Genomic DNA, 56,790 nt, shown 5'->3' on the forward strand with positions numbered 1-56,790 from the left:
AGAAGCAGCCATCATTTAAAGAAAGCGTAATAGCTCACTAGTCGAGTCGGCCTGCGCGGAAGATGTAACGGGGCTCAAACCAGGCACCGAAGCCGCGGATTCATACTTATGTATGAGTGGTAGGGGAGCGTTCTGTAAGTCTGCGAAGGTGTATCGAGAGGTATGCTGGAGATATCAGAAGTGCGAATGCTGACGTAAGTAACGATAAAGGGGGTGAAAAGCCTCCTCGCCGGAAGACCAAGGGTTCCTGTCCAACGTTAATCGGGGCAGGGTGAGTCGACCCCTAAGGTGAGGCCGAAAGGCGTAATCGATGGGAAGCAGGTTAATATTCCTGCACGACTTGTAATTGCGATGGGGGACGGAGAAGGCTAGGTGGGCCAGGCGACGGTTGTCCTGGTGAAAGTGCGTAGGTGGTGTTTCTAGGCAAATCCGGAGACACAACACTGAGACACGAGACGAACGCACTACGGTGCGGAAGCCATTGATGCCCTGCTTCCAGGAAAAGCCTCTAAGCTTCAGATTACAAGTCATCGTACCCCAAACCGACACAGGTGGTCGGGTAGAGAATACCAAGGCGCTTGAGAGAACTCGGGTGAAGGAACTAGGCAAAATAGAACCGTAACTTCGGGAGAAGGTTCGCTCTTGACAGTGAAGTCCCTTGCGGATGGAGCAGTCGGGAGTCGCAGTGACCAGATGGCTGGGACTGTTTATCAAAAACACAGCACTCTGCAAACACGAAAGTGGACGTATAGGGTGTGACACCTGCCCGGTGCCGGAAGGTTAATTGATGGGGTTAGCGCAAGCGAAGCTCTTGATCGAAGCCCCGGTAAACGGCGGCCGTAACTATAACGGTCCTAAGGTAGCGAAATTCCTTGTCGGGTAAGTTCCGACCTGCACGAATGGTGTAACCATGGCCATGCTGTCTCCACCCGAGACTCAGTGAAATCGAATTCGCCGTGAAGATGCGGTGTACCCGCGGCTAGACGGAAAGACCCCGTGAACCTTTACTACAGCTTGGCACTGAACATTGAACCTACATGTGTAGGATAGGTGGGAGGCTTTGAAGGCGTGACGCCAGTTGCGCTGGAGCCGTCCTTGAAATACCACCCTTGTATGTTTGATGTTCTAACGCAGGGCCCTGAATCGGGCTCGCGGACAGTGCCTGGTGGGTAGTTTGACTGGGGCGGTCTCCTCCCAAAGAGTAACGGAGGAGCACGAAGGTTGGCTAATCCTGGTCGGACATCAGGAGGTTAGTGCAATGGCATAAGCCAGCTTAACTGCGAGACGGACAGGTCGAGCAGGTACGAAAGTAGGTCATAGTGATCCGGTGGTTCTGAATGGAAGGGCCATCGCTCAACGGATAAAAGGTACTCCGGGGATAACAGGCTGATACCGCCCAAGAGTTCATATCGACGGCGGTGTTTGGCACCTCGATGTCGGCTCATCACATCCTGGGGCTGAAGTCGGTCCCAAGGGTATGGCTGTTCGCCATTTAAAGTGGTACGCGAGCTGGGTTCAGAACGTCGTGAGACAGTTCGGTCCCTATCTGCCGTGGGCGTTGGATGATTGAAGGGAGTTGCTCCTAGTACGAGAGGACCGGAGTGAACGAACCTCTGGTGTTCGGGTTGTCACGCCAGTGGCACTGCCCGGTAGCTAAGTTCGGAATCGATAACCGCTGAAAGCATCTAAGCGGGAAGCGAGCCCTGAGATGAGTCATCCCTGACCCCTTGAGGGTCCTAAAGGGCCGTTGGAGACCACAACGTTGATAGGTGGGGTGTGTAAGCGCGGCGACGTGTTGAGCTAACCCATACTAATTACCCGTGAGGCTTAACCATACAACACCCAAGAAGTGTTCTGGGCCTTGTAGCAAATACCAAGCGAACTACTAACTAATTCAGTGATAGCGACAAGCCACGAGCAACATCGTTATTCACGTCAGCTTTCTCAGATTGAAGAATTTGCCTGGCGGCCATAGCGCCGTGGAACCACCTGATCCCATGCCGAACTCAGAAGTGAAACGCGGTAGCGCCGATGGTAGTGTGGCATTCGCCATGCGAGAGTAGGACACTGCCAGGCACCCAATCCAAGAAACCCCGCTCGATGAGCGGGGTTTTTTATTGGCTGCAATTCAGCAAATTGCTTAATTTTTAGCCTTCCATCTTCCCGTAATTCAATGAAATCTCCCATAAAGTGTCAAAAGAACCTCCATTCTCTGTTCGATATTTGCCCATTGGTTCAATGCGTTGGATATAAAAAACACAGAATGTGATGCCTCTACCTTTCTTGTGATGCCTGCTCTGGTTTAATTCTTCAGTCCACATTGATGGACCAAGGAATCACAATAATTTAAGGAATAGACCCATGTTCAAAAGAACAGTAACGATGATGCTGGCGGCGGGAACCCTGGTATTAGGCGGTTGCGCATCCAATGGTGGTGCAGAGCAGGCAGCGGCAGACAACAGCGACTTCGGTGGCAAGTCCATCTACCTGCGCGGGGAGATGAACGACTGGATGGCGACTGATGAAAGCAAGGTAGTCAAGGTGGCCGACAAGCTCTATATGGCCAAAGGCACCCTCAAGAAAGAGTGGGCCCCTTACAAGTTCAAGTTTGCAGATTCAGGCTGGAGCTGCGGTACCAACTTTGGCTACAAGAGCCCGAGTGACGGCGTTGCCGTATTGGGTGGTGAGGCGGTGCCGGTCAACCCCTGCTCCAAGTATGAGGACATGAAGTTCTCACCGGATGCCGATGGCGTCTACGAGTTCTATCTGAATATGGCGGGTGAAACGCCGTCCGTTTACGTCAAGAAGCCCTGATCTATCTCTGAGTGTTAAATCTCTCAGCAAATTAATCAGTTAAGTGCCCCGGCCCAGAAATCTGCTGGCCGGGGCATTTTTTTAGGTTAGAATCAGCGCCCTCATGGCTTCAGGTGTACTATATATTGTGCTTATTTTTATAGTTGGCACTATTGGTTGTGTTCTCTGCTGTTGTCATGATGTTGATGCATTCACATAAGGTTGATTGAAAATGGCTAAATCGAACCCGGTGCTGGAGAGTGAGCTTGGCTCCCGCCTTATTCCCATGCAGGAAACGTCCCTCGAGATCTGGGATAGCAAGTATCGCCTCAAGAGCAAGGATGGCACTCCCATCGACAGCTCTATCGACGAGACTTACCAGCGGGTAGCTCGAGCCTTGGCCGAGCAGGAGCTGGAACCGGAGGCTTGGTATGAGCCTTTCCTGTGGGCGCTGCGCAATGGGGCCATTCCTGCTGGCCGCATCACCTCCAACGCAGGGGCTTTTGAGCACAAGCCTGCCACTTCAACCATCAACTGCACTGTTTCCGGCACCATCGAAGATTCGATGGACGATATCCTCGGTAAGGTGCACGAGGCCGGTCTGACCCTGAAAGCCGGGTGCGGTATCGGCTATGACTTCTCGACCCTGCGTCCGCGTGGGGCCTTTGTCTCCGGTGCCGGAGCCTACACCTCCGGCCCGCTCTCCTTCATGGATATTTATGACAAGATGTGTTTCACCGTCTCGTCAGCCGGTGGCCGTCGCGGCGCCCAGATGGGCACTATGGATATCCGCCATCCCGATGTGATCGAGTTTATTCAGGCCAAGCGTGAAGATGGCCGCCTGCGTCAGTTCAACCTATCCCTGTTGATCACCGAAGATTTCGTCAAGGCGGTGAAAGAGGATGCGCCCTGGTCGCTGATCTTCCCGTACACCGCCAAAGAGGTGGAGCAGGACGGCATTGCGCTGGATGATCCCGCTCAGGTGCTCTGGGCCGACTGGCCCAACAAGGAAGGAGTCGTATTCAACGAGTTGGGGCAGGTCGCCTGCAAGGTCTACAAGACCATGCCAGCCCGCAAGCTGTGGAATGTCATCATGACCTCCACCTATGACTATGCAGAGCCCGGCTTCATCCTGATCGACAAGGTCAATCAGATGAATAACAACTGGTTCTGTGAAGAGATCCGCGCGACCAATCCCTGTGGCGAGCAGCCGTTGCCACCCTACGGTGCCTGTCTGCTTGGCTCGGTCAACCTGACCAAGTTTGTGCGCGACCCGTTTACTGAAAACGCGGCGTTCGATTGGCAGGCGTTTCGCAAGGTCGTGGCCATCTTCACCCGTATGCTGGACAACGTGGTGGAGATCAACCAGCTTCCGCTGGCCAAGCAGCGCGAGGAGATCACAGCCAAGCGCCGTCACGGCATGGGTTTCCTGGGTCTTGGTTCGACCCTCACCATGCTGCAGATCAAGTACGGCTCCGCTGCATCCGTGGCCTTTACCGAGCAGGTATCCCAGGAGCTGGCGATGACCGGCTGGCAGGAGTCCCTGCGTCTGGCAAGGGAGAAGGGCCCGGCGCCCATCATGGAGCAGGAGTTCGAAGTGACCGGCAAGATGCTGCGTCTGCGCCCGGAAATGGCAGCTGATGGCATCAAGGTGGGTGACAAGTTGAAGGGCAAGGTGCTGCACGCGCGCTATAGCCGCTATATGCAACAGGTTGCCGAAGTGGATCCTGCGCTGGTCGCCGAACTGGCCGAAGTGGGCGGGCGTTTCACCCACCACAGCAGTATTGCGCCGACCGGCACCATCTCGCTGTCACTGGCCAACAACGCCAGCAACGGGATCGAACCGAGCTTTGCCCACCATTACAGCCGCAACGTCATCAAGCCGGGCAAGAAGAGCAAGGAGAGCGTGGATGTCTACTCCTTCGAGCTGCTGGCCTACCGCGAGCTGGTGAATCCGGCCGCCATGCCGTACAGCGAAGAGGAGGCGAGCCGTCTGCCGGACTATTTCATTACTGCCGATGACATCAGCCCGGCCCAGCATGTGGACATTCAGGCTGCGGCCCAGCGCTGGATTGACTCCTCCATCTCCAAGACCGCCAACGTGCCGACCGATTTCCCGTTCGAGCAGTTCAAGGACATCTACATGTATGCCTCGGACTCTGGTCTCAAGGGCTGCACCACCTTCCGTTTCAACCCGGAGGCCTTCCAGGGCGTGCTGGTGAAGGAGAAAGATCTGGAGAACACCCTCTATGAGTTCACTCTGGAGGATGGCTCCGTCATCTCCGTCAAGGGGAACGAAGAGATTGAATACGATGGCGAGCTGCACACTGCCGCCAACCTCTACGACGCCTTGAAAGAAGGCTATTACGGTAAATTCTGAGAACGACATTATGGTCAAGAAGATCGACAAGAAAATCGTCGCCTACAAGGTGCGTACCAAGGATGAGCCGCAAGAAGATCTCTCTGCGCAGGATGACGTGGTGCACATGCACGAAACCGTGCTGCGCCCGGAGCGACTGATGGGCACCACCTACAAGCTGAAGACGCCGGAGCATGTCTCCGAGCACTCGCTGTTCATCACCATCAACGACATCATTCTCAACGAGGGCACGGTGCACGAGACTCGCCGTCCGTTCGAGATCTTCATCAACTCCAAGAGTCTGGAGCACTACCAGTGGATAGTGGCGCTGACCCGCATCATCTCGGCGGTGTTCCGCAAAGGGGGGGATGTGACTTTCCTGGTGGAGGAGCTGCGCTCGGTGTTTGATCCCAAGGGCGGCTACTGGAACAAGGGCAAGTATGTGCCGTCGCTGATCGCTGAAATTGGCAACGTGATCGAGAGCCATCTCACCGAGATCGGTATGCTCAAGGCAACCGGGCTGGACGAGCATCAGCAGGCGTTTCTGGCAGAGAAGCAGGCCGAGCTGAAGGCGGCTCAGGACGCCGAAGAGCAACAGGCGAACAGTGGTTTTCCGGCCAATGCCGCGCTCTGCTACAAGTGCCATACCAAGGCGCTGGTGCTGAAGGATGGCTGCATGACCTGCCTCAACTGCGGCGACTCCAAGTGCGGTTAACTGGCATTCCTGAGTAGTTGAACGATAGAAAAAAGACCGGCCACAGCGCCGGTCTTTTCATTGCTGTTTTTATGCGCAATCAAATCAGGTGGCCCAGTGATTTGTTGCGTGATAGTAAAATCGGGCGTAGCGTTGAGGGTAATAAAACTGTCACGGCCGTGTGGTTTCAATGACATCTGAGATTCACACACGTGGCCCTTCAGTGCCAAGGAGGATGCTTATGGACAATACGGACCGAAAGCTGTTTATCCTGGATACCAACGTTCTGCTTCACGAACCCCTCGCTATCTACTCCTTCAAAGAGCACGACGTGCTCATCCCCATGACGGTGCTGGAAGAGCTCGATAACATCAAGGATCGCAACAAGGATGTCAGCCGCGACGCGCGGGTGGCCATCCGTGCGCTGGAAGATGTGTTCCGCGATGCAACCCCGGATCAGATCACCCAAGGCGTTCCGCTGGCTGGCGAAGCGAGCGGCAATATCTGCATCTTCAGCGATCACCATCTGCCGCAGGATGCCGAGGTCTTTACCGACAAGGAGGCCGACAACCGCATCATCAACGCGGCCCTCTATCTGCAAAAGCACGAGTTGAAGCGTCAGGTGGTGCTGGTCACCAAAGACATCAACATGCGCCTCAAAGCCAAGGGGGCCGGGCTTGCTCACGTTGAAGATTACCGTAGTGACCAGCTGATCGACGATATTCGCCTGCTGGCCAAAGGCTTTCAGGTGGTGCCCGGCAGCTTCTGGGAGCGGGTTGGCGAGTGCGAGAGCGAGACCCATGGCCGCGACACCATCCATGTGATCGATGCCAATCTGCTGGAAGGGGTTCACGTAAACCAGTATCTGGTGGATGAAGAGAATTTCTTCGCCGCCCGGGTGCTCAGCCACGATGGCAGCAAGATCCGCATCAAGGATCTGGGCCGCGAGCGGCTGATGTCCCGCAAGGCGTGGGGTGTCCATCCCAAGAACGTCTATCAGGGGATGGCGCTCGATGCCCTGCTCGATCCGCACATCGATCTGGTGATCCTGACGGGCCCAGCCGGTTGCGGCAAGACCCTGCTGGCAATGGCAGCGGCGCTGGAGCTGGTGATTGAGAAGGGCATTTACGAGAAGGTGATCGTCACCCGGAATACCCCGGAAATTGCCGAGAGCATCGGCTTCCTGCCTGGCACCGAAGAGGAGAAGATGATGCCCTGGCTGGCGGCGGTGACCGACACTCTGGAGGTGTTGCACAAGCAGGACGAGAATATGAGCGGCTCGCTCAGCTACATCATGGAGAAGGCCAACATCCAGTTCAAATCGGTTAACTTCATGCGCGGGCGCAGCATCCAGAACACCTTCGTGCTGCTGGATGAGTGCCAGAACCTGACCGCCTCCCAGATCAAGACCATCATCACCCGCTGCGGCGAGGGCACCAAGATCGTCTGCTCCGGTAACCTGGCCCAGATCGACTCCAACTACCTGAGCCCGGTGACTTCGGGTCTTACCTACATCGTCGAGCGTTTCAAGGATTTTGACGGCAGTGCCAACATCTTCCTCAACGGCGTGGTACGCAGCCGACTGGCATCGTTCGCCGAGGAAAATCTCTGATCCCAGCCGATAAGAGCATGCAAAAAGGGGAAGCCAAGCGGCTTCCCCTTTTCTGATCCCCTTGCCTTCATTATCCCTGCGTGCGGCCAAGGTAGCGCAGCAGTCCGGGATGAGCGCTGTGTTGCAGGATATCTGGCTTTCCTTGCAGCGCGATGCGCCCCTCATCGATAAACAGTACCTGCTCGGCAATCAGCTGGGCATCTTCCGGGTTATGGGAAACCATCAGCACGGTAATGCCCTGTTCGCAGGCGAGGCGGGCAACTTCTGCCAGCATCTCTCGGCGTAGGGCGGGATCGAGGGCCGAGAAGGGTTCATCCAGCAGCAGCAACGGCTTGCCTCGCACCAGTGCCCGGGCTAGACCAACCCGCTGCTGCTGGCCGCCGGAGAGTTGCTCCGGCAGGCGGTTTAACATCTCGCCAAGGCCAACCCGCTCGGCTGCATCGATCACCTGTGCCCGCTGGGCGGCACTCAGGCGCAGCCCCGGGTGCAAGCCGATGGCGATATTGTCGAACACCGACAGGTGCAGGAACAGGTTGTGATCCTGAAACAGGGTGGTGACCGGTCGCTCGGCGGGGCCCAGCGGCAGCAGATCTTTGCCATCGAAACTGAGGCTGCCCGATTCCACCGGCACGAAGCCAGCGATCATCCCGAGCAGGGTCGATTTGCCCGCGCCGCTCGGGCCAATCAGTGCGGTGATCTCTCCCTTGGGCAGGGTCGCGCTGAAGCTGACGCGCCAGTCGGGGTAGCTGGTCACCAGCGTATCAATGTTCAGCATGTTTTCCTCCAAGACCCCGCTCCACCAGCCAGAATAGGGAGAAACAGAGTGTGAGCAGCAGCAGGGCGGTGGCGGCCGCGTCGGTCAGCCGGTAGCTGCCGAGCTGTTGGTAGAGCAGCCAGGGCAGGGTGGTGAGCTCCTGACTGCCAAACATGGCGATGGCACCGAGATCCCCCAGCGAGAGGATCATCGACAGCGCCATCGCCAGTGCCAGCGGACGACGCAGCAGCGGCCACTCCACCAGCCGCAGGCGATGCAGGCCGCGTACCCCCAGACTGTCAGCCAGCCGATCGTACTGGCGTACCACCAACTGCATGGGGGCTGAGAGGGTGCGCATCACATAGGGCAGCGCCATCAGGGCGTTGACCAGTACTACCAGCCATGGGCCGAGTGCAAATACATCTGCAAAGGGCATAAACAGGATAAAGAGTCCGGTGGAGAGCACCACCGCCGGGATCATCAGGATCATCGAACCGCTGGCCTCCCACAGGGCCGCAGCGCGCCGCTGGCGGGTGCGCACCTTGAGGTGACGGCTGGTGAGCAACAGGCCACTGCCAAGCAGGGTTGCAAGGGTGCCCGCCGCCAGCGCAATCAGCAGCGACTGGCCGCTCGCCTGCCACAGCTTGCTGGAGGTGAGCGCCGTCAGCAGGCCCGGGTGGAGACCGGCGACGACGATGGCCAGCAGCGGTGGCAAAAAGATGGCGAGGCCGATACAGAGCGATAAGAGATCCACCACGGCCGTGCCCGGTTGATGGCGATCCGGGCGCAGACAGGGACGACGGGGAGTCACCCGACTGGCCGGGGTACTCTGCAGCTTGTGCTGCAGGAGCAGCAGGGTGGCGGTCAGGATCAGCTGCACCAGCGCCAATCCGCCAGCGGTGGCGAGATCGAAGTCAAAGCGCAGTGCCTGATAGACTGCCACCTCGAGGGTGGTCGATTTGGGGCCGCCGCCCAGCGCCAGCACGGTAGTGAAGCTGGTGAAGCAGAGCATAAAGATGAGGCTGGCCAGCCCCGGCAATATACCGCGAATGAGCGGCCACTCCAGCAGCCGGAAGATATGGGATGAGCGCATGCCGAGCTGGCTGGCGAGGCGCCAGCTCGATTCGGGGATGCTCTCGATGCTCTGCAGGATGAGACGCGCCGCCAGCGGCATGTTGAAGAAGACATGGGCCAGCAGAATGCCGAACAGGCCGTAGAGATAGTTGCCGGGATCCAGTCCCAAGCTGCGCAGCAGTTGCGGCAGCCACCCCTGTTTGCCATGAACCGCCACGATGCCGAAGATGGCGATGATGACCGGCAGTACCAGCGAGAGACCGAATAGCTTTATAAGCAGGGTTCGGCCAAGGAAGCGGCGCCGTGCCAGCGCACGGGCCACCGGAATGGCGAGCCCCAGGCTCAGCAGGGTGGAGAGCAGCGCCTGCCAGAGGCTGAAGCCCAGCACATGGCGCAGATAGGGGTCTGCCAGCAAAGTGCGCGGCGCCAGTGAACCGGCCTGCCACAGCAGGGCCGCCAGCGGCCCGAGGGACAACAGCAGGATCAGCAGGGTGGCTGCACTGCCCGGCAGCCACCAGAGGGGGCGATCCTGTCGCTTCAGCGCGAGCTGGCTCACTGGGCGACGGCTTGCAGCCACTCGCGGATCCATCCTTTGCGATGGGCGGCCACCTCATCGGCGCTGAAGGCGAGCGGCTTGGCTACAGTGATCATCTGCTCGAAGCCCTTGGGCAGCGGCGTGTCGATGACCGGATACATCCAGTTGCCGGTCGGGATCTCGTTCTGGAAGGCGGGGCTCACCATAAATTGCAGGAACTGGTCAGCCAGCTTCTCCTGTTTGGCGCTTTTCAGCTTGGCGGCCATTTCCACCTGACGGTAGTGGCCCTCCTCAAACGCCGCTGCCTGATACTGGGGCTTGTTCTCGGCAATCAGGTGATAGGCGGGAGAGGTGGTGTAGGAGAGCACCATGTCCGCCTCGCCATCAAGGAACATGCCATAGGCCTCTGACCACCCCTTGGTGACGGTGACCGTCTTTTTGGCAAGCTCGGCCCAGGCGGCGGGCGCCTTGTCGCCATAAACGGACTTCATCCACAACATCAGCCCCTGCCCCGGGGTGGAGGTGCGGGGATCCTGATAGATCACCTTGAGATCCGACCGCTCTACCAGCTCTTTCAGGCTCTTGGGTGGCTGCTTGAGTTTGTCCTTGTCATAGACAAAGGCGAAGTAGCCATAGTCGTAGGGGACGAAGGTGTCATCGTGCCAGCCACCCGGCACCTTGATGCCGTCGAGCTTGGCGGGATGGGGGGCGAACAGGCCGCTCTGCTTGGCTTCATTGATGAGGGCATCGTCGAGCCCCAGCACCAGATCGGCCTTGCTGTGGTTGCCCTCCAGCCGCAGCCGGTTGAGGATGGCGACCCCATCTTCGAGGGGAACCAGATTGAGGGTGCAGTCGCACGCTTTCTCGAAGGCCTGTTTGATCTTGGGCCCCGGACCCCACTCGGCAGTGAAAGAGCTGTAGGTATAGACGGTGAGGGTGTCGGCGGCGAACACATTGGCCGACAGCAGGCCGGTGGTGACCAGCAGCAGGGTCTTCATGGGTGGCACTCCCTATTACTTGTTAATAACGAGGTGCCAGCGGGTGAGGGCGCAAAAAATGAGCGCCATGCCTCAAATTCCTCCGCCAGCATTATCTGGATCAGGTACACGGGTATAATCTCAGCGGTAAACCGCACCCCGTTTGAGAAACGAACCGCATTGTATTAACGTTCTTTTGGGTAGACCAGCACAATTGTGCAATACCCATGAGATGACGCCCACCCAACAGAGGATGTTCGCGTGCTTACCAATACCAAGGAAAGGCGTGCCTTTGCGCGCATGGTCATCAATGCTCCGGTCACCGTCTATCAGCAGCAGCTGGTGCTGGAGGGGATCTGCCGGGATCTCAGTGCCAACGGCATGGGGATTGCGGTCTCTGAACACCAGCTCGACATCAATCAGCCCATCCGGATCAGTCTTGCCACCAACAACAACCTGTTGCCTCCCTTTGAAGCCCATGCCCGCATTATCCGGGTGCTGGAGGAGGAGGACGGGTTGCTGCTGGCGGTAGAGTTTCTGCCTCAGGGTTAATCCTCTCTCCCCATCGGTAGAGGGAGGGGATTACCCTTTTTCCTGAACCGGCTGCACACTCAACTGCTTGCTATCGACCAGCGTTTTGCTGGTCGATGCTATTTGGCCCACAGGCAAGGTGGCGGGGCCAGTGGGTTCAAGCAGCAGGTAGTTCTGCCCCTGCCAGTTGAGGGTCACATCCCCCGGCTTGGCTGGCAGGTCAACAGCCAGCAGGGCATGGCCGGGGATGAACACCATAGCCTGTTTCAGCTCGGGAAAGAGCTGGGCCAGCATGGCGGCCATCAGGGTTACCTTGCTGTCGCAGTCGCCCCGGTTCTGCTCCAATACCTGACGGGGCGAGAGAAATCCCTTGCCCTGCCTTCCATTCAGGCTGTCGAGCTGCTGGTAGGGGATGCTCTGGATAAAGGTGAGCATATGGGCCACGGTCTTCTGGCGAGCTTCCGTTTCGGTGCTGCCCTGCTGCTTGAGTTGATCCGCCAGCGGAGCCAGCCCGCTGCGGCTCTCCAGCGCGATGCGCACATGATCCTGTTTCACCGCCAGCTGCCCGTCCGGGGTGTTGAAGTACTGGAAGTAGTGTTTGGTCAGCCACGCCTGCTCCTCTTTGCTCCGTTGTGACTGCAGAAAGGCCATCGCCTCACGCGCCTTGTCCTGATTGCGGCTTTTCAGATGCAGCTCCAGCGAGGGGCGAGCGAGGGTGAACTGCACCTCGGGGTAGTTCTGGCGCACCTCCCGCAGCAACACCTGCAACACCTCCTCCTGCATTCTGGCCGGGCGATAGGCGATAAGCGGCGGCAACTTGCCCTGTTCGAGCTGGTAGGTGAGCTGCTGGGGTTTGCCTTCGCTATCTTGCCAGCCGACGCTGATCTGGCCGAGGCTGTTGTTGAAGCTGGTTTGGCTGGCCCCCGCAGGCAGGGCAAGCAGCAGGGCACAGAGCAGAGGAATTGCCGTCGGTCTCTTCATCATCCTTTCCTGTGGCACGGGCCAGTTCCGGTGGCCCAAAGTGGGAAGCGTAGCGGACAGAAAACAGGGAGCCGAAGCTCCCTGTTGATTCTACTCGTTTTTTTGCAACTGGCGTGTTAAATCCAGCTCGGCTGCTTCGCCTCAAAGGCGCTGATGGCGGCTTCGTGTTGCAGGGTCAGGCCGATGGCATCCAGCCCGTTGAGCAGGCAGTAGCGGCGGAACTCGTCTATCTCGAAACCGAAGCTGAGCTCACTGGCACGCACCTGATTGGCTTCCAGATCCACTTCAATCTGGATGCCAGGCTTGGCGGCCACCAGCTGGAACAGGGTATCGACCTCCTCCTCCTTCAGGCGTACCGGCACCATGCCGTTGTTGATGGCGTTGCCGTAGAAGATGTCGGCAAAGCTCGGGGCAATGATGGTCTTGAAGCCGTAGTCGGCCAGCGCCCAGGGGGCGTGCTCGCGACTCGAGCCACAACCGAAGTTCTCGCGGGCCAGCAGGATGCTGGCACCGGCAAACTGCGGCTGGTTGAGCACGAACTTGGGGTTGGGCTGCTGACCAGCATCGTCGAGGAAGCGCCAGTCGTGGAACAGGTGCTTGCCAAAACCGATGCGGTTTACTTTTTGCAAAAACTGTTTGGGAATGATGGCGTCGGTGTCGACGTTGGCGCTGTCGAGGGGGACGACGATCCCTTTATGTTGCTTGAAGCCTGTCATCGTAATGTCCTCTTACAGTGCGCGAATGTCGGCGAAACGGCCGGTGACGGCGGCGGCGGCGGCCATGGCCGGGCTCACCAGATGGGTGCGGCCGGCGCGGCCCTGACGCCCTTCAAAGTTGCGGTTACTGGTGGAGGCGCAGCGCTCCCCCGGTTGCAGCCTGTCGTTGTTCATGGCGAGACACATGGAGCAGCCGGGCAGGCGCCACTCAAAACCGGCCTCAATGAAGATCTTGTCCAGACCCTCCGCTTCGGCCTGCGCCTTCACCTGCTCGGAGCCCGGTACCACCAGCGCCTGCACGCCAGCAGCCACCTTGCGACCGCGGGCGATGGCGGCGGCAGCGCGCAGATCCTCGATGCGGCTGTTGGTGCAGGAACCGATGAATACCTTGTCGATGGTGACGTCGGAGAGCTTCTGGCCCGGTTGCAAGTCCATGTAGGCAAGTGCCTTGCGGGCGGACTGCTGCTCCATCAGATCGCTGAAGGATTCCGGTGCAGGAATGGGTTCATTGACGGCAATCACCTGCCCCGGGTTGGTGCCCCAGGTGACCTGAGGGGCGATATCGGCGGCGTCGAGCACTACCTCGGCATCGAAGTGGGCACCTTCGTCGCTCTTGAGGCTCTGCCAGTAGGCGATAGCCTGCTCCAGTACTTCGCCCTTGGGGGCGAACTCCTTGCCACGGATGTAGTCGATGGTGGTCTGGTCGGGGGCAATCATCCCCGCCTTGGCGCCGAGCTCGATGGCCATGTTGCACACCGTCATCCGCCCTTCCATGGAGAGGCTCGCAATGGCATCGCCAGCGAATTCCACCACGTAGCCGGTACCACCGGCATGGCCGACCCGGCCTATGATGGCCAACACCACGTCTTTGGCGCTGATCCCCTCGGCCAGTTTGCCGTTGACCGAAATCCGCATGGTCTTGGCGCGGCCCTGTTTCAGGGTCTGGGTGGCCATCACATGCTCCACCTCGGAGGTGCCGATACCGAACGCCAGCGAGCCGAAGGCGCCGTGAGTGGCGGTGTGGGAGTCGCCGCAGACGATGGTGGTGCCGGGCAGGGTGATGCCGAGCTCGGGGCCCATCACATGGACGATCCCCTGATATTTGTGGTTGAGATCGTAGAGGCGAACCCCGAACTCCTTGCAGTTGTCGGCCAGCGTCTCCATCTGGATGCGTGCCATCTCGCCGGAGGCGGCTATGTCCTTGGTGGTGGTGGAGACGTTGTGATCCATGGTGGCCCAGGTCAGATCCGGGCGGCGCAGCTGGCGGTTCATGGCGCGCAGGCCGTCGAATGCCTGCGGGCTGGTCACTTCATGCACCAGATGGCGGTCGATGTAGATGAGGGGCGTTTCCCCTTCCACTTCCCGTACCACGTGGGCGTCGAATACTTTCTGATAGAGGGTCTTGGCCATTGCTTCTCTCTTCCTTGTTATCTGTTATGCGGCTCAGATCCGGGCGGCGATCTGGCTACCCATCTCGGACGTGCTCTGCACCGGATGGCGGGCGCTGGCCTGATGCAGGTCGGCGGTGAAGTAACCCTCGGCCAGGGTCTGGGCCACGGCCTGCTCGATGGCCTGGGCGGCAGCTTCCTGGCCCAGGCTGTAACGCAGCATCAGGGCGGCGGAGAGGATCTGGGCGATGGGGTTGGCGATCCCTTTGCCTGCGATGTCGGGGGCCGAGCCACCGGCCGGTTCGAACAGGCCGAAACCCGATTCGTTGAGGCTGGCGGAGGGGAGCAGCCCCATGGAGCCGGTGATCATGGCGCACTCGTCCGAGAGGATGTCACCGAACAGGTTGGAGCAGAGCAGCACGTCGAACTGGGACGGATCCTTGATGAGCTGCATGGTCGCGTTATCGATGTACATATGGTTGAGGGTTACGTCCGGATAGGATTTGGCGACTTGCGTCACCACCTCGCGCCACAGAATGGAGGAGGCGAGCACATTGGCCTTGTCGATGGAGGTGACCTTGCCACGGCGCACACGAGCCGATTCGAAGGCAATCTTGGCGATGCGCTCAATCTCGAAGCGATGGTACACCTCGGTGTCGAACGCCTTCTCGTTCGCCCCTTCTCCCTCGCGCCCCTTGGGCTGGCCGAAGTAGATGCCACCGGTCAGCTCGCGCACGCAGGCGATGTCAAAACCGCGATCCGATATGTCGGCACGCAGCGGAGAGAACTGCTCGAGACCGGTGTAGATGCGGGCCGGACGCAGGTTGCAGAACAGCTTGAAGTGGGCACGCAGGGGCAGCAGGGCGCCACGCTCCGGTTGATCGTTGGGTGGCAGATGTTCCCATTTCGGGCCGCCGACCGAGCCGAACAGCACGGCGTCGGCCGCTTCACAGCCAGCGATGGTGCTCTGCGGCAGCGGGGTGCCGTGGTTGTCGATGGCGATGCCGCCCACGTCGTGGCGATCATACTCGAAGGCAAAGCCGAACTTGGCCTGCACCTTTTCCAGCACCTTGACGGCCTCGGCCATCACTTCCGGGCCAATGCCGTCACCCGGCAATACTGCGATCCGATAACTGCTCATACACTCTCCATCCTGATATTGTCTTTGAGATCCCTCTGTCCGGTTTCCCCGACGCTGCGCGCGGTTACCGGTTCAGACGTTCCCCGTCCCGATGTTGTCATTCCATGCCGTCTGTGTGGCTGCGAGTCCTGCTCAGACGGTTTCCGATTTGATGCTGTTATTGCGTTCCATCTGCTCGGCCACCTGATCGGCGCGCCAGATGCTGTTGATCACATGCAGCAGGGCATGGGCCGAGGATTCGATGATGTCGGTGGCCAGCCCCATGCCGTGGAATTTGCGCCCCTTGTACTCGGCGACGATATCGACCTGACCGAGGGCATCTTCCCCTTCGCCTTTGCTCTTGAGGGCATATTTGTCGATGCGGATCTCATAGCCGGTGATGCGGTTGATGCACTGGTAGACCGCATCCACCGGGCCGTTGCCGGTAGCCGCTTCGCAGACCAGATCCTGTCCCACCTTCAATTTGACCGAGGCGGTGGCCAGTACCGAGCTGCCGCTCTGCACCCCGAGGTACTCCAGTTTGAAGTGCTCCGGCTCCTCGTGGATCTGGCTGAAGAAGGCCAGCGCTTCGAGGTCGTAGTCGAACACCTGTCCCTTCTTGTCGGCCAGGGTCAGGAACTTGCCGTAGAGGTGATCGAGGTCGTAGCTGCTCTCGGCGTAGCCCATGGACTCCATCCGGTGCTTGATAACGTGGCGGCCGGAGCGGGAGGTCATGTTGAGGTTGTTCTGGGTCAGGCCGATGCTCTCGGGAGTGATGATTTCGTAAGTGTTTTTCGCCTTGAGCACCCCATCCTGATGGATGCCGGAGCTGTGGGAGAAGGCGTTGGCTCCGACGATTGCCTTGTTCGGTTGCACCGGCATGTTGCAGAGCTGACTGACCAGCGTGCTGGTGCGATGAATTTCGTTGTGGCGGATATTGGTTTGCACCCCGAGCAGATCGGCGCGGGTTTTCAGGATCATCGCCACCTCTTCCAGCGAGCAGTTGCCCGCCCGTTCGCCGATGCCGTTGATGGTGCACTCGATCTGGCGGGCCCCCATCTGCACTGCGCCGATGGAGTTGGCCACCGAGAGCCCCAGATCGTCGTGGCAGTGGACCGAGATGATGGCCTTGTCGATGTTGGGAACCCGGTTGAACAGGGTGTGGATGATGCCGGAGAACTCGGTCGGTACCGTGTAGCCCACGGTATCGGGGATATTGATGGTGCGGGCGCCAGCCTTGATGGCGGCCTCGACCATGCGGCAGAGATTATCGATCGGCGTGCGGCCCGCATCCTCGCAGGAGAACTCCACATCATCGGTGTAGCGCAGGGCGTGCTTGATGGCGCCGACCCCCATCTCCAGCACATCCTCGAAGCTCTTTTTCAGCTTGCTCTCCACATGGATGGAGGAGGTGGAGATAAAGGTGTGGATGCGAAACGCATCGGCGACCCGCAAGGCTTCGCCGGCGGCGTCGATATCTTTTGGCAGGGCGCGGGCGAGGGCGCAGACCCGGCTGTTTTTGATGTGGCGGGCGATGGTCTGCACTGATTGAAAATCGCCGGGAGAGGAGACCGGGAAGCCCACCTCCATGACGTCGACACCGAGCCGCTCCAGTGCCTGGGCGATCTGCAGCTTCTCCTTGACTGTCAAACTGGCCGCCAGGGCCTGCTCACCATCACGCAAGGTGGTGTCGAATATGATGACCCGATCTGACATGTGACTTCCCTCTTCCTAAGTTCGGTAACGTGCATCCTGCGGCGGCATAAAAAAACCCGTGCAGGGTGCACGGGTTTTTGTAAATTCCGGCTATGCCTTAGCCCGGCTACAAGGATCCCGCGCGAGTTAACGCGATTAGGGAGATTAGTAGTAGCGGGGTGGCGATATGCATGACGTTGTTATTCCTTCCAGTCGATAACGCTTTTACCAATATCGAGATTTTTATGCTGTGTCAACACGGAAGGTCAGGGGCAATCTGCTGACGTATTTAATCGGATTGTAAAGGATTGCAAATTTCCTTGTCCCATATTCGGCCCATGACCGATTATCTGGTCATTCCTGCTGTGCTCTATTCTCTGCACAACCAGATCGACTTATCAGCATTGGCTGAATTATCTGAGGTGTTAAATGGAAAAACGTAGACCTGGTCGTCCGGTCGGACGTTCTGACATTCGTGACAAGTTGCTTGCTGCCGCCCGTGAGCGTTTTCTCAATACTCCCTATAGCAAGGTGACTACACGCGAAATTGCCGAGCTTGCTGGCTCCAATCTGGCAATGATCCACTACTACTTCGGCAGTAAAGAGGGTCTTTACAAAGCGGTGCTGGGCGATGTCGCCGAGCCCCTCGACCATGCCTGGCAAGATGAACACAGCAATCACAGCCTCAACGAGCTGCTCAACACCTACTATCAGGTGATGGCGCCCAACAGCGAGCTGACCTCTGCCATCTCCAGCGCATTGTCGACCGAGAAGAGCCCGGGCCGGGATTTTGTGCTGAACCGTCTGCTGGAACGTCAGCTGCCGCAGTTCGATGCCCTGCTGGAAACCATGAAGTCCAACGGTGAGCTGGGTGACAACCTGGATCCCGAGATGCTGAAGATCTCCTTCCTCAGCATGATGTGGCAGCCGTTCGTGATGAAAGACCTCTACGAGCAGGTGTTTGGCCTGAAAGTGGACGAGCACTTCATGGCCCGTCTGGCGGATCACAACTGCCGTCTGATGGAGACCGGCCTGCGCGGCAGCCACTGATTTTGCCGCAACATCGAGATTAAAAAGGGCCATTCGGCCCTTTTTTCATAAATCTGTTATCCCTCGTTCAACGTAACGTCATCCCGCTTTCCTACTCTGCAAGCAGCATTCAGGGAAGGAGGGGCTATGAACAAGATCCAGCAATGGGACCTGCAGGTGTGCCGGGTCTGCCTGCTGCACGGCTACAACCGGCAGCAGGCGAGGGTGAGTCGTCTTGTTTCCCGCACCGGTGATGGCCCGCTGTACGCCGTGCTGGCCGCCCTGCTCTGGTGGCAGGGAGAGGCAGAGCGGGAACTGGTGCGACTGGCGCTGCTCGCCTTTGCCATCGAGCTGCCCCTCTATCTGCTGCTGAAAAACAGCCTGAAACGGCAACGGCCTATCGGCTTGCCGGTCTTTATCACTCCTTCCGATCGCTACAGCCTCCCCTCCGGCCACACCGCCGCCGCCTTCTTGATGGCCACCATACTGGCGACCGGCTTTCCGCTCTGGGCGCCCCTGCTGTTCGGCTGGGCGGCGCTGGTGGGCGCATCCCGGCTACTGCTCGGGGTGCACTACCTGAGTGATCTGGTGGCCGGTGCCCTGCTGGGTGGCGGTTGCGCCATGCTGGCGCTCAGCTGGAGCCACTCATGAGGATACTGTTTGGCGTGCAAGGCACCGGCAACGGTCATATCAGTCGCAGTCGCACCCTGGCTCGGGCGCTGCGCACAGCCGGGGTCGAGGTGGATTATCTCTTTAGCGGCCGCCCTGCCGAGTGCTACTTCGATATGGAGGAGTTTGGCGCCTACCGCGCCTTTGCCGGCCTCACCTTTGTCAGTCACGAGGGGCGGGTCTCGCCGTGGCGCACCCTGCAGGCCGCCTCGCCGCTCACCTTCTGGCGGGATCTGCGGTCTCTCGACTGCCGCGAATACGATCTGGTGGTGAGCGACTTTGAGCCGCTCACCGCCCACGCCGCCCGCCGCTATGGCAAGCCGAGCCTCACCATCAGTCATCAGGCCAGTTTCAACTGGCCCATCCCGCGCTGGGGGGAGGACGGGGTCAGCCGTCAGCTGATGCGCCACTTTGCCCCTGTAGAGCAGCCGCTCGGGCTGCACTGGTTTCACTTTGGTCACCCCTTGTTGCCGCCGGTGATTGACCCCATCGCCGCTGCGCCGGATAACGGCGAGATCCTGGTCTATCTGCCGTTCGAGCAGACCGAAGCGATCGCCGCCCTGTTGTCGCGCTTTGGTCAGCAGCGCTTCGTCTGCTTTCACCCCGCCATTCGCACCCCGAGCCAATGGCGCAACCTGCGCTTCGAGCCGCCGTCGCGGCACGGGTTTGTCGCTGTGCTGGCCGGTTGTCGCGGCGTCATCTCCAACGCGGGTTTCGAGCTGGCCTCCGAGGCGCTCACCCTCGGCAAGAAGCTGCTGGTCAAACCCCTCGGCGGCCAGTTCGAGCAGCTGACCAATGGCAAGACGCTCGAGATGATGGGGCTGGCGACCCTGATGGATGTGCTCGATGCCAATCTGGTGCGTACCTGGCTCGACAGCGCCTCGCCCGGGGCGGTCTGCTACCCCGATGTAGCGGGGGATCTGGCCCGCTGGCTGGCGGCGGGAGCCGACGAGAGCGTGGCCTCTCTGTCACGGAGGCTCTGGGCCCGCACCCTGTTCCCGGAGGAGGTGAGTGATCGCCTGAGCGAGCTGGATGGGGGGGACTGTTTATCCAGCTGCTGGTTATCGCAAGTGAGCGTTGTTGACTAGACTGAAAGGCGATCCCACCAAGGAGAGGACGGAGCAAATGCGCTTTACCAATGAGAATGGCGAAACCATGACGCTGGCGGACAATCTGACCCTGCACGAGTTGCTCGATATGGGTGTCAGCATATCTGTCAGTGAAGAGACCGATCCGGATCAGCAGATCTGGCTGGCTGAGCCGGATCAGGACAACTGAGTCATCATCCGGCATCAAGCCCACCGCTGAGCGGTGGGCTTTTTTGTGGCTGTTTTTCCCCTCAGCGGAATGATCCGCTGGCCATTCCCCGACCTCCTTCCCGTTTGTCTCATGGTCGCTGCGGCAACTCATTGAATGTTAATAGCCGGTTGAAATGTATGACTGTTCTGGTCAGATAAAGCCGTGGACAAGCGTTATGAAGCGGGTTAAGTTGGTTTTTCACCCTATTTTCGGGTGAATGACGGAAAAATCCTTTTTTTCTACTGTCGACGGGGCTGAATTGGGCCGATCTGCATTCAGATAACAACAAGAAACGGATCGGGCCGTGCCGGGAAGCACGGCATCGTCGGCGGGATTCGCTAAACGGAGCAAAGCCTGGAGGGCTTTATCATGGAGATGTTATCAGGCGCCCAGATGGTGGTTAGAGCGCTGGAAGATCAGGGAGTTGAGCACGTCTTCGGCTACCCTGGTGGCTCAGTGCTCGACATCTATGACGCTCTCTTCGAAAACGGCAAGATGGAGCATGTCTTGGTGCGGCACGAGCAAGCCGCGGTTCACATGGCTGACGGCTACGCCCGTTCCACCGGCAAGGTGGGGACTGTGCTGGTAACGTCTGGCCCGGGAGCGACCAACTGCATTACCGGTATTGCCACCGCCTATATGGATTCCATTCCGCTGGTGATCCTCTCCGGCCAGGTGCCGACCAGCATGATCGGTGAGGATGCGTTCCAGGAGACCGACATGATCGGTATCTCCCGCCCGGTGGTGAAGCACAGCTTCCTGTGCAAGAAGGCGAGCGATATTCCCGAGGCCATCAAGAAGGCCTACTACATTGCCGCCAGCGGCCGCCCGGGGCCGGTGGTGGTGGATCTGCCCAAAGATGTGCAGAACCCGAAAGAAAAATTCCCCTACCAGTATCCCGAGTCGGTCTCCCTGCGCTCCTACAACCCGACCAAGTCCGGCCACAAGGGCCAGATCAAGCGGGCCGCCAAGCTGCTGGTGGATGCCCAGCGCCCGGTGATGTACGTGGGCGGCGGAGCCATCAACGCCAATGCGGACCATCTGGTGACCAAGCTGGCAGAGCTGCTGAACCTGCCGGTGACCACCACCCTGATGGGGTTGGGGGCCTTTTCCGGCATCCATCCACAATTTATCGGCATGCTGGGGATGCACGGCACCTTCGAAGCCAACAAGACCATGCACAACGCGGATCTCATCTTCGCCGTGGGTGCCCGCTTCGATGACCGCGTAACCAACAACGTGGCCAAGTTCTGCCCCAACGCCACCATAGTCCACATCGACATCGACCCCACCTCCATCTCCAAGACGGTGCAGGCCCATGTGCCCATCGTCGGCTCGGTGGAAACCGTGCTGGAGCAGATGCTGGAGGTGATCCGCGAATGCGGTTTCGATAACGACAAGGAGGCGCTGACAGAGTGGTGGAGCCAGATCAACCAGTGGCGCTCCCGTCACTGTCTGGCCTACGAAAAGTCGGCTACCCAGATCAAGCCGCAGCAGGTGATCGAGACCCTCTACAAGGTGACTCAGGGTCAGGCGTTCGTTGCCTCCGACGTGGGCCAGCACCAGATGTTTGCTGCCCTTTACTACCCGTTTGCCAAACCGCGCCAGTGGATCAACTCAGGTGGCCTCGGCACCATGGGCTTCGGTATTCCGGCCGCCATGGGGGCCCAGTTTGCTAACCCGGACTCGGTGGTCTGCTGCGTCACTGGCGATGGCTCGGTGCAGATGAACATTCAGGAGCTCTCCACCTGCTTGCAGTACGGGGTGCCCATTAAAATCATCTCCATCAACAACCGTGCGCTGGGCATGGTCAAGCAGTGGCAAAAGATGTTCTACGGCGGCCGTCACAGCCACTCCTACATGGAGTCCCTGCCGGACTTCGTCAAACTGGCGGAAGCCTACGGTCATGTCGGCATCGCGGTGAGCGATCCGGCCGAGCTGGAGAGTGCCATGGAGAAGGCTTTCGCCATGAAGGATCGGCTGGTGTTCATGGATATCTCGGTCGACCCGGATGAGCACGTCTATCCGATGCAGATCAAGTTTGGTGCCATGGACGAGATGTGGCTGAGCAAGACGGAGAGAACCTGACGATGGAACATATTATTTCGGTCGTACTGGTGAATCACGCCGCCGATGAGATGTGGCTGAGCAAGGCGGGGGAAATCTGATGAGACATATAATTTCCGTTCTGCTGGAGAACGAATCCGGCGCCCTGAGCCGCGTGGTGGGCCTCTTCTCCCAGCGTGGCTACAACATCGAGACCCTGACGGTGGCGCCGACCGAGGATCCCACCCTGTCGCGCATGACCATAGTCACCATGGGGGATGAGCGGGTGCTGGAGCAGATCCAGAAGCAGCTGCACAAGCTGGTGGATGTGCTCAAGGTGTGCGACTTGAGTGAAGGGGAGCATATCGAGCGGGAAATCGCGCTGGTCAAGGCGCGCGCCGCCGGTGGTGCCCGTGACGAGCTGAAACGGCTGGCGGATATATTCCGTGGCCAGATTGTCGACGTCACCCCCGAGCAGTACACGGTGCAGTTGGTGGGTACCAGCGAGAAGCTGGATGCCTTTATCAAGACTGCCGCCCAGACCAACGAGATCATCGAAGTGGTGCGCTCCGGCGTCTGCGGTATCTCGCGTGCTGACAAGGCGCTGCGGCCCTGATGGCTGGCGGGGCAGCTGATGATGCGTCAGCTGCCGCAGAGTGAAAGAAAAGAGGGCTCTGCGGAGCCCTCTTTGTTTGGTTTTGCTTTACGAGGATAGGGGTGATGTTCGGTATTCATGATCTTGCACTGTTTATGGTCTCGGGGTTGCTGCTCAATATCATGCCGGGGCCGGACTCCTTGCTGGTCATGCTGCGCAGCGGTTCGCAAGGGTGGCGTGCCGGTTCGGTCGCGGCCCTTGGCATTGGCACCGGCGTCATGGTGCATGTGCTGGCGGCGGCCCTCGGTCTGTCGGCCCTGCTCAGCGCTTCAGCCGAGTTGTTTGCCCTCATCAAGCTGGCTGGCGCCATCTACCTCATCTATCTGGGGTTCTCCCTGCTGCGCCAGCAGGCAACAGGATCAATGGAAAGAGGGGCCACTCTGCCTGCACTCTCCTATGGCCAGATTTACCGGCAGGGGGTGCTGACCAATGTGCTCAACCCCAAGGTAGCGCTCTTTTTCCTCGCCTTTGTGCCCCAGTTCATCGCACCGGATGCCCCCGACAAGGCGCTCGCCTTTATCCTGCTCGGCTGCATCTTCAATCTGGGGGGCATCATCTGGTGTCACCTGCTGGTCTTTACCACCGTTTATGCCAGCCACAAGGTTCGGTTGTCACAGCGTCTCGGCCGCTGGCTCAACCGTGGCATCGGCACCCTGTTTGTCGGGCTCGGGATCAAGCTCGCCAGCGACTAGCTCGCGGCTTTCTGACCTGAGGCAGATTATCGTGCGCCGCGCTGTGGTATGGTCGGCATTCAGCTGCGGGGCCAGCCCCGCTCTCTCTTTTTCAGGCCAGCCCCACTGGCCGCAGCAGCGAGATCCCTTGCCCAGATGAACATCGCCCGGCTCAAGAACTTTACCGAGATCGTGAAGAACAACTTCAACATCTCGGCGACGGCGGAGAAGCTCTACACCTCCCAGCCCACCCTCAGCAAGCAGATGAAGATGCTGGAAGATGAGCTGGGGCTCGCTCTCTTTACCCGCAAGGGGAAGAATCTGGTCGGCTTGACCAGTGCCGGCGAGCAGGTGATGGAGCTGGCCAAGGGGGTAGTGGCGCAGGTAGAGCAGATCAATCAGCTGTCGCTGGGAGAGCAACTGGCCACCAGCGGGGTGCTGCGTATCGCCACCACCCACACCCAGGCGCGCTACAAGCTGCCAGCGGTGATCACCGAGTTCAGCCATCGTTATCCCGAGGTGGCGATCCAGCTCCATCAGGGGGCGCCCGCCCAACTGGCCCAGATGGTACAAAGCGGCGATGTGGATATGGCGATCGCCACCGAATCCATGTATCTGTTCGATGAGTTGGCCGCAGTCCCCTGTCATCGCTGGGGGCGCAGCGTGGTGGTGCCCCATGGTCATCCGCTGCTCGACTGCCAGCCGCTGTCGATGGCGGATCTGGCCCGCTATCCCCTCATTACCTATGTGTTCGGTTTCACCGGTCGCTCCAAGATGGACAAGGCCTTCAGCCGCCACGGCCTTTCGCCGAGAACCGTGCTGACCGCCACCGATACCGACGTGATCAAGCACTATGTCCGGCTCGGGATGGGAGTCGGGGTGATCGCCAGCGTGGCCTTCGACGAGGGGGACAGGGAGGATCTGGTGAGCCTCAACATCGACCACCTGATCGCCTCGAGCGCCACCCATATCTGCCTGCGCAAACATGCCCATCTGCGCGACTATATGTACGACTTTATCCACCTCTACGCCCCCCATATCAGCCGGGAGACGGTGCAGTTGCATCTGATCAACCAGCCGCCTGCCGCCAATATGGCGGAGCTGCCGTGGCTCTAGCCGCGGGTTGTTTGCCACGCACAAAGCAAACATGCAGAGATAAAAAAAGAGAGGCCGTGGCCTCTCTTCTGGTTTTATCGGTATGCGGGATTAAGCGCTGCGGGTCGCCAGATTGATAAAGAGCTGGGCTCCGACCAGCAGGCAGTCGTCATCCAGATAGTAGGGATTCGCATGCAGGTAGTTGCAGATCCCCTTGGCCTGACAGCCGCTGCCGAGGAAGAACATGGCACCCTTGCGGCCACGGCAGGCGTTGACCATATAGCTGAAATCCTCGCTGCCGGTCATCGGCTGCCCCTGAGCGTTGATCCCCTCAGAGGGCAATACGTCGGCGGCTGCTTGCAACAGGCGGGCGCAGGCATCGGCGTGGTTCTCGACGGCCGGATACCCGGCATAGACCATCTTGGTCTTGAAGCCGCGCAGTTCGCTCTGGGCCACGATCTCCTTGAAGCTGTTCTTCAGGATCTGGTCGGTCTCGGCATCCATGGCGCGGATGGTGCCGCGTGCCTGCACATGGTCAGCGATGGCGTTGGGAATGGTGCCGCCGTTGATCATGCCGCAGCCAAACACCGCCGGGCTGAACGGACTGGTGCGCTTGGCGACGATGTAGTCCATGTCCTCGATGATCCGCACCGCTTCGCGGATGGCATCCAGCCCCTTGTGGGGAGTGGATCCGTGGGCAGAGATACCGTGTACATCCAGCGTCCAGGCGGAGCCCCAGGAGGACATGACTCCGTTGTTGAACTTGATGGTGCCGGTCTCCATGGCGCCGTCGTTATGGAGGGCATAGACCTCGTCCACCCCCTTCATGCAGCCCAGCTCCACCATCTTCTCGGCGCCCGGCACCCGCATATCCTCTTCCGCCATCTGGAAGATAAAGCGGACGTTGTACTGCAGGCGATCTCGGTTGGCGGCCAGAAACTTGGCGGCGGTCAGGGCGATCGCCATATGGGAGTCGTGACCGCAGTTGTGGGCCATCCCCTCGTGGGTCGACTTGAACGCAACGTCGCTCATGTCGTGCATCTCGAGGCCATCCATGTCGGCACGGAAGGCGATGGTCGGTAGCACGGGGTCAACAATCAGATCGCCGTGAAAACCGGTGAAGCCCGGGTAGTCGGTGAGACGGTAGCCGAAGCTTGTCATCAGCTCGCGGCAGTAGGCCGAGGTCTTGAATTCGACGCCGGAGGCTTCCGGGATGGTGTGCAGGTGGTGGCGCACTTCCTGACTGAAGTCGCGCAGGGCCAGCAGGGCCGGTTCAATGTGGATGTTGTTCATCAGATGATCCCTTGCATGGTGAAGCCGAGCTGGGCGACCAGCGACGCGCCGAAGAAGCAGCAGGTGGAGACGATCATGAAGATCAGGATCACTTTCCATGACATCTTCTTCAGCTCTTCCAGCTGACCGCCCACCGAGAGACCGGCAAAGGCCAGCAGCGGCACGCAGCAGGAGAGGAAGGAGATCTTGGCGACGGCATCGATAAAGAGGCCGCGCACCGGGGTCTCCGGCAGGCAGATGAGAATGCCGATGATGGTGGCATAGGCAAACGCCGGTAGGGAGGAGGGCAGGTAGCGCTTGGCAATCAGCGAAGCGAACACCACCAGCGACATGGCGATAAAGCTGTCACCCATCAGCCAGAGCGGGGTGCCGGTGGTCAGGGTCTGGGTAAACATGGCCAGCAGGATCGCCAGAAAGACGAACCGCATATCCATTACGATGCTTTTCATGCGTTCTCTCCTTTGGCAGTCAGGGCATAGATTTTTTCAGCGAGCGGCAGACCCAGATAAGTGAGGGAGAGGGCGCCGAGGGCAGACGAGAGCAGATTCGATGCAGCCGCGATACTCAGCACCTGCTGGGCCAGCGCTTCGTCGAGACCGTTGATCAGAGCACCGGAGGCGGCACTCAGCATGGAGCCTGAGCCCACGCCGGAACCGGCGGCCAGCGCCAGCGGGTGCAGGCCGGTGAGCGGAGCGATACTGCCCAGCACGCTGAACCAGAGGGTGCCGATGACGGAGCCGCACAGGTAGATGGCCAGCACACCGATGTACTCCTGAGAGCCGGTACCGAACTTGCCCTGGATCACCGCGACGGACGGCTCACGGCTGATGGAGGAGCAGGCCCCGATGGCACGGCGGCCAAAGCCGAACTTCACTGCCAGCGGAATGGCGATCAGGATTGGCAACAGGTTGCCGATCTCCTGCAGGAACAACGGCACGCCGACGCTCAGGATCATCTTGATGTTGGGGATGATCATCCCCGCGTACTGGGTACCCAGGATCAGCAGGCTGAAGCCCACCATCTTGCCGCAGAAGCCCTCTTCTTTCTCGGTGAAGAGCTGCTTCCAGCCGGGGATGCGATCCTTGATCGGCTTGGCGGAAATGCACATGCCGATGATGACGGCAAAGAGCATCGGCAGGATCGGAATGATGGCGATGCCGATCCGGATCTCCTGTTTGCCTATCAGGTACTGGGCCACAAAGATCAGCATGGCGGTTGCCAATATGCTGACCGTGACCGTCTTGAGGGGGCTGGTTTGCTGCATGGTCTGTTCTCTTGTTATTCGTGAGTGTTCCACTTAAGTGCCATCGCCAACTTGACGGGCTGGCGAATGATGGGGGCATGATAGGGAGGGTCGGGGGGAAGGAATGTGACCTCCATCAAGCTGGCCATATGGCATTTTTTCATGGGGTATGCCCTTTAACCCTATGGATACCAAGGGTTAAATACCGTTAACAGATTGCCAGCAATCAGGTGATATGGTGACCTGGGGGCCACCTTGCACAAGTTTAAACAGAGAGCGAAGAAGAAGACCGATCTCGCGTTAGAGGATCATCGGTACTATCTACCTGCAGTGCGATATCAAACAGTTGCATGCGCAGCTCGCGTCCATCACCATCCTGCAAACCCTCAAGCCTTATCTGGCCGAGCGCTGGGACGAGCATCAGCACGCCATATGGGATGAGACACCGAGCTTTGATGCGCTCTGCTTTCGATAAACCCTGCCATCACATGTATGGCGCCATCTGACCATAGACACACCGGAGAAGGAGAGCCCCTTTGGCCCGCAGCACCTCACATTCTGCTGAACTGATCGATATTGCCGAACTCAAGGCGCAAAGCGGCGACGCCAGCTTTGCCAAGGGGGTGAAACTGGCCAGTCAGGGGGCGGTACAGCAGCTCGCTCAGGATGGTGAGACCATCACCGCCCGGGTACAGGGCAGTCATCTCTATCGGGTCAGACTGGAGTGCGGGCGTACGATGGTGAGTCACTGCAACTGCCCCGCTGCCGACTATCAGACGCTCTGCAAACATGGAGTCGCTACTGCGCTGGCCTTCAATATGCAGCTCAGCGGCTTGGACGGTGAGGAGGGCGCGGTGGCACTGGTGCCCGATGCGCGGGCCAGATTGCGCGGCTATTTCGAGCGGCAAGCGCAACCGGCGCTGCTCGATGTGCTGATCGATGAGATCCGGCGCGACCCGAAGCGCTGGGATTATTGGTTGAGGAAAGTGGAACTGAGTGAGCAGCCGCTCTCGCCGGCCAAACTGAAAAGCATGATCAACAGGGCGCTGCCCAAGCGGGATGTGTGGGAGTGGCGGGCGGTGAGCGACTACTTCAGCGAGGCCGAAGCGTTGTTTGAAGAGATCTGGGAGGGGATCGATACCCTCTCGCTCGAGCAGCAGTGGCCGCTGACCTGTTACGCGCTGGACCGGCTCAATACCGTGCTGTTACAGGTTGATGACTCCAATGGCGATCGCTGCGAGCTGGAGTTTGCGCTCTGCGAACGCCTCCCTGCGCTTTTTGCTCGCTTGCCATGGCCAGAGAGTGACAAGATCGACTGGCTCTTTACTCACCTCATCGAGCAACCGCAGGATATCTTCCCCGAAGAGGAGGCGTTTGGCGATATCATGCACAGTCCGGCCCTTCTGGCGCGCTGCGAGCAGAAGCTCGCCAGCTTGCGGGCGGAACGGGTGCCGAGCGATGAGTATGACTGGGATCTGCAACGCTATACCCTCCCCTTGCTGGATGCGGCCCGCGCGGCCGGTGACTGGCGGCGCGAGCTGACCTTGCTGGCCAGTATTGCCACCATGCCACGGGATTGGCTCCGGCTCTGCAGCATCTGCTGCGATCATGATGAGCCGCTGGAGGGGGAGTATTGGCTCGCCAAGGCGCGCAAGCTGGCGGTATCACCCCATGAAAAGAGTGAGTGCGATGAGGTCGAGATCCGGCTCTCTATCGCCCTTGGCGAGAAGGGGCGGGCATGGCGTCTGGCCCGGGCCGGGTTCGAGCGGATGCCTCATTTTGACGGGTTCAAGCGGCTGCGCCAGTTGCAACAACAGTTGGAGTGGCAGGACGAAACCCTGCTGCCCTGGGCCGAGCAGTGTTTCAAGGATCAGGCCGCGGTCAGTCAGCCGTTCAATTTATCCTCTCATCAGGATGCGCTGGTGCGCTTCTATCTCGATCAGGAGCGGGTGCTGGATGCCTGCAACTGGGTGGCCATCCACAAGATAAGCCCGGAGCTGCTGCTTACCTTGGCGGACAAGATCGCCCCGGACAATCCGCTGCTGGCCATCAGTTATACCTTTCGGGTTGCCGCCAGCTATGTGGCGACAGGTCATAACGATGGTTATGAGCAAGCTGCAGCGGCGCTGCGCAAGCGGGAGCAATCGCTTGGGGATGACAAGGCGCTGCAGGAGAGCTTTAGCCAGCAGCTCGGGGCGCTGGCGACCGAATACAAACGCAAGCGCAACTTTATCAAGCTGGTGAATCTCTATTTCGCCTCCCGCCTCTGAGTTTCTCTTATGACGTTGCGCTTCTGTCAGCGCCAAGGGATGGATAGCCAGCAATAAAAACGGGTCTGCAGTTGCAGGCCCGTTTGTCTTTGTACGTAGTCAGTGATGTCAGTGATACCCGCTATCGGTACTCAGGTGGCGGGCTTTAGCCTAGCACTGCGCAGCAGCAGGGGGAGTTGGTAGAGCACCAGGGCGCCGAGTACCAGTCCGGCACCGGCCAGTTTGGCACCACCGAGAGGTTCGCTGTAGAAGAGGGTGCTCAGGATCAGCGTCCAGACCGGCTCCAGCAGCATCATCAGGGCGGCATGGGCGGTGGTCATCTTGCTCAATGCGTGGGTAAGCAGCCAGTAGCGCAATGTGGTGGCGATCAAGACGCTCGCCGCAAACCAGCCCCAGATACCGTGGCTGATCCCGCCCTCGGGCCACTGTTCGGTCAGCAGGGAGAGCAGGGTGCCGAGCAGACCGGTCATCGCCAGTTGGATGCTGGTGAGCCAGGTGGGGGCAATGGATTGGGCAAAGTGGCGATGGACGGCGAGCTGGATGCCGAGGGTGGTGGCCGCCGCCAGAAACCAGAACAGCGAGAGCGACACGCCCGTTTGTTCGGGGTGATCTCCACCCCAGTGAGTGCTGCTGGAGAGCAGCAGCAAACCAGCGATGGCGATGGGTAGAGTGAGCCAGTAGTGACGGCCGGGCTTGGCCCGGAAGGCGGCCCAGGCGGCTAGCGGTGCCATCAGGGTGGCGACGCTCATGATAAAGGCGCCGCTGCCCAGCGCCTCGCTCTGGCTGATGGCGGTGACCCACAGTAGCAGGCTGGCACCGAGCAATGTGCCGCATCCTGCAGCGCGCAGCAGTTGAGCGCGGGTGGGCGGTTGTTCACGCAACCAAGCCAAGGGGAGCAACAGCAGGGCGGCCAGCAGGAAGCGGCTGCCGATAAAAGCGGCGGGCGGCAGTTCACGGATCGCCTCTTTCGAGAAGAGCCAGCCAGCGGCGGCCAGCAGGGTGACCAGTACCATCAGCAGCAGGGGAGTGCGGTTCATCGGGGTCGTCATGGTGAAATGGAGGGGAGAGCATAAAGGAAAGGCGCCAGGTATTGCTACCTGGCGCCTTTCGCATCTGCCTTGAACCGCCGTCGCGGCTCGCGGCCAGCAATCAGTTCATGCCGTAACGCTTGAGCTTCTTGCGCAGGGTGCCACGGTTGATACCCATCATCACGGCAGCGCGAGTCTGGTTACCACGGGTGTACTGCATGATCACGTCCAGCATCGGCGCTTCGACTTCGGAGAGAACCATATCGTACAGATCAATCACTTCCTGACCGTTCAACTGGGCCAGGTAGTTACGCAGGGCCTGTTGCACAGAGTCACGCAGGGGGCGCTGGGTCGGCTCGGCAGCGTGATTGTGAGTAGTTGTTACCAATGCATCAGAAGTCAGGGTTTGTTCGAACATATTCGGTCGGCTCTTTAGTTATCTTGTTAACCTAATCCATCGAAATACGCTTCGAGTGCCTCAAGTTGCGCGTCTGCGCAATCCAGGGCATTGAAGTGCTTACGGAATTCTCGGCCCGTCTCTTCTTCATCCAGATACCAGCCCACGTGTTTACGGGCTATGCGCGCTCCCAGATATGCACCATAAAACCGGTGCAGGTTGGTTACATGCTCGTTCATCAGGGTGCGAACCTCTTCCCTCTCGGGAGGCGGCAGCTTGGTGCCCGTCTCAAGAAAATGACGGATTTCCCGGAAAATCCAGGGTCGTCCTTGCGCAGCTCGGCCGATCATCACGGCGTCGACACCGGTATAGTCGAGGACATACCGGGCTTTCTCCGGGCTGTTGATGTCACCATTGGCGACAACAGGAATCGATACGGCCTGCTTAATCGCCCTGATCGTGTCGTACTCCGCTTCGCCCCGGTAGAGGCAGGCACGGGTACGACCATGCACGGCGAGGGCCGCGATACCGCAATCTTCGGCGATTCGGGCGATCTCCACGCCATTGCGGTTATCCGGATCCCATCCTGTGCGGATCTTCAAGGTGACAGGCACCTCCACTGCATCCACCACGGCCCGGCAAATTGCTTTGACCTGATCGGGGGCACGCAGCAGGGCGGAACCTGCCAACTTCTTATTCACTTTTTTTGCCGGACATCCCATGTTGATGTCGACGATCTGTGCGCCCTGCTCCACGTTGTAGCGGGCAGCAAACGCCATCATCTCGGGGTCGGCCCCGGCAATCTGGACCGATCGCAATCCGCCTTCTGCAGAGTGATCCATCCTCATCCGGGTTTTCTGGGTATCCCAGACATCCGGGTTGGCCAGCAGCATCTCGGAAACGGCCATGCCAGCCCCCAGTCGCAAACAAAGTTCGCGAAATGGTCGGTCAGTTACACCGGCCATGGGAGCCACAATCAAGGGAGTTTCAAGCGTGTGGGGACCTATCTGCATTCCACGGTTACCATCGGCTTAGGGCGGCGTATATTACGCATTTTTTAGGCAGGAGAAAAGGTTAGTATTTGAGCGTCAGCCATTTTTTTCTGAAAAAAACGTCGCGCCAAGGCTTGCAAATTCTGGAGTTATTGAAAAACGGCCAGATTGCTCGCGAGGGATGGCTGTACTACCTATGTCGGTTGTCTGCATAATTGTCAGTCCACTTGCCGGCCTGCTTTGCGTTATGATAACGGGCTTAAGTCGAGCAAATGCTCCAAACATTTATGCAACAAAAGCGGATTGGGGATCTATGACGTCAAGGTTCATTACATCACTCTGGCCGTGTCTGCTGGGGGCCGTGCTGGGGTCGGCACAGGCGCAGACCATCAGTTTCGGCGAAGCCTGGACCCGGGTCATCCAGCAGGATGAGGGGCTGGCCGCCGAGCAGGCCGGGGTCGATCGGGCCAAGCAACTGCGCGAGGCCGCCAAGGCCATGTATCTGCCCAAGGTGGATCTGGGGGCCAGCTATACCCACCTCGATCAGCCGATGGAACTTGATCTGATGGATCTCAACCCCATCGCCAACCATCCGGAAATGGTCAAAGCGCTGCAGCATATCCTGGGCGGGCTGCCGATCCCGCATTTCACGCCCGATGATTTCGTTACCCCGCTGACCAAACAGAACGTGGTGACCAGCTCGGTCAATATGCTGTGGCCGCTGTTTGCCGGTGGCCGCATCGATGCGGCGCAGGATATCCGCCAGGCGCAGGTGAGCGAGGCGCAGCAGCTGCTGGTGCTCAAACAGCAAGCCACTTTCGAGAGTCTCTCCCAGACCTATTTTGGCGTCGTACTGGCTGCTCAGGTGGTGCAGACCAAGCAGGAGATCGAAGAGGGACTGGCCCACCATCTGGATCACGCCAAGAAGCTTGAAGCTCAGGGTCAGATCGCCAAGGTGGAGCGGCTCTCCGCCCAGTCGGCCTATGATCGGGCCCGCATCGATACCCAGAAGTCCCGCCGTGGCCTCGAGATCGCCGAGCTGGCCCTCGGCCATATGCTCAAGCTGTCCCGCGCCGAGCCCGACAGCGGCCTGTTCGTCAACCAGGAGCTGCCGCGCCTCGAGGGGCTGGTGAGCCAGACCCTGGAGGTGCACCCCGGCCTCAAGCTGCTCAGCGCCAAGAAAGAGCAGGCCAAGGGGATGATCCGGATGGAGAAGGGCAAATATGCCCCCGAAGTGTTCCTGTTCGGCAACTACAACCTCTATGAAGATGATTCACTGGCCGCCAAGACTGCGCCGGACTGGCTGGTGGGGGTGGGGGTCAGCATGCCGCTGGTGAGCCGCGATGGCCGCTCCGAGACGGTGCAGGCTGCCAAGAGTGCCGAGCTGCAGGTCAATCTGCTGCAAGCCAAGACCCGCCAGGATCTGGAGCTGCTGGTAGAGAAGACCTGGCGCGAAGCGGCGCAGGGGCTGGAGGAGTATCAATCCCTCTCGTCAACCCAGGCGCTGGCAGAGGAGAACGTGCTGCTGCGTGACAAGGCCTTCGGTCAGGGGCTCTCTACCTCCCTTGATGTGGTGGATGCCCAAAACCAGCTGGCGGGGGTCAAGACCCAGCGCGCGGCGGCGGCCTATCAATATGTGGTGTCGCTGGCCCGTCTGCTGGCGCTCTCCGGCCAGATGAACAGTTTCAATCAATATCAGCATGGCCAGGTGATCGAGGTGAACTCATGATCCCGGCCCTGTCTGTTTCTTTTTTCATGTCTGTTTCGACCGCCAAGGGTCGCCCGTTTGTCGAGGTGAAGTGATGAGCCATCCCCCCATCAAAAAGAAGATGAGCCAGGGTAAACCGCTGTTGTTGCCACTGGCGCTGGTGATCCTGGTGGTCTGGCTCGGCTGGCGCTTCTGGCTCGCCTATCAGCCTGAGCCGGTGCATCTGCAAGGGCAAATTGAGGCGCAGCAGTACTCGGTCTCCTCCAAAGTGCCGGGTCGCATCGACGAGGTGCTGGTGAAAAAGGGCGATCAGCTGACCAGGGATCAGCTGGTCTTTACCCTGGCGAGCCCCGAGATTGAAGCCAAGCTGAGCCAGGCCAAGGCTGGTGAAGCGGCCGCGGGCGCACTGGCGCAGGAGGCAGAGAAGGGGGCTCGTGCCCAGCAGATCGCCGCCGCCAAGGATCAGTGGCAAAAAGCCAAGGCCGCCGCCCAGCTGCGTGGCAAGACTTATGAGCGGGTCGCCAGCCTGCACCGCGATGGCGTGATGCCGCTGCAAAAACGCGATGAAGCCTGGACCGCCTGGCAAGCTGCCCGCTACAGCGAAGGAATGGCGTGGCAGCAGTACCAGATGGCGCTGGAAGGGGCGCGGGAAGAGACCAAGATTGCGGCGCGCGAGAAGGCCAAGATGGCGGCCGGTTCGGTGGCCGAGGTAGAGGCCTATCTGGCCGACACCCGCATCACCAGTCCCCACAATGGTGAAGTGAGTCAGGTACTGCTGCGTAGCGGCGAGCTGGCGCCGCAAGGCTTCCCGGTGGTGACGCTGCTCGACATGAGCGATGCCTGGGCCCAGTTCCACATCCGCGAAGATCTGTTGCCCCGTTTCACCGTGGATACCGAGTTCGATGCCCGCATCCCGGGCCTTGGCGACCAGACAGTCCGCTTCAAGGTGACCCATGTGGCGGTGATGGGGGATTTCGCCACCTGGCGTGCCACCGATACCCGTCAGGGTTTCGACATGAAGAGCTTCCAGGTGGAGGCCCGTCCGCTGCAACCGGTTGAGGGGCTGCGGGTTGGCATGAGTGTGCTGGTTGAACTCTGATGGGACGTGAATTTCGGCTGCTGTGGCAGGACCCGTTCAGCCGTGCCCTGATGAGCTGGGTACCGCTGCTGCTGATGGGGATCCTCTGCTGGATCTTCTCGGCAGGGCTGGCCCGCGACCTCAAGGTGGGGCTGGTGGATTTGGACCACAGCGTGCTGTCGCGCCAGCTGGCCTTCTCGCTGGATGGCTCGGCCGGGCTCAAGGTGGTCAATCAGTTTGATTCCATCGATGCTGGCGCGCGCGCGCTGCGCGGTGGCGACATCTATGCGCTGGTGGTGATCCCCAACCATCTGGAGCGGGATGCCCGCCGGGGTACCCAGCCGCAGGTGACGGTGTTCAACAATGGCCAGTTCATCCTGATCGCCAAGCTGGTCAACTCGGCGCTGGCGCAGGTGGTAGGCACTCTCAACGGCCAGGTCGGTGTGCTGGAGGCGATGGCCGACGGCAAGGCGCTGCCCGGTGCGATTGGGCAGTCGGTGCCCATCAGCAGTCAGGTCACTGCGCTTTACAACCTCAACTCCAGTTACGCCCAGTTTCTGCTGAGCGCGATTTTGCCCGCAGTGTGGCAGATCCTGGTGGTGCTGTTCGGCCTCAATGCGCTGGCCCGCACCGATCGGCTGGGGCTGGACTGGACCACCCGCGGTGTCTGGTTCGGCCTGTGGCGCACCCTGCTGCCCCATGTGCTGATTGGCTGGGGCTGGGGGATCGTCTGGACGCTGCTGTTGTTCAAGGGGTTGGCCTATCCCATGCACGGCAGTTGGTTGGTACTTGTGGTGGGGCTGGGGCTCGCCTCGGCCGCTTGCGTTACTATGGGGGCGTTCTTTTACGGCATCATTCGGGATCCGGCCCGCGCCCTGTCGCTGGCGGGGGCTTACACGGCGCCCGGTTTCGCCTTTATGGGGGTCACTTTTCCGGTGAGCGCCATGGGGGATTTCGCCCGCTTCTGGCGTAGCCTGTTGCCGGTTTCTCATTATGTGGAGCTGCAGATAGGTCAGAGCAACTATGGTCTGCCCCTCGCATCCGCCTTGCCGCAATTGGGGGCGCTGCTGCTGTTCCTGCTCCCCCTGCTGCTGGTGGTGCGCCGTTACAAGCAGCAGGCCGATCTGGCCCGTCAATCAGCCGCAGTGGCCGTCGCCGAGAAGGAGCCTGAGTGATGCTGGGATTTGTCGATCTGTTGCGCCTCGAGCTGCGCACCCTGCTGGCGGATCGCGCCATCATGCTGACCTTGTTTGGCGGGGTGATCTTCTACTCGTTTCTCTATCCCCAGCCCTATCTGCATCAATTGCCGCGGGAAGAGGCGGTGGTGGTGGTCAACGAGGATGGCAGCCAGCTGTCGCGTCAGCTGGAGTTTATGGCCGATGCCACGCCGCAGGTGAAGCTGGTGGCGCGAGCCAATTCGCTGGCCGAGGCGCGTCAGCTGATGATGGCCGGAGAGGCGAGCGGGATCCTGCACATTCCCAACCACTTCTATCGGGATCTGATGCAGGGCAAGAGCGTGACCCTGAGCTATGCCGGTGATGCCTCCTACTTCCTGGTCTACGGCACCATTGCCGAAGGGCTGGCGCAGGCGGGTGGTACCCTTGCCGCGCAGGTGAAGGTGGCGCGCTTGCTGAGCCACGGCGAGGCACTGCCGCAAGCGGCCATGGGCTGGAATGCGGTGGCCCTCAACGTGGTGCCGGTGTTCAACCCCACCATGGGCTACGTCAACTACGTGGTGCCGGCGGTGTTTGTGCTGATCCTGCATCAGGTGTTGCTGATGGGGGCGGGGATCCTGGGGGCGACCCAGAACCAGCGCAGCTGTCGCGGCGAGCACGGTTATTGGCAAAGCGCGCCGGTGCTGCCGCTGCTGCTGGCCAGAACCCTGGTGATTGCCGGGCTGTTCCTGCTGCCGGTGAGCTACTTCCTCGGCTTCTGCTTCGATCACTACCACATCGCCCGTCATGCCGATCCGCTGGAGTTGTGGTTGTTCGCCCTGCCGTTCCTGCTGGCGACCTGCTGGTTCGGGATTGTGCTGGGGGCGATCTTTACCCGGCGGGATCTGCCGACTCAGGTAGTGTTGATTTCCTCCCTGCCGCTGGTCTTTCTGGCGGGCTTTATCTGGCCGCTGGAGCTGATCCCGGCGCCCCTCAACTGGCTGGCTCAGTGGGTGCCCACTATCCCGGCCATCGAGGGTTTTCTGCGCCTCAACCAGATGGGGGCCGACTTTGCGCAGGTTTCCCGTTACTGGTGGCAGTTATGGGGACTGGCGCTGCTCTATGGTGTGCTGGCCTGTCTGCTGCTGCGCCAGCGGCAGCAGTCGTTGCCAGTGGCCAGTCAGCCGGTCGTACAGAGTGAAACGACCACCGGTTAAGCGCGATAGCGCAAGCGCACGTGACATTAAGCGTGCAGTAAAGCGAAAAACGGTCAGCCCTTGGGCTGACCGTTTTTGTATCCGCGGATCTATGAAGAGGATGGATATGGCGCTGATTTAGCCGCGCTGGAGCCCCGGATCGCCGATGGCGTAGATCTGCCCCACCGCCGTGTCATCCGCCAGCAGGCGCAGGCCTTGGGCGGCCACATCGACGCGGCGCACCAGTCCGTGCACCTCCTTGCCCTGACTCAGCTCGGCACGGCCGGTGGCGTCGCCATCCTGCAGGCCCGCCGGGCGCAGAATGGTCCATGCGAGGGTGCTGGTCTGCAGCCAGCTCTCCGCCAGACTCTTGAGGCGCACTTCGTGGCCGAAGGCGGCACGGGCACGCTCAGGCAGATATTGCCAGCTGTCACCACAGCCGAGGGAGGTGACCAGCAGCAGCCGCTTCAGGCCTGCTTGCTCCATGGCATCGATCACATGACGGTTGCCCTGATAGTCCACCGGCGCCGTCTGACGGAAGCTGCCGAGGGTGGAGACGACCTGTGCATCTTGCCCTGCCACAAGGCAGGCCTGCTGCACCGCAGCCGGATCCAGCGCATCCCCTTCGATCACCAGGGCTCCCAGCGCGCGCAGTTCGGTGGCCATCTCGGGGCTGCGTACCAGCGCCACCACCCGATGACCCTCATTCAGGGCGTGGTGAGTAAAGGCGCGGCCCAGCCCGCGGCTGGCTCCGAAAATCAGTGTGGTTGGCATAGCTGAGCTCCCTTGGCAAAAGGGGCTAGCCTAGTGGCTTGTTCGCGTGCTGTAAATGAGAGTTGTTTCTATTTGTGAGCTAGCAGGAAGGAGAGAGTGCGAGCCGCCAGGACTCGCACTCGCATCGAGGGGGTCAGCCGTTGTAGTTGCCGATACTGGGGCGACGGCTGGGGCCGCTCAGGTGGATATCCACCGGATTGAACGCCTTGATCGCCTCATAGCTGAAATCACCGATCGCCTGATGCAGGCTCTGGGGCGTGTGGTTGGTGATGATGATGACGCTCTTTGACAGGTTGCGACGGCGGCGCAGCAGGTGGCCGAGGAAGCTGGACTGACTCTCCGCCATCTTGGCGCGGTTGGCCGATACCTCATCGATGATCAGCAGATCCACCTCTTCCAGCGCACGGCGGTACTGGTTGCGCTCATCCTGATCGGGGATCACGTTGAAGAACAGGCGATCGACGATGGAGGCCCACTGCTGGAAGATCACCGACTTCTGGTGAAGGGCGATCAGCTCGTGTGCTACTGCGCCTGCCAGGGTCGATTTGCCGGTGCCGTAGTCGCCGTAAATCAGCATGCAACCGCCGCCACTCTTCTCCCAGTGCTCGAAGCCGCTGATAAAGTAGCGGGCCGTTTCGATGGGGTACTGGAGTGCGGGATCCGTGGCGTCCATCTTCTCGAACACCCAGTCGGGGTTGAGGTCGGCCTGGGCGATCAGCTTCTGGATCCGCTCCTGGCGGGCCGCCTTCTGCAGCTCGCGCACCTCGGCGTTGGCCTTGGCATCGTACTCCTTGCGCAGGGTCTCGTAGTCATACTGGCCGCCGCCGGTCTCTTGCTGCAGGCGACGAATGCGCTCCAGTAGACCTCCAACGTGCTGGCTCAGCTCGGGATCGTGAACGCGATGGTCCTGCTTGGCCTTGGCGATTCTCTTGCGCTTGGCTTCGATCTCTTCCAGCTCCTGGCGCAGGGGATCTTGCGGGTCAGTCATGGAATGCTCCTTCTGCTTGATCAGGGATGGGTAGACAGGGGGTTGATTTTGCCTGCAGGCGGGGGCCGCTATCAATCATTATCCGGCTCCTGCTGCGGCGCGGGTTCCTGCATTTGCTGTTGGGCCAGCCGTTTGGCCTCTTCAATCATCTGTTGGGCACGTTTGCTCGGGCCTGCCTCTGTCGGAGCGGGGGTCACCTGCTGGTAGCCCTGCACCTCCATCGGCTTGCGGCGGGTGTAGCGGCGGGTCTTGAGGGCGCGAATAAACTTGAGCATCCATTGATGCTGGGAGTCGAACACCTCGGGGCGCCCCAGCCAGTAGGCGATAAACTCCCCCAGATCCTCTTCGCTGTAGCTGGCATCGATCACCCCGCACAGGCGGGCGAGGGCGGGCAGCTCCTCATCCGGTCGCCACTGCAGATGCATCTGGAAGGGGCGCTCCGGCAGCGGGCTGCGCAGTTTCTGGGTCAGCAGCGGCAACTGGAACGGACACTGATGGTAGTGCTCACTCTCGGGCTGCGCCTCGACCTGCAGCAGGCCTGCCTCCATCAGTTCATCGAACAATTCGGTGAGCTGGCGGGCATTGACCTGAAACGAGAAGCCGCAGGGATCGCCCGGATCGACCACCGCCAGCGCCCGACCCAGCTCGGGATAGTTGAGCCGGGCCAGCTGATTTTCCAGCACCAGTCTGCGCAGCTGCAGGGTATAGAGACTGCGAGCCGGATGGGACAATCTGGGATGGGCAAGGGCGCTGTATTCGGCTGGGGTCATGGTCTTCTTCACGGGCTGGAGTGGGGGCATTATCCCTTATGGCGCAGGCTTGCACAATTCGCACGGCAGGTGGTGACCCGGTTAATCCTGACCCCCAGCCAAGAGGCCATGGTGCGGGGGGCGTTGACAACGGATTGGGTCAGGCTGATGGCGTCTGGATATCGCCTCATCAATACGCGTGATGAAATCGAAAGCCGGGTAAACGGTCTCTTTTTGACGCAGGAATCACTGCATTCCAGCCGATTTGGTCTAGTCTTATTACTTAAATAACCAATTGACTAATAAGGTTTTTATCAAGATGCCAAAAGCCGGGCTACGGATCCTGGTGGTGGAGGACGAAGCTGTTTTTCGCCACTCGTTAGTGAGTTACCTCGCACGGGACGGTGCAGCGGTGTTTCAGGCGGAGGATGGGATTGAGGGGATATCGGCGGCAGCGCTCTATCACCCCGATGTGGTGCTGTGCGATCTCAATATGCCCAATATGGATGGTCTCGAGGTGATCGCCTGCCTCTCCGCTCGCTATCCCCATATTCCGGTTATCGTCATTTCGGCCCAGAGCACCATGGAGGCGGTCGCCAGCGCGTTGCGCGCCGGTGCGCGGGACTACCTGCTCAAACCGTTGGAGGATTACGGGCTGGTCGAGCGCAGCATCGAACAGTGCCTCAACGGCAGCGCCAACCGGGCGCAGCAGCTTGAGCTGATGGATCATATCGACTATTTCAGTGCCCACGACAAGGCGGCCAGCCGCCTGCTGGCGGGGCTCAAGCCGCCGGGCTTGCAGGAGTGGGGCCCTTGGCAGGTTACGTTCAAGGGGCTCGGCCACCTCTTTATTCCCGATACCTTCAAGGTGGAGGACAAGCTGCTGGTGCTGGTGATGGAGCTGCCCATCATGGGAACGGATGCGGCATTTTGCGGAGCGCTGGTGCGATCCTTGATGAACGTCCCCTACCGCCAGTTTCAGCAAAACGAGAGCCGTTTGCTGAGCCAACCGCACCGGTTGCTCGACTACCTCAACCATCAGCTGATGGCATCCGGGCTTCGTCACTCTTTTGCCATGGCGGCGCTGCTGTTTGATCAGCACGATGGGCTGGTGTTTGCCAACGCCGGGCTCACCTCTCCCCACTGGTTGATGCGCTCCGGTGGCTTGCCCCTTGGTCTGATGCGCAGCAGCCATTACGCCCTGCACAAGCGCAGTTGGCATGAACCGTTTGCTTTGCAGTTTCGCAGCGACAGCGGCGGATCGCTGGATGTGCAGGTTCGCCATCACTGATGCCGCCTGACAACAGGCCAAAACAAACAGGGCGCCCATTGGGCGCCCTGTCTGTTTTTTTACAATCCTGACCGTTTAGACGGCGGCGGAGTGCAGTTTCTTCTCTTGAGCTTGCGGCTCTTTGGCCGGGCCTTCGGCACCATGCATCCAGTAAACCAGGCGGTTGGCCATGGTCAGCAGGATCAGGGCGCTCAGTAACGCAGCCAGGGCGATGCCACCGAAGATGGCGATCGGGCCCGCTTCACCCACGAAGGAGCCGATAAAGCCGGCAGCATAGTTGGCCAGGGCAACGAAGCCGAACCAGGCACCCATCATCAGGGAGGCCAGACGCAGCGGAGCCAGTTTGGTCACCATGGAGAGGCCGATCGGGGAGAGGCAGAGCTCGCCCAGGGTGTGGAACAGGTAAGCGCCAACCAGCCAGAACATGGAGGTCTTGACGGTCTGGTCACCACCTTGCTGCAGCACGGCACCGATCATGAACAGGAAGCCGACAGCCAGGAACAGCAGACCCATGGCGAACTTGACCGGAGAGTTCGGCTCTTTCTTGCCGAGCTTGATCCAGATGGCTGCCACGATCGGGGCCAGAGTGATAATGAAGAAGGGGTTCAGGGACTGGAACCAGGCAGTCGGCACTTCGAAGCTGCCGATCATGCGGTCGGTATACTCCTGGGTGTAGAGGTTCATCAGACCACCGGCCTGCTCGAAACCGGCCCAGAAGATGATGGTGAACAGACCCAGCACCAGGATGACCTTGATGCGATCCACTTCCTGCTTGGTCAGCGGTGCTTTCTGCTCGGTAGTACGCAGGGCTGCAGCACGCTGGGCGGCAGTGACACGACCGATGTTACCCAGGAAACGCTGGGCCATGGTGGCCTGGATCACCAGAGAGAGCAGCATACCGATACCGGCGCCGACGAAGGCAGCTTGCCAGCCGTAGGCGGTGGCGGCAGCACCACAGATCACACCTGCCAGCAGGGAACCCAGGTTGATGCCCATATAGAAGATGGTGAAGGCACCATCACGGCGGTGATCGCCCTCTTCATAGAGGTCACCCACCATGGTGGAGATGTTCGGTTTGAACAGGCCGTTACCCACGATCAGCAGCGCGAGGCCGGCGTAGAACATGGTGTTGACCATATCCGGGAACATGGCGTGGGGCAGTGCCAGGGTGAACTGACCTGCGGCCATCAGCACAGCACCGATCAGAATGGCGCGACGTTGACCCAGGAAGGTGTCAGCCAGCCAGCCGCCGATCAGCGGAGTGATATAAACCAGACCGGTATAGATACCGTAGAGTTTGAGGGCATCTGCCTGACTCCAGCCCAGACCGCCGTTGGCAGTCAGGTCAGTCAGATAGAGTACCAGCACGGCACGCATGCCGTAATAGGAGAATCTCTCCCACAGTTCAGTACTAAAGAGCAAAAAAAGCCCTTTAGGGTGACCTAAAAAGGTCCCTTTTGACGGGTTATTCATTGGAACTTCCACCTGTGTCTTATATTTTTTTGAGTTTTTTATGCAAGGGCGAGAAACACGCCTCAATCCTTATAGAGCATGCGTGAATAAATTACAACATTATGATTTGCTGAGAGTTTATTTATTATTGATTGATTTTTTGTTGCGCAAATGAAAAAGGAGCATCATTTGATGCTCCTTGAATACCTCTATAAAAAACAGATTTATCAGCGATTACAACTGCTTGACGAACTGCTTCAGCCAGCCGATGAATTCACCGTTCAGCTCCTGATGGCGCACGGCATATTCCACATTGGCTTTCATGTATCCAAGCTTGCTGCCGCAATCGTGGCTCTTGCCCTTCATGAAGTAGGCGTTGACCTGTTCCTGCTCCATCAGCATGGCGATGGCGTCGGTCAGCTGGATCTCGTCACCGGCACCGGCCGGGGTCTTCTCCAGCAGCGGCCAGATATTGGAGGAGAGGACGTAACGACCCACGACCGCCAGATTGGAGGGGGCTTCGTCACGGGGCGGCTTCTCGACAATAGCCTGCATCGGCAGGGACATCCCCTCGCTCAGCGCTTCACCCTTGATATCGGCGATGCCGTACTTGTCCACTTCGCTCTCGGGTACCGCTTCCACCATGATCTGGCTGATCTGGTTCTCTTCGAACATGTGCACCATCTCGGCCAGGTTGTCCTGCTTGAGGTTGCTGGCGACCTCGTCGATCAGTACATCCGGCAGCAGTACGGCGAAGGGGTTGTCACCGATCAGCGGACGGGCGCAGAGAACCGCGTGGCCCAGCCCTTTGGCCTCACCCTGGCGGACGTGCATGATGGTGACGTCTTTCGGGCAGATCAGTTGCACCTCTTCCAGCAGCTGACGCTTGACCCGTTTCTCGAGGGTCGCTTCCAGCTCGAAGCTCTTGTCGAAGTGGTTTTCGATGGAGTTTTTACTGGAGTGGGTGACCAGAATGATCTCCTTGATGCCAGCGGCGATGGCTTCGCGCACCACATACTGGATCAGCGGTTTGTCGACCACCGGCAGCATCTCTTTCGGGATGGCTTTGGTGGCTGGCAACATGCGGGTACCCAGACCGGCTACCGGGAGCACGGCCTTGCGAACGATCAGAGGGGTCTTTTTCATGGAAAACTATCCAGAGAGATGAAAGTGCGGCAATCATACTCCAAGAAAAATGGGGCAGCCACCGGCTGCCCCATTTGTATATGCAGGGCTCGGACGTTATTTGACGATGATCATGTCACGATTGGCTTCCAGCGTGGCCGGGCCAATGCCGTTGACATCCGCCAGCTGATCGACCGAGGTGAACTTTCCCTGTTTTTCCCGATAGTCGACGATGGCTTGTGCCTTCTTGTCGCCAATCCCTTTGAGGCTGGTGAGTTCGGCAAGGGTGGCGGTATTGATATTCAGTTTGCCGTCCTCCTTGGCGGCAGCGGCAGCGGCCGTGGTTGTTTGCTTGGGCGCTACCTTATCTGCGGCCAGCACGGGTTGGCTGAACAGGGGCAAGCAGGCCAGCAGCATGATTGCAGAGAGTTTCTTCATCAGCATTTCCATTCCTCCATGATGTTGGATTTTGCCGAGTGGCACATTGACGAATAGCGTATCGAACGGGTCTTTTTCACTGCAACTTCTGACAGGTCAAATTCTCATGCCGATGGTGGTGGATTTGCTATAAGCGCTCCGCCATGAATGCCTCCGTATAGCCAACCTTATGATCTGGAATGTATTTCAGATGCATCTTTGACTTGGTGAGCACACGTCCCCGAGACGCTCTGCTCAAACCGTTGTTGACGTGCCGGATGGCATTATTCTGCGCAAAACGGTGCGGATGGCATGTTTCACTGGTCTTCAAAAGAGAACTAATAAAAAAGGCTGCTCACCTGGGGTGAGCAGCCTTTGTGATCGGTTTTTTCAGGCTAGAGCTGATTAAGCTTGTTCGTCAGCCTGAGCAGCCTGGATACCGGTCAGGGCGATGGTGTAGACGATGTCGTCAACCAGGGCGCCACGGGACAGGTCATTGACCGGCTTGCGCATGCCTTGCAGCATCGGGCCGATGGAAACCAGGTCAGCGGAACGCTGTACCGCTTTGTAAGTGGTGTTACCGGTGTTCAGGTCAGGGAACACGAACACGGTGGCTTTACCGGCAACCGGTGAGTTCGGTGCCTTGGACTTGGCCACGTTCTCCATGATGGCCGCGTCGTACTGCAGCGGACCGTCGATGATGAGGTCGGGGCGCTTGGCCTTGGCCAGCTCGGTCGCTTCACGCACTTTCTCTACATCGGCACCGGCGCCAGAGGTACCGGTAGAGTAGGAGATCATGGCTACACGCGGCTCGATGCCGAACGCGGCGGCAGAGTCGGCGGACTGGATGGCGATCTCGGCCAGCTGCTCGGCAGTCGGATCCGGGTTGATCGCGCAGTCACCGTAGACCAGAACCTGGTCAGGCAGCAGCATGAAGAAGATGGAGGAGATCAGGGAAGAGCCCGGAGCGGTCTTGATGATCTGCATCGGCGGACGGATGGTGTTGGCAGTGGTGTGCACCGCGCCGGATACCAGGCCGTCAACTTCATTGCGCTCCAGCATCATGGTACCCAGTACCACGTTGTCTTCCAGCTGTTCGCGGGCAACCACTTCGGTCATGCCCTTGTTCTTGCGCAGTTCGACCAGACGCGGCACATAGCGCTCGCGTACCACAACCGGATCGATGATCTCGACGCGATCGGTCAGTACCACACCCTGCTGCTCGGCGACACGGCGGATCTCTTCCGGGTTGCCCAGCAGCACCGGACGGGCGATGCCACGCTCGGCACAGATGGCGGCAGCCTTGATGGTGCGCGGCTCATCGCCTTCCGGCAGCACGACACGCTTGTTGGCATGGCGGGCCAGTTCGGTCAGCTGATAACGGAATGCCGGCGGGCTCAGACGGCGGGAACGGGTAGAGCTGACAGTCAGCGACTCGATCCAGTGCTTGTCGATGTGGCCAGCCACATAGTCCTGCACCAGTTCGATACGCTCACGGTCATCTTCCGGAATATCGACGTTGAAGTTCTGCAGGCTGACGGCGGTCTGCCAGGTGTTGGTACCGGTGATCATGATCGGCAGGCCGGTAGCCATCGCCTGTTGGCACAGGGCCATCACTTGCGGTTCCGGATGGTAGTTACCGGTCAGCAGCAGCGCGCCCAGCTTGACGCCGTTCATGGCGGCCAGGCAGGCGGAGACGATGACGTCGGAACGGTCGCCAGAGGTCACCAGCAGGCTGCCCGGACGGAAGTGCTCGATCATGTTGTGGATAGAGCGGGCACAGAAGGTCACGGTCTGCAGGCGACGGCTGTCCAGCTCGCCCTTGTTCAGGATCTTGGCGGCCAGATGCTTGGCGAGATCCTTGGCGCGCGGGGCGATCAGCTGGGTGTTCCACGGGATGCAGCCCAGGATGCGCAGCGGGCTCTTGCCGAACACTTGCAGCACTTCCAGGTTGTGGGCGGCGTCAGACGCATGGTGATGCGCCTCGAACATCTCGGTCAGATCAGGGCGGGTTACGCCGTGCTCGTCAACCGGTGCACCCACCTTGTTGATCACGCAACCTACGATACGGGGGTTGTTGACACCACCGAAGTTGGAGCAGGCCAGCTCGATGCGCTCTTTCAGCTTCTGGCTGGAGTCATGGCCCGGGTGGGTCACGAATACCATGTCAGCGTCCAGCGCCTTGGCAACGTCGTAGTTCAGCTTGTTGGCAAAGGGCTGCTTGTCGGTCGGCACCATACCTTCGACAACCAGCACTTCGGCACCGCTGGTTTTCACGTGCTCTTCGAAGCGGGCCACGATCTCTTCCAGCAGGATGTCGGTGTTGCTGGCGCTGATCATGTTCTCGGCGTAGGAGAGGGCGAACGGCTCGGGCGGATTGATGTTGGCAGCAGCGCGGATAACGGCGGTAGAGCGCTCGGTACCGGTTTCACCCGGACGCGGCTGGGCAACCGGTTTGAAGAAGCTGACATTGACACCGTGACGTTCCATAGCGCGAACAACGCCAAGACTCACGGAAGTTACGCCGACACCAGTGCCGACCGGGATAAGCATAATAGTGCGTGCCACTTTATACCCCTTGTTCATTTTTTGGGATCAGGAAAAGGCCGCCCTGGTGGGCGGCCTCGAGGTTACTGCGTCAATTAAGCGCCGACCAGTTCCAGCGCGTCGTGGGCAATCACCCACTCTTCATTGGTCGGGATTACCAGGGCCTTGGTAGAACCGGCCTTGGTGATCTCGCCGCCCTTGCCAAAACGAGCCTTCAGGTTGGCGTCGTGATCGACGTCAAAGCCCAGCAGACCCAGCTTGTTCAGGGTGATTTCACGGATAGGTGCGGAGTTTTCACCGATACCACCGGTGAAGACGACGGCGTCCAGACGACCATCCATGGCGGCGGCGTAGGCACCGATGTACTTGGCCAGGCGGTAGCAGTAAACGTCCATGGCACGCTTGGCTTCTTCTTTGCTGTCGTAGTTGTCTTCAACGAAACGGCAGTCGGAGGTCACTTCGGTCAGACCCAGCAGGCCGGACTCTTTGGTCAGCATGGTGTTGATATCGGCAACGCTCATGCCCAGCTTGTCGTGCAGGAAGAAGATGATGGCCGGGTCCAGATCGCCGGAGCGGGTACCCATGACCAGGCCTTCCAGCGGGGTCAGACCCATGGAAGTATCGACAGACTTGCCGTTCTTGATGGCGCAGACGGAACCGCCGTTGCCCAGGTGGCAGTTGATGATGTTCAGCTCTTCAACCGGCTTGTTCAGCTGCTTGGCAGCTTCCAGGCTGATGTAGTAGTGGCTGGTGCCGTGGGCGCCGTAGCGACGGATGCCGTTCTCTTTGTAGAGCTTGTACGGCAGGGCGTACAGGAAGGCTTCTTCCGGCATGGACTGGTGGAACGCGGTATCGAATACGGCCACGTTCTTGTCTGCCAGCGCCGGGAATACGCGGCGCGCTTCACGGATACCGATCAGGTGAGCCGGGTTGTGCAGCGGAGCGTACGGAACAGCGGCTTCGATACCGGCAATCACGTCTTCGCAGATGACAACGGAAGAGGTGAAGCGCTCGCCACCGTGAACAACACGGTGACCGATGGCGATCAGGTTCTTGGCCAGTTCCGGATTGAGCGGCAGGATCTTGTTGACGATGAAGTCCAGTGCTTCCTGGTGAGCGGCACCCGCGCCCAGATCGGCACTGCCTTTCTCGCCATGCAGTTTCCACTTGATGCGGGCGTCGTCGAGGTTGAAGCACTCGGCCAGGCCGGACAGCAGGTCATCACCGGTGGTTGCGTCAATGACAGCAAACTTCAGGGAAGAGCTGCCACAGTTAAGAACAAGAACCAGCTTACTCATGAATAAATCCTATCGCAGATTGGGTTGTGTAGGCGGATGCGTTGGACGCGGTGCGGCCAAAAAATTTCAACTTATCCTTATGAGGGTTGGCAATCTGTTGCTTGCCCCTTGTATAGTGATACAAGACCCGAAATCCAGACGTCCCTGACAGGTCAATAGCAAGACGCTTTTGACGCAAAAATGGGCGTACAAAGGATAACCCGATTGTTGAAAAATAACAAAGTCATCCTCAACCTTTGTTACTTTGCATCAAATTTTGTCGAGGTTTTGCCGTTAGTACGTTCAAAAAGCGCTCGGAGGTAGTATGAGCATGAACATTTTTGGAACTAAGTTACAGCAAGGGCGCCATTATATGACGCTTTGGCCGCGCCGTCCCGAGCTCAATTCGATGTTTCCTGAAAATCGGGTGATCAAGGCGACCGAGTTCGCTCTCAAGGTAATCCCCGCGCTGGCGGTGCTGAGCGTGATGCTGCAGTTCCAGTTTGGCGAGCTGCACTACTGGCCCTCCGTCATCACTTCCGTGCTGTTTCTGCTCAGTTTGCCGCTGCAGGGCTACTACTGGCTCGGCCAGCGTGCCGACACCCGTTTGCCCCCTTCGCTGGCGAGCTGGTATCGGGAGATCAACGGCAAGATGAACGAGCAGGGGGGCCGTCGTCAGCTGGTGTCACAGCCGCGCTATGAAGAGCTGGCAGATACCCTCAAGGCCGCCTTCCAGCAGCTCGATAAATCCTTTCTCTACGAATAATCCGCTTCAGATGCAAAAAGGCGCCAGTGGCGCCTTTTTTGTTGCGGTCGATGTGCGGATCAGGCCGCCAGCACCTTGCGGATCTCCTGGATGGAGAGCTTGTACTGACGCGGGCACTGGCGCCATACAGTCAGCATCCGCTGGTATTTGTCGCGCATGGCGATGTCGCTGGAGAGTTCGTCGCACGGGCACTTGAGCTCGGGGAAGCGCTTGTCCACTTCCAGCAGGAAGCAGACGTAGTCAGCCAGCTCCCGCTCCTGACTGCGGCTGTAGCCGTTGAACTCCAGCCGGCTGGCGTTGATCTCGCCCTGATCGGTTGCATCCAGATTGCCCCATGAGATGGCCAGTGCGTGGTGCAGCTCCAGGGTGTCGATCACCTCCTGGCAGGTCGCCAGATCCAGATGGCCAAAGCTCTTCTCCAGCTCGAGGATCTGCAGGCAGTAGCCGCGCTCGATGATGGTGCTGGCGCGCTGGTAGATGTCCGCCTTCTCCGGGTTGAGTTTCGCCAGAATTTCGTACTGGTTGCTCAGGATCAAACGCTCAGTGTTGCTCATGTTCATGGGATATCTCGCTGGAAGATGATTCTGGGGTCACGTTAACCCATATATAAAATGAATTTTTTGATCTGGGCGGGGGAGTTGGTGAGAAAAATCCGTTGGCAAGGGGCTACTGACCAGACAAAAAAGGCCTGCGTGGCATAATGCCGATCAGTTAAGGATCCATTGACCGATCCTCCTGATGTGTAAAAATCCGAAACCTGTTGATTGGTTTCGGATTTTTTATGCGTATCGTACAGGCTCTCGACTTCCTCCACGCCAGCAATCCCGCTCAGTTTGAGTCACTCTCCGACCTCATTTCCCCCGAGCTCATCACAACTCTGCTCGCCGAAGAGGATGTCGTGACCCTGCGCCGTCGCCGCATGCCCATGGAGCGCCTGGTCTGGGCCATCATCGGCATGGCCATGTTCCGCCATGTCCCCATGACCCAGCTGGTCAATCAGCTCGATATCCTGTTGCCCGGTGACCGTCCCTTTGTTGCCCCCAGCGCCTTCCTGCAAGCCCGCCAAAAGCTCGGGGACAAGAGCATCGAGCGGTTGTTTCACGAGACAGCCTCGCTCTGGCACCAGCAGGCCAATCACCCCGGCTGGGCCGGGCTGCAACTGCTCGCCGTCGATGGCGTGATGTGGCGCACGCCCGATACCCTGGACAATACCGCCGCGTTTGCCAAGCCCGGCACCCAGCATGGCGAGACAGCCTATCCGCAGGTACGCATGCTCTGCCAGATGGAGCTGACCAGTCACCTGCTTGTTCAGGCTGTCATGGAGAGCTGCGCCGTCAACGAGATGGTGCTGGCCGAACAGCTTGTCGCGCGCACGCCGGACCACTCGCTGACCCTGTTCGACAAGGGGTTTTACTCCCTCGGTCTGCTACATGCCTGGCAAACTGCGGGTAGCGAGCGGCACTGGCTGCTGCCGCTCAAAAAGGGCACGCAATACGAGGTGGTACGCAAGCTGGGGCGCCAGGATGTGCTGGTGCGCCTGACGACCAGTCCACAGGCACGCAAGAAGTGGCCACAACTGCCGGATACGGTGGAAGCCCGCTTGCTGACTCGCAACATCAACGGCAAGGAGCGCCAAGTGTTAACCTCGATGGTCGACCCGATGCGCTTCCCGGGGACTGACATCGCTGAACTCTACAGCCATCGCTGGGAAATCGAGTTGGGCTATCGGGAGATGAAGCACAGCCTGCAACAACATCGACTGACCCTGCGTAGCAAGAAGGCGACGGGGATACGGCAAGAGCTGTGGGGCGTGCTGCTGGCGTACAACCTGCTGCGCAGCCAGATGGTGAAGATGACGGCGAGCCTGAAGGGATACACGGCGAGCCAGCTGAGTTTTCACATGGCGTCGATCTATCTTATCCATGAACTGAGCTGCATGCCCTACCTGTCAGCGGGGACTATCCCGAAGCGGGTAGCTGACCTGGAGAAACAGGCGGGGCAGTTTGTGCTGCCGGCACGAAGGGAGCGAAGTTACCCCCGCTGCGTGAAGCCAAGGCCACAGAGGTATAGTGTGAAAAAAGCCAATAAAAACAATGCCAGTCAGGCTTAACTGACTGGCATTACCTGCGTGGCAGGCCTGTCAATCACGCAGGGGAGGGTTATCCCTTGAGGAAATCCAGCACTACCTGATGGTGATCGCTGGTTTTGAACTTGTCGAAGTGATGGGCAATCTTGCCCTCTTCGTCGATCAGGAAGCTCTGGCGGTGAATGCCGTCATACTCCTTGCCCATGAACTTCTTCGGGCCCCAGACGCCAAAGGCATCGGCGACGGCGTAGTCTTCATCGGCCAGCAGGGTAAAGTTGAGTTGGTCCCGCTCTTCGAACTTCTTTAGCCGTTTGGCCGGATCTGGGCTGATGCCAAGTACCACCACATTGAGGGCGGCCAGCTCGGCGTTCACATCGCGCAGGCTGCAGGCCTGGGTGGTGCAGCCGGGGGTCATCGCCTTGGGATAGAAGTAGACCAGCACTTTTTTGCCGCGCAGGTCAGCGAGGCTGACCTGATTGCCATTCTGATCGGACAGGGAGAAATCGGGGGCGGGGTTGCCAGCTTGTAGTGGTTGCATGGGGTCTCCTCGGGTAAAACGCCCTCAGGCGTGTTTGCGATTGACGATAAACTCGAACGATTCGGCACCCAGTTGACGACAGAATTCGGCGAAGGCGGTTTGCGAACCTTCCACTTCACCCTCTCTGGCCAGATTGAGCTGAAAACTGATCTTCAGCAGGTTGAACGGCTGCTGCTCCAGGGTCATGGATTGCATCGCCTGGATGTTCCAGCCATGTTCGCTGAAGAACTGGGTGCACTGGCTTACGATGCCGGGCTCGTCGCGGATCAACAGGTCGGCACTGGCGCGGACGTCATACTGCAGGGACTGGTGGCGTTCGGTGCGTTTCATCATGGTGATGAGATCCCACTCCTGACTACGCAGGGGCAGGCTGATTTCGAGTTGCATCAAGCTGTTCCAGTCGCCCGAGAGCAGCATGATAAAGGTAAATTCATTGCCGAAGATGCCAAGGCGGCTGTCCACAATGTTGCAACCACAGCCACTGACGTGGCGGGTCACTTCATTGACGATGCCAGGCCTGTCCGTGCCGATGGCCGTTACGACCAGGTAGTGAGTCATAAATCTTCTCTCGTCCGTTATTTCGTTGCGAAAGCCGCAGTAGCAAGCCAACCCTCCGGCCCTGATGACCACTCCCTGAGGGGCGCTGCCGACTTTCGTCCATTGCTTTTTGTGCCGGATGGTATCACGGCTTGCCCCCTCTCTCCCTTGTTTTTCAAAGGGGGCAGCTTTACCATTACGCCCCTGAAAATCGGGAGAAAAGTCCATGTTACGCGGTAGTATTGTTGCGCTCGTTACCCCCATGCTGGCTTCAGGTGAAGTCGATTGGGCCAGTCTGGCCAAGCTGGTCGACTATCATGTCAGCGCCGGGACCAGCGCCATTGTTGCGGTGGGTACCACGGGGGAATCGGTGACCCTGAGCGAGCAGGAGCATATCGCCGTCGTTGAAAAGACCGTTGAGTATGCTGCCGGACGCATTCCCGTCATCGCCGGTTGCGGCTCCAACAATACCGCCCATGCCATTGAATTGACCAGACGACTGGCCAAAACCGGCGTGGTAGCGGGCCTCTCGGTGACCCCTTATTACAACAAACCCACCCAGGAAGGTCTCTATCGTCACTATTGTGCGATCGCCGAGGCTAGTGGTCTGCCCCAAATTCTTTATAATGTGCCCGGTCGAACCTGCTGCGATCTCAAACCGGAGACCGTGGCCCGTCTGGCCAAGGTTCCCGGCATTATCGGTTTGAAAGAGGCAACCGGTGATTTGAGCCGCACTCCGCAGCTGCGCGAACTGTGCGGGCCGGAGTTTGCTCTCTACAGTGGCGATGATGCCACTGGTTGTGATTTTATGCTGCAAGGTGGCGATGGCGTGATTTCTGTCACCACCAATATTGCAGCGGCCCAGATGGCCGACATGTGTCGTGCTGCGCTGGCCGGTGATGCCGGGCGGGCGCATGATATCAACAATCTTTTGATGCCGTTGCACAAGACTCTGTTCTGTGAACCGAGCCCTACCCCGGTGAAATGGGCCTGTGCCCAACTGGGGTTGATTGCAACAGCCACCTTGCGCCTGCCGCTGGTTGACCTCACCCCCGAGGGCGAGCAGCTGATGGCGCGAGCACTGACCACAGCGGAGTTGATGGCGAGTGTTTAAATCTAATGGAAAGGGAAATAGAGCCCGTCTGGTGCTGAGCGTTGCGACCCTGGCCGTCTTGGCCGGTTGCAGCACCCCCCAGGATCGCAAAATGGCCAACCGCGACTTCGATTATGAAGATGCCCGCCTCGAGGGCCGCGCATTCTTGATCCCCGCAGGATTGAGCGCCCCCACCTTCAACAGCCAGTATGATATCCCGCCGCTGCCCGAGAGCAGCCGTGAAGGTGCCCTCGGCGCCCAGATCGACGTGCGCCCGCCCGCCCAGCTGCTGACCGTGGTACCGGGCAGTCAGGTGGTGCAGGCCGCAGCCGAACCGACCGTTGCCTTCTATGCCCTGAGCACCAGCCAGAGCGTGGAGCGCGATACCTGGTCGTTCCTGATGAACTTCCTGGCCAAACACAAGGTCACCACCGAGAAGCTGGATCAGCAGGATGGCGTATTGCAGACCGGCTGGTTTGATAACACGGTCGCCCTCGATGGCTGGGGTGAAGATGACGAAGACTTCAAAATCCGTCAGCGTTACCAGTTCACCGTGCGCAACGATGCCCAGCGCCACGCCGTCAACATGTCGGTCCGGGTACTGGATCACGAAGAGACCATCGACGGCGAGACCAGCAACAAGCTGACCCCTGCCGATGCCCAGCGCTATGCCGCGCGGGTGCTGAACCAGTTCTCTCTCTATTACGACAGCCAGCTGAAAGCCCGCGAGCAGCACAAGTTCAACGATGGTATGGGCCTGCAGCTGGGTCTGGACAACAACGAGCTGAGCGCCTGGATTGCCGAAGGCTCCTTTGATCAGGTGTGGCGTCGCCTCAACCAGGTACTGCCCGCTTACGGTTTCATCATCAAGGACACCCAGCAGTCACTGGGCTGGATCGACGTCGAGTACGAAGAGCCGGGTGCCGAGTTCTGGAAGGCGAAAGGGAGCGAGCCGTTCAAACTGGAGGAGGAGAAATACCGCTTCCAGCTTGGAGAAATGGCGGGAGGCAAGACCTCCATCACCCTGTTCGACAAGGACAAGAAGCCGGTATCGTCCGGGGTTATCTCCCAGATGTATATCAGCCTGTCCGAGGCGTTCGCCAAGGGGCTGGCCGATCAGGCAGCAGCAAAAGCAGAATAAATACAGGGGCCTTGTGCCCCTGTTTTGTTATCAGAATTCCCCTGAATACGAGGGGGGATTGTGACCGGTTTTCGATGATGCGAGCCCCCTTGCCAGCCCGTTGCAAACACAACATGCAGGTGAGGGACTCGCGATGTTTACCCCCCACAAACAGGAAGTGTTATTAGCCATGAGTCTTGCAGATCAAGTATTGGCGGTGAATGACGATTTGCCGATCCGTACCGATAAACCTGTCCATTCCGGCAAAGTGCGCAGCGTCTACTGGTTGACCCCCGAAGACAGTGCCCGGCTCATAAAAGAGAAAGGCTATGATGTGCCGGCCGATGCGCCCCTCGCCCTCATGGTGATCAGCGATCGCATCTCGGCCTTCGATTGCATCTGGCAAGGTGTGGATGGCCTGAACGGCGTACCGGGCAAAGGGGCTGCGCTCAACGCCATCTCCAGCCACTGGTTCAAGCTGTTCAAGGAGAAGGGACTGGCTGACAGCCACATTCTGGATATTCCGCACCCCTTCGTCTGGATCGTGCAAAAAGCCCGTCCGGTGATGATCGAGGCGATTGCCCGCCAGTACATCACCGGCTCCATGTGGCGTGCCTACAAGGATGGCGAGCGCGAGTTCTGCGGTATCACCCTGCCAGAAGGGCTGAAAAAAGATCAGAAGCTGCCGGAGATCCTCATCACCCCGTCCACCAAGGGCGTGCTGAAAGGGCTGGATGGCGTGCCGGAAGCCGATGACGTCAACGTCTCCCGTGCCGATATCGAGCGCCACTATAAAGGCTTCAACTTCAGCAAACCGGCCGACATCGACCGCTACGAAGTGCTGCTCAAAGAGGGCTTCAACGTCATTAGCGACGCGCTGGCCGCGCTGGATCAGATCTTCGTCGATACCAAGTTCGAGTTTGGTTACGTCCACGATGCGGCGGGCAACGAAAAGCTCATCTACATGGATGAAGTGGGTACCCCCGACAGCTCCCGTATCTGGGATGGCGCGGCCCTGCGCGATGGTCAGATTGTCGAGAAGTCCAAAGAGGGTTTCCGTCAGTGGCTGCTCAACCATTTCCCGGATCCGGACATCCTGCTCAACAAGAACCGCATGCCGGAACGTTTCGCCCTGGCTCGCGACAACAAGCTGCCGACCGAAGTGATGATGGATATCTCCAACACCTACGTCGGGATCGCCGAGAAGATCATCGGCCACAAGCTGGAGCGTTCTGCCAATCCCAAGCAGGAGATCATCGAGGTGCTGCGCGAGCAGTACGGTCTGATCGATTAAGGGTTGCCCTCTTTTTTTGTCGCCAATAAACAAACGTTTGCTGGTGGCGAAGGAGATAGGCAGAGAAACAGACGGGCCCCGCAGCGGGGCCCGTTTTTATTGCTGGTCTGGCGGCAAGCGAGCGGCGATCAGCCGTTGACCCTGAACACCTGACCGGTCTGGATGCCCAGCACCGACTTTTTGTAAGCCTGTGCCACCTTGGCGGCGGGCACCGGCACGAAGCCCGGGAAGAAGTCGGCGTATTTGTCCATCGACTCCTCCAGCACGGTGGGGCTCACCACATTGATGCGCAGGCCGCGGGGCAGTTCGCAGGCGGCCGCTTTCACAAAGTGATCGATGGCGCCGTTGATGGTGCTGGCGCTCACGCCCCAGTTGATTGGCTCCTCGCTCAGGATGCCGCTGATCAGGGTAATGGAACCCTTGTCAGTCAGATAGGGAATGGCGGCGCGGGTCAGGTTGATCTGGCCCATCAGCTTGCTCTCCACTCCCACCTGCCACTGCTCATTGGTCATCTCGGTCAGACCGTTGAAGGCCACGCTGCCGCTGGCGACGACCAGCGCATCGAACAGGCCCAGCTTGGCAAACAGCGCCTTGATGGAGGCGGGATCGCGCATGTCGACCGTGGCATCACCACGGCTGTGGCCGACCCGGATCACCTGATGATCTTTGGCAAGCAGTTCACTGACCGCGGAGCCGACGGTGCCGGAGGCACCCACAATCACAATTTTCATCTGCATCACTCCTGGTTGGGATGTGTCGATTCTAGCGCAACAGAAAATGCGAAAAAGCGCGTAAAATAAACCCATTGTTTCCATATTGGAGCTAATGATGGATATCGCCCATCTGGCCAGCTTTTACGAAGTGGTGCTGCGCGGCAGTTTCTCGGCCGCTGCTGATACGTTGGGAGTGAGCAAGGGGATGCTGAGCCGCCACGTCAGCGCGCTGGAGTCCTCCCTCAATGCGCAACTGTTGCAGCGCACCACCCGCCGCCTCAGCCTGACCGAGGCGGGCAAGACCCTCTATCAGCAGGCGGGGGAGATCTTCGCGCTGGCACGACAGGCGGAGCAGGATATTCAGGCGCTGACCGAAGAGGATGGCGGCCGCCTGCGCTTTACCTGCCCGGTCAGCACCGGCGATCGCATGGTGAGCGAGCTGCTGACCAGCTTTGCTGCGCTCTGCCCCGGAGTTGAAGTCGAGCTCAACTTCACCAACCAGATGGTCGACATGAGTCAGGGGGAGAACGACATCGCCCTGCGCGCCATGAACGAGGTGCCGGACAATCTGGTGGCCCTGCCGCTCGGTCGGCTCAAGGATGTGGTGGTGGCGAGCCCCGCACTGGTGGCGCGCGAGGGGCGTCCTGCCACTCCCTATGAGCTGAGCGGGCGCAGCTGCCTGTTGCAGGGGCACAATCCGGCCTGGGAGCAGTGGCACTTTATCCGTGAGGGAGAAGAGGCCCACATTCTGGTGCAGGGCAAGGTGCGGGCTAACCACTACAGCACTGTGTTGCAATTGGCGCGCGCCGGTATGGGCTATGCCAAGTGTCCGCTGATGCTGGTGGAATCGCTGCTGACGGCAGGGGAGTTGGTGACGGTGCTCGACGAGTGGCAGAGCGGCCTGCATCAGCTCCATGTGCTGCATGCCCAGCAGCGACGGGTGCCGCGCAAGATCCGGCTGTTCAAGCAGG

General features: G+C 59.4%; 51 protein-coding genes, 2 rRNA genes and 1 riboswitch (2 of these 54 only partly in view). Of the genes, 27 read left to right on the forward strand and 26 right to left on the reverse strand.

Annotated features, from left to right (window positions below; translation table 11 throughout):
• The 6 genes from I6G90_RS19320 to I6G90_RS19345 all read left to right on the forward strand — a co-directional run.
• Positions 1–1,835: ribosomal RNA gene (locus tag I6G90_RS19320) — 23S ribosomal RNA — on the forward strand (it extends 1,054 nt beyond the left edge of the window).
• Between the two features lie 126 nt (positions 1,836–1,961).
• Positions 1,962–2,076, forward strand: a 5S ribosomal RNA gene (gene rrf, locus I6G90_RS19325).
• 285 nt (positions 2,077–2,361) lie between these two features.
• On the forward strand, positions 2,362–2,814 hold the full coding sequence (locus tag I6G90_RS19330; protein WP_115521700.1) for a pullulanase: 453 nt from the start codon (positions 2,362–2,364) through the stop codon (positions 2,812–2,814).
• 211 nt (positions 2,815–3,025) lie between these two features.
• Positions 3,026–5,173, forward strand: a complete 2,148-nt coding sequence (locus I6G90_RS19335; RefSeq protein WP_197928789.1) for an adenosylcobalamin-dependent ribonucleoside-diphosphate reductase — start codon at positions 3,026–3,028, stop codon at positions 5,171–5,173.
• 10 nt (positions 5,174–5,183) lie between these two features.
• Positions 5,184–5,867 (forward strand): TSCPD domain-containing protein, encoded by a 684-nt coding sequence (locus I6G90_RS19340; protein ID WP_058053024.1) that lies wholly within the window; start codon positions 5,184–5,186, stop codon positions 5,865–5,867.
• Positions 5,868–6,087: 220 nt separating this feature from the next.
• Positions 6,088–7,458, forward strand: a complete 1,371-nt coding sequence (locus tag I6G90_RS19345; RefSeq protein WP_005339173.1) for a PhoH family protein — start codon at positions 6,088–6,090, stop codon at positions 7,456–7,458.
• Positions 7,459–7,528: 70 nt separating this feature from the next.
• On the opposite strand, the gene thiQ is transcribed toward I6G90_RS19345, so the two are convergent.
• Genes thiQ through thiB form a run of 3 tightly spaced genes read right to left on the reverse strand, consistent with a single transcriptional unit; the run spans position 7,529 to position 10,819 of the window.
• Positions 7,529–8,233, reverse strand: coding sequence for a thiamine ABC transporter ATP-binding protein (gene thiQ / locus I6G90_RS19350; RefSeq protein ID WP_197928791.1), 705 nt, complete (start codon positions 8,231–8,233; stop codon positions 7,529–7,531).
• Positions 8,220–9,863 carry a thiamine/thiamine pyrophosphate ABC transporter permease gene (thiP, locus tag I6G90_RS19355; protein WP_408628290.1) on the reverse strand — a complete coding sequence of 548 codons (1,644 nt, stop codon included), beginning with the start codon at positions 9,861–9,863 and terminating at the stop codon, positions 8,220–8,222. The genes thiQ and thiP overlap by 14 nt, the downstream gene beginning before the upstream one ends.
• The gene (gene thiB / locus I6G90_RS19360; protein WP_197928793.1) at positions 9,839–10,819 is read right to left on the reverse strand and encodes a thiamine ABC transporter substrate binding subunit; all 981 of its coding nucleotides are present in this window, start codon (positions 10,817–10,819) and stop codon (positions 9,839–9,841) included. The genes thiP and thiB overlap by 25 nt, the downstream gene beginning before the upstream one ends.
• Positions 10,820–10,879: 60 nt before the next feature.
• A riboswitch (TPP riboswitch) is annotated at positions 10,880–10,970 on the reverse strand.
• 89 nt (positions 10,971–11,059) lie between these two features.
• Here thiB and I6G90_RS19365 point away from each other — a divergent pair.
• The gene (locus tag I6G90_RS19365; RefSeq protein ID WP_042059817.1) at positions 11,060–11,350 is read left to right on the forward strand and encodes a PilZ domain-containing protein; all 291 of its coding nucleotides are present in this window, start codon (positions 11,060–11,062) and stop codon (positions 11,348–11,350) included.
• 30 nt (positions 11,351–11,380) lie between these two features.
• On the opposite strand, the gene I6G90_RS19370 is transcribed toward I6G90_RS19365, so the two are convergent.
• The 5 genes from I6G90_RS19370 to leuA all read right to left on the reverse strand — a co-directional run bounded on the left by I6G90_RS19370 (position 11,381) and on the right by leuA (position 17,250).
• Entirely contained in the window at positions 11,381–12,310 is a 930-nt protein-coding gene (locus tag I6G90_RS19370; protein WP_197928794.1) for a transglutaminase domain-containing protein, read from the reverse strand.
• A gap of 116 nt (positions 12,311–12,426) precedes the next feature.
• Positions 12,427–13,026, reverse strand: coding sequence for a 3-isopropylmalate dehydratase small subunit (leuD, locus tag I6G90_RS19375; RefSeq protein ID WP_197928795.1), 600 nt, complete (start codon positions 13,024–13,026; stop codon positions 12,427–12,429).
• A gap of 12 nt (positions 13,027–13,038) precedes the next feature.
• Positions 13,039–14,436, reverse strand: a complete 1,398-nt coding sequence (gene leuC / locus I6G90_RS19380) for a 3-isopropylmalate dehydratase large subunit (protein ID WP_197928796.1) — start codon at positions 14,434–14,436, stop codon at positions 13,039–13,041.
• Positions 14,437–14,469: 33 nt separating this feature from the next.
• On the reverse strand, positions 14,470–15,555 hold the full coding sequence (gene leuB / locus I6G90_RS19385) for a 3-isopropylmalate dehydrogenase (protein ID WP_197928797.1): 1,086 nt from the start codon (positions 15,553–15,555) through the stop codon (positions 14,470–14,472).
• A gap of 132 nt (positions 15,556–15,687) precedes the next feature.
• Positions 15,688–17,250, reverse strand: coding sequence for a 2-isopropylmalate synthase (leuA, locus tag I6G90_RS19390; RefSeq protein WP_197928798.1), 1,563 nt, complete (start codon positions 17,248–17,250; stop codon positions 15,688–15,690).
• A 408-nt stretch (positions 17,251–17,658) separates the two neighbouring features.
• On the opposite strand from leuA, the gene I6G90_RS19395 reads away from it, so the two are divergent.
• The 8 genes from I6G90_RS19395 (at position 17,659) to I6G90_RS19430 (ending at position 24,714) form a co-directional block, all read left to right on the forward strand.
• Positions 17,659–18,279: a TetR/AcrR family transcriptional regulator gene (locus I6G90_RS19395; protein ID WP_042059830.1), complete on the forward strand. Its 621-nt coding sequence runs from the start codon at positions 17,659–17,661 to the stop codon at positions 18,277–18,279.
• Positions 18,280–18,405: 126 nt separating this feature from the next.
• Positions 18,406–18,909 (forward strand): phosphatase PAP2 family protein, encoded by a 504-nt coding sequence (locus I6G90_RS19400; protein WP_197928799.1) that lies wholly within the window; start codon positions 18,406–18,408, stop codon positions 18,907–18,909.
• The gene (locus I6G90_RS19405) at positions 18,906–20,015 is read left to right on the forward strand and encodes an MJ1255/VC2487 family glycosyltransferase (protein ID WP_197928800.1); all 1,110 of its coding nucleotides are present in this window, start codon (positions 18,906–18,908) and stop codon (positions 20,013–20,015) included. Before I6G90_RS19400 ends, I6G90_RS19405 begins: the two co-directional genes overlap by 4 nt.
• 37 nt (positions 20,016–20,052) lie before the next feature.
• Entirely contained in the window at positions 20,053–20,205 is a 153-nt protein-coding gene (locus I6G90_RS19410; protein ID WP_098972262.1) for a hypothetical protein, read from the forward strand.
• A 390-nt stretch (positions 20,206–20,595) separates the two neighbouring features.
• Entirely contained in the window at positions 20,596–22,314 is a 1,719-nt protein-coding gene (locus tag I6G90_RS19415; RefSeq protein WP_197928801.1) for an acetolactate synthase 3 large subunit, read from the forward strand.
• 79 nt (positions 22,315–22,393) lie between these two features.
• Entirely contained in the window at positions 22,394–22,888 is a 495-nt protein-coding gene (gene ilvN / locus I6G90_RS19420; RefSeq protein ID WP_005311605.1) for an acetolactate synthase small subunit, read from the forward strand.
• A 104-nt stretch (positions 22,889–22,992) separates the two neighbouring features.
• Positions 22,993–23,619, forward strand: a complete 627-nt coding sequence (locus tag I6G90_RS19425; RefSeq protein ID WP_163128640.1) for a LysE family translocator — start codon at positions 22,993–22,995, stop codon at positions 23,617–23,619.
• A 135-nt stretch (positions 23,620–23,754) separates the two neighbouring features.
• Positions 23,755–24,714 (forward strand): LysR substrate-binding domain-containing protein, encoded by a 960-nt coding sequence (locus tag I6G90_RS19430; protein WP_197928803.1) that lies wholly within the window; start codon positions 23,755–23,757, stop codon positions 24,712–24,714.
• A 90-nt stretch (positions 24,715–24,804) separates the two neighbouring features.
• Here the strand turns inward: I6G90_RS19430 and I6G90_RS19435 are convergent, their stop codons facing one another.
• From I6G90_RS19435 to I6G90_RS19445, 3 genes are read right to left on the reverse strand one after another with little or no spacing between them, the layout of a single operon-like run.
• Complete coding sequence (locus tag I6G90_RS19435; protein WP_182933512.1) at positions 24,805–25,986, reverse strand: M20 metallopeptidase family protein; 1,182 nt, start codon at positions 25,984–25,986, stop codon at positions 24,805–24,807.
• Positions 25,986–26,435 (reverse strand): hypothetical protein, encoded by a 450-nt coding sequence (locus I6G90_RS19440; RefSeq protein WP_075113677.1) that lies wholly within the window; start codon positions 26,433–26,435, stop codon positions 25,986–25,988. Before I6G90_RS19440 ends, I6G90_RS19435 begins: the two co-directional genes overlap by 1 nt.
• Positions 26,432–27,250, reverse strand: coding sequence for a DUF3100 domain-containing protein (locus I6G90_RS19445; protein WP_075113678.1), 819 nt, complete (start codon positions 27,248–27,250; stop codon positions 26,432–26,434). Before I6G90_RS19445 ends, I6G90_RS19440 begins: the two co-directional genes overlap by 4 nt.
• A 515-nt stretch (positions 27,251–27,765) precedes the next feature.
• On the opposite strand from I6G90_RS19445, the gene I6G90_RS19450 reads away from it, so the two are divergent.
• Positions 27,766–29,499 (forward strand): SWIM zinc finger family protein, encoded by a 1,734-nt coding sequence (locus I6G90_RS19450; RefSeq protein ID WP_075113679.1) that lies wholly within the window; start codon positions 27,766–27,768, stop codon positions 29,497–29,499.
• Between the two features lie 131 nt (positions 29,500–29,630).
• On the opposite strand, the gene I6G90_RS19455 is transcribed toward I6G90_RS19450, so the two are convergent.
• The 3 genes from I6G90_RS19455 to dusB all read right to left on the reverse strand — a co-directional run bounded on the left by I6G90_RS19455 (position 29,631) and on the right by dusB (position 31,937).
• Positions 29,631–30,536 (reverse strand): DMT family transporter, encoded by a 906-nt coding sequence (locus tag I6G90_RS19455; protein WP_197928805.1) that lies wholly within the window; start codon positions 30,534–30,536, stop codon positions 29,631–29,633.
• A 112-nt stretch (positions 30,537–30,648) separates the two neighbouring features.
• Complete coding sequence (gene fis, locus I6G90_RS19460) at positions 30,649–30,945, reverse strand: DNA-binding transcriptional regulator Fis (protein WP_005309538.1); 297 nt, start codon at positions 30,943–30,945, stop codon at positions 30,649–30,651.
• A gap of 26 nt (positions 30,946–30,971) precedes the next feature.
• On the reverse strand, positions 30,972–31,937 hold the full coding sequence (gene dusB / locus I6G90_RS19465) for a tRNA dihydrouridine synthase DusB (protein WP_033135778.1): 966 nt from the start codon (positions 31,935–31,937) through the stop codon (positions 30,972–30,974).
• Positions 31,938–32,229: 292 nt separating this feature from the next.
• Here dusB and I6G90_RS19470 point away from each other — a divergent pair, with 292 nt between their 5' ends.
• From I6G90_RS19470 to I6G90_RS19485, 4 genes are all read left to right on the forward strand, one after another.
• On the forward strand, positions 32,230–33,645 hold the full coding sequence (locus I6G90_RS19470; RefSeq protein WP_197928807.1) for a TolC family protein: 1,416 nt from the start codon (positions 32,230–32,232) through the stop codon (positions 33,643–33,645).
• 73 nt (positions 33,646–33,718) lie between these two features.
• Positions 33,719–34,723 (forward strand): HlyD family secretion protein, encoded by a 1,005-nt coding sequence (locus tag I6G90_RS19475; RefSeq protein WP_083617203.1) that lies wholly within the window; start codon positions 33,719–33,721, stop codon positions 34,721–34,723.
• The gene (locus I6G90_RS19480; protein WP_197928809.1) at positions 34,723–35,877 is read left to right on the forward strand and encodes an ABC transporter permease; all 1,155 of its coding nucleotides are present in this window, start codon (positions 34,723–34,725) and stop codon (positions 35,875–35,877) included. The genes I6G90_RS19475 and I6G90_RS19480 overlap by 1 nt, the downstream gene beginning before the upstream one ends.
• Positions 35,877–37,073 (forward strand): ABC transporter permease, encoded by a 1,197-nt coding sequence (locus I6G90_RS19485; RefSeq protein ID WP_197928811.1) that lies wholly within the window; start codon positions 35,877–35,879, stop codon positions 37,071–37,073. Before I6G90_RS19480 ends, I6G90_RS19485 begins: the two co-directional genes overlap by 1 nt.
• Before the next feature lie 117 nt (positions 37,074–37,190).
• Here I6G90_RS19485 and I6G90_RS19490 read toward each other — a convergent pair whose 3' ends face one another.
• The 3 genes from I6G90_RS19490 to I6G90_RS19500 form a co-directional block, all read right to left on the reverse strand.
• A complete protein-coding gene (locus I6G90_RS19490) occupies positions 37,191–37,826 on the reverse strand; it encodes an SDR family oxidoreductase (RefSeq protein ID WP_197928813.1) in 636 nt (211 codons plus the stop codon).
• Positions 37,827–37,959: 133 nt separating this feature from the next.
• Positions 37,960–38,814 carry a DnaA ATPase domain-containing protein gene (locus tag I6G90_RS19495; protein ID WP_042059872.1) on the reverse strand — a complete coding sequence of 285 codons (855 nt, stop codon included), beginning with the start codon at positions 38,812–38,814 and terminating at the stop codon, positions 37,960–37,962.
• A 71-nt stretch (positions 38,815–38,885) separates the two neighbouring features.
• Positions 38,886–39,584, reverse strand: coding sequence for a DnaT-like ssDNA-binding domain-containing protein (locus I6G90_RS19500; protein WP_197928815.1), 699 nt, complete (start codon positions 39,582–39,584; stop codon positions 38,886–38,888).
• A 298-nt stretch (positions 39,585–39,882) separates the two neighbouring features.
• Here I6G90_RS19500 and I6G90_RS19505 point away from each other — a divergent pair, with 298 nt between their 5' ends.
• Complete coding sequence (locus I6G90_RS19505; protein ID WP_197928817.1) at positions 39,883–40,854, forward strand: response regulator; 972 nt, start codon at positions 39,883–39,885, stop codon at positions 40,852–40,854.
• 75 nt (positions 40,855–40,929) lie between these two features.
• Here the strand turns inward: I6G90_RS19505 and I6G90_RS19510 are convergent, their stop codons facing one another.
• The 5 genes from I6G90_RS19510 to I6G90_RS19530 form a co-directional block, all read right to left on the reverse strand.
• Positions 40,930–42,327, reverse strand: a complete 1,398-nt coding sequence (locus I6G90_RS19510) for a peptide MFS transporter (protein ID WP_058053047.1) — start codon at positions 42,325–42,327, stop codon at positions 40,930–40,932.
• Between the two features lie 213 nt (positions 42,328–42,540).
• Positions 42,541–43,452: a UTP--glucose-1-phosphate uridylyltransferase GalU gene (gene galU / locus I6G90_RS19515; protein ID WP_197928819.1), complete on the reverse strand. Its 912-nt coding sequence runs from the start codon at positions 43,450–43,452 to the stop codon at positions 42,541–42,543.
• Between the two features lie 96 nt (positions 43,453–43,548).
• Entirely contained in the window at positions 43,549–43,875 is a 327-nt protein-coding gene (locus I6G90_RS19520) for a ComEA family DNA-binding protein (RefSeq protein ID WP_197928821.1), read from the reverse strand.
• A gap of 378 nt (positions 43,876–44,253) precedes the next feature.
• Positions 44,254–46,434: a phosphate acetyltransferase gene (gene pta / locus I6G90_RS19525; protein ID WP_042059882.1), complete on the reverse strand. Its 2,181-nt coding sequence runs from the start codon at positions 46,432–46,434 to the stop codon at positions 44,254–44,256.
• A 56-nt stretch (positions 46,435–46,490) separates the two neighbouring features.
• Entirely contained in the window at positions 46,491–47,693 is a 1,203-nt protein-coding gene (locus I6G90_RS19530) for an acetate kinase (RefSeq protein ID WP_042059883.1), read from the reverse strand.
• Between the two features lie 304 nt (positions 47,694–47,997).
• On the opposite strand from I6G90_RS19530, the gene yfbV reads away from it, so the two are divergent.
• A complete protein-coding gene (gene yfbV / locus I6G90_RS19535; RefSeq protein WP_005339116.1) occupies positions 47,998–48,438 on the forward strand; it encodes a terminus macrodomain insulation protein YfbV in 441 nt (146 codons plus the stop codon).
• 59 nt (positions 48,439–48,497) lie between these two features.
• Here the strand turns inward: yfbV and I6G90_RS19540 are convergent, their stop codons facing one another.
• Positions 48,498–48,998: a YfbU family protein gene (locus I6G90_RS19540; RefSeq protein ID WP_197928823.1), complete on the reverse strand. Its 501-nt coding sequence runs from the start codon at positions 48,996–48,998 to the stop codon at positions 48,498–48,500.
• A 221-nt stretch (positions 48,999–49,219) separates the two neighbouring features.
• On the opposite strand from I6G90_RS19540, the gene I6G90_RS19545 reads away from it, so the two are divergent.
• The gene (locus I6G90_RS19545; RefSeq protein WP_197928825.1) at positions 49,220–50,548 is read left to right on the forward strand and encodes an IS4 family transposase; all 1,329 of its coding nucleotides are present in this window, start codon (positions 49,220–49,222) and stop codon (positions 50,546–50,548) included.
• 49 nt (positions 50,549–50,597) lie between these two features.
• Here I6G90_RS19545 and bcp read toward each other — a convergent pair whose 3' ends face one another.
• Positions 50,598–51,062: a thioredoxin-dependent thiol peroxidase gene (gene bcp / locus I6G90_RS19550; protein WP_197928827.1), complete on the reverse strand. Its 465-nt coding sequence runs from the start codon at positions 51,060–51,062 to the stop codon at positions 50,598–50,600.
• Between the two features lie 24 nt (positions 51,063–51,086).
• Positions 51,087–51,620, reverse strand: coding sequence for a glycine cleavage system protein R (locus I6G90_RS19555; protein ID WP_005341119.1), 534 nt, complete (start codon positions 51,618–51,620; stop codon positions 51,087–51,089).
• A 205-nt stretch (positions 51,621–51,825) separates the two neighbouring features.
• Between I6G90_RS19555 and dapA the strand changes: the two genes are divergently transcribed.
• From dapA to I6G90_RS19570, 3 genes are all read left to right on the forward strand, one after another.
• On the forward strand, positions 51,826–52,713 hold the full coding sequence (dapA, locus tag I6G90_RS19560; protein WP_139405701.1) for a 4-hydroxy-tetrahydrodipicolinate synthase: 888 nt from the start codon (positions 51,826–51,828) through the stop codon (positions 52,711–52,713).
• Positions 52,706–53,833 (forward strand): outer membrane protein assembly factor BamC, encoded by a 1,128-nt coding sequence (gene bamC, locus I6G90_RS19565; protein ID WP_042059891.1) that lies wholly within the window; start codon positions 52,706–52,708, stop codon positions 53,831–53,833. The genes dapA and bamC overlap by 8 nt, the downstream gene beginning before the upstream one ends.
• 169 nt (positions 53,834–54,002) lie before the next feature.
• On the forward strand, positions 54,003–55,106 hold the full coding sequence (locus tag I6G90_RS19570; protein ID WP_075113691.1) for a phosphoribosylaminoimidazolesuccinocarboxamide synthase: 1,104 nt from the start codon (positions 54,003–54,005) through the stop codon (positions 55,104–55,106).
• A 128-nt stretch (positions 55,107–55,234) separates the two neighbouring features.
• On the opposite strand, the gene I6G90_RS19575 is transcribed toward I6G90_RS19570, so the two are convergent.
• The gene (locus tag I6G90_RS19575; RefSeq protein WP_197928831.1) at positions 55,235–55,837 is read right to left on the reverse strand and encodes a short chain dehydrogenase; all 603 of its coding nucleotides are present in this window, start codon (positions 55,835–55,837) and stop codon (positions 55,235–55,237) included.
• A 97-nt stretch (positions 55,838–55,934) separates the two neighbouring features.
• Here I6G90_RS19575 and I6G90_RS19580 point away from each other — a divergent pair, with 97 nt between their 5' ends.
• Positions 55,935–56,790, forward strand: partial view of a LysR family transcriptional regulator gene (locus I6G90_RS19580; RefSeq protein WP_197928833.1) — the 5' portion only. Its footprint extends 44 nt past the window's final position; only the first 856 of its 900 coding nucleotides appear in the window; its start codon is at positions 55,935–55,937; the stop codon falls past the right edge of the window.

The organism is Aeromonas allosaccharophila, from assembly GCF_016026615.1.
GTDB lineage: Bacteria > Pseudomonadota > Gammaproteobacteria > Enterobacterales > Aeromonadaceae > Aeromonas > Aeromonas allosaccharophila.

Coding starts and splice junctions, on each gene's coding strand:
- I6G90_RS19330 (WP_115521700.1), top strand. CDS start 2,362: ATGTTCAAAAGAACAGTAACGATGATGCTGGCGGCGGGAACCCTGGTA.
- I6G90_RS19335 (WP_197928789.1), top strand. CDS start 3,026: ATGGCTAAATCGAACCCGGTGCTGGAGAGTGAGCTTGGCTCCCGCCTT.
- I6G90_RS19340 (WP_058053024.1), top strand. CDS start 5,184: ATGGTCAAGAAGATCGACAAGAAAATCGTCGCCTACAAGGTGCGTACC.
- I6G90_RS19345 (WP_005339173.1), top strand. CDS start 6,088: ATGGACAATACGGACCGAAAGCTGTTTATCCTGGATACCAACGTTCTG.
- thiQ (WP_197928791.1), bottom strand. CDS start 8,233: ATGCTGAACATTGATACGCTGGTGACCAGCTACCCCGACTGGCGCGTC.
- thiB (WP_197928793.1), bottom strand. CDS start 10,819: ATGAAGACCCTGCTGCTGGTCACCACCGGCCTGCTGTCGGCCAATGTG.
- I6G90_RS19370 (WP_197928794.1), bottom strand. CDS start 12,310: ATGAAGAGACCGACGGCAATTCCTCTGCTCTGTGCCCTGCTGCTTGCC.
- leuD (WP_197928795.1), bottom strand. CDS start 13,026: ATGACAGGCTTCAAGCAACATAAAGGGATCGTCGTCCCCCTCGACAGC.
- leuC (WP_197928796.1), bottom strand. CDS start 14,436: ATGGCCAAGACCCTCTATCAGAAAGTATTCGACGCCCACGTGGTACGG.
- leuB (WP_197928797.1), bottom strand. CDS start 15,555: ATGAGCAGTTATCGGATCGCAGTATTGCCGGGTGACGGCATTGGCCCG.
- leuA (WP_197928798.1), bottom strand. CDS start 17,250: ATGTCAGATCGGGTCATCATATTCGACACCACCTTGCGTGATGGTGAG.
- I6G90_RS19395 (WP_042059830.1), top strand. CDS start 17,659: ATGGAAAAACGTAGACCTGGTCGTCCGGTCGGACGTTCTGACATTCGT.
- I6G90_RS19400 (WP_197928799.1), top strand. CDS start 18,406: ATGAACAAGATCCAGCAATGGGACCTGCAGGTGTGCCGGGTCTGCCTG.
- I6G90_RS19405 (WP_197928800.1), top strand. CDS start 18,906: ATGAGGATACTGTTTGGCGTGCAAGGCACCGGCAACGGTCATATCAGT.
- I6G90_RS19410 (WP_098972262.1), top strand. CDS start 20,053: ATGCGCTTTACCAATGAGAATGGCGAAACCATGACGCTGGCGGACAAT.
- I6G90_RS19415 (WP_197928801.1), top strand. CDS start 20,596: ATGGAGATGTTATCAGGCGCCCAGATGGTGGTTAGAGCGCTGGAAGAT.
- ilvN (WP_005311605.1), top strand. CDS start 22,394: ATGAGACATATAATTTCCGTTCTGCTGGAGAACGAATCCGGCGCCCTG.
- I6G90_RS19425 (WP_163128640.1), top strand. CDS start 22,993: ATGTTCGGTATTCATGATCTTGCACTGTTTATGGTCTCGGGGTTGCTG.
- I6G90_RS19430 (WP_197928803.1), top strand. CDS start 23,755: ATGAACATCGCCCGGCTCAAGAACTTTACCGAGATCGTGAAGAACAAC.
- I6G90_RS19435 (WP_182933512.1), bottom strand. CDS start 25,986: ATGAACAACATCCACATTGAACCGGCCCTGCTGGCCCTGCGCGACTTC.
- I6G90_RS19440 (WP_075113677.1), bottom strand. CDS start 26,435: ATGAAAAGCATCGTAATGGATATGCGGTTCGTCTTTCTGGCGATCCTG.
- I6G90_RS19445 (WP_075113678.1), bottom strand. CDS start 27,250: ATGCAGCAAACCAGCCCCCTCAAGACGGTCACGGTCAGCATATTGGCA.
- I6G90_RS19455 (WP_197928805.1), bottom strand. CDS start 30,536: ATGAACCGCACTCCCCTGCTGCTGATGGTACTGGTCACCCTGCTGGCC.
- fis (WP_005309538.1), bottom strand. CDS start 30,945: ATGTTCGAACAAACCCTGACTTCTGATGCATTGGTAACAACTACTCAC.
- dusB (WP_033135778.1), bottom strand. CDS start 31,937: ATGCAGATAGGTCCCCACACGCTTGAAACTCCCTTGATTGTGGCTCCC.
- I6G90_RS19470 (WP_197928807.1), top strand. CDS start 32,230: ATGACGTCAAGGTTCATTACATCACTCTGGCCGTGTCTGCTGGGGGCC.
- I6G90_RS19475 (WP_083617203.1), top strand. CDS start 33,719: ATGAGCCATCCCCCCATCAAAAAGAAGATGAGCCAGGGTAAACCGCTG.
- I6G90_RS19480 (WP_197928809.1), top strand. CDS start 34,723: ATGGGACGTGAATTTCGGCTGCTGTGGCAGGACCCGTTCAGCCGTGCC.
- I6G90_RS19485 (WP_197928811.1), top strand. CDS start 35,877: ATGCTGGGATTTGTCGATCTGTTGCGCCTCGAGCTGCGCACCCTGCTG.
- I6G90_RS19490 (WP_197928813.1), bottom strand. CDS start 37,826: ATGCCAACCACACTGATTTTCGGAGCCAGCCGCGGGCTGGGCCGCGCC.
- I6G90_RS19495 (WP_042059872.1), bottom strand. CDS start 38,814: ATGACTGACCCGCAAGATCCCCTGCGCCAGGAGCTGGAAGAGATCGAA.
- I6G90_RS19500 (WP_197928815.1), bottom strand. CDS start 39,584: ATGACCCCAGCCGAATACAGCGCCCTTGCCCATCCCAGATTGTCCCAT.
- I6G90_RS19505 (WP_197928817.1), top strand. CDS start 39,883: ATGCCAAAAGCCGGGCTACGGATCCTGGTGGTGGAGGACGAAGCTGTT.
- I6G90_RS19510 (WP_058053047.1), bottom strand. CDS start 42,327: ATGAATAACCCGTCAAAAGGGACCTTTTTAGGTCACCCTAAAGGGCTT.
- galU (WP_197928819.1), bottom strand. CDS start 43,452: ATGAAAAAGACCCCTCTGATCGTTCGCAAGGCCGTGCTCCCGGTAGCC.
- I6G90_RS19520 (WP_197928821.1), bottom strand. CDS start 43,875: ATGCTGATGAAGAAACTCTCTGCAATCATGCTGCTGGCCTGCTTGCCC.
- pta (WP_042059882.1), bottom strand. CDS start 46,434: ATGAACAAGGGGTATAAAGTGGCACGCACTATTATGCTTATCCCGGTC.
- I6G90_RS19530 (WP_042059883.1), bottom strand. CDS start 47,693: ATGAGTAAGCTGGTTCTTGTTCTTAACTGTGGCAGCTCTTCCCTGAAG.
- yfbV (WP_005339116.1), top strand. CDS start 47,998: ATGAGCATGAACATTTTTGGAACTAAGTTACAGCAAGGGCGCCATTAT.
- I6G90_RS19540 (WP_197928823.1), bottom strand. CDS start 48,998: ATGAACATGAGCAACACTGAGCGTTTGATCCTGAGCAACCAGTACGAA.
- I6G90_RS19545 (WP_197928825.1), top strand. CDS start 49,220: ATGCGTATCGTACAGGCTCTCGACTTCCTCCACGCCAGCAATCCCGCT.
- bcp (WP_197928827.1), bottom strand. CDS start 51,062: ATGCAACCACTACAAGCTGGCAACCCCGCCCCCGATTTCTCCCTGTCC.
- I6G90_RS19555 (WP_005341119.1), bottom strand. CDS start 51,620: ATGACTCACTACCTGGTCGTAACGGCCATCGGCACGGACAGGCCTGGC.
- dapA (WP_139405701.1), top strand. CDS start 51,826: ATGTTACGCGGTAGTATTGTTGCGCTCGTTACCCCCATGCTGGCTTCA.
- I6G90_RS19570 (WP_075113691.1), top strand. CDS start 54,003: ATGAGTCTTGCAGATCAAGTATTGGCGGTGAATGACGATTTGCCGATC.
- I6G90_RS19575 (WP_197928831.1), bottom strand. CDS start 55,837: ATGAAAATTGTGATTGTGGGTGCCTCCGGCACCGTCGGCTCCGCGGTC.